50 protein-coding genes are annotated in these 53,297 nt (G+C 48.4%); 13 read left to right on the plus strand and 37 right to left on the minus strand.

The window, feature by feature from the left end:
* Positions 1–563: 563 nt before the first annotated feature.
* A complete protein-coding gene (locus BFP76_RS05120; protein ID WP_099592114.1) occupies positions 564–971 on the plus strand; it encodes a universal stress protein in 408 nt (135 codons plus the stop codon).
* Positions 972–1,022: 51 nt separating this feature from the next.
* Here BFP76_RS05120 and BFP76_RS05125 read toward each other — a convergent pair whose 3' ends face one another.
* The 10 genes from BFP76_RS05125 to BFP76_RS05170 form a co-directional block, all read right to left on the minus strand.
* Entirely contained in the window at positions 1,023–1,319 is a 297-nt protein-coding gene (locus tag BFP76_RS05125; RefSeq protein ID WP_099592115.1) for a 50S ribosomal protein L23, read from the minus strand.
* Complete coding sequence (gene rplD / locus BFP76_RS05130; RefSeq protein WP_099592116.1) at positions 1,316–1,936, minus strand: 50S ribosomal protein L4; 621 nt, start codon at positions 1,934–1,936, stop codon at positions 1,316–1,318. Before rplD ends, BFP76_RS05125 begins: the two co-directional genes overlap by 4 nt.
* Complete coding sequence (gene rplC, locus BFP76_RS05135; RefSeq protein ID WP_099592117.1) at positions 1,936–2,673, minus strand: 50S ribosomal protein L3; 738 nt, start codon at positions 2,671–2,673, stop codon at positions 1,936–1,938. The genes rplD and rplC overlap by 1 nt, the downstream gene beginning before the upstream one ends.
* 14 nt (positions 2,674–2,687) lie before the next feature.
* Positions 2,688–2,996 carry a 30S ribosomal protein S10 gene (gene rpsJ, locus BFP76_RS05140; protein WP_099592118.1) on the minus strand — a complete coding sequence of 103 codons (309 nt, stop codon included), beginning with the start codon at positions 2,994–2,996 and terminating at the stop codon, positions 2,688–2,690.
* 118 nt (positions 2,997–3,114) lie between these two features.
* Positions 3,115–4,290: an elongation factor Tu gene (gene tuf / locus BFP76_RS05145; RefSeq protein WP_099592119.1), complete on the minus strand. Its 1,176-nt coding sequence runs from the start codon at positions 4,288–4,290 to the stop codon at positions 3,115–3,117.
* 41 nt (positions 4,291–4,331) lie between these two features.
* On the minus strand, positions 4,332–4,688 hold the full coding sequence (locus BFP76_RS05150; protein WP_240513984.1) for a hypothetical protein: 357 nt from the start codon (positions 4,686–4,688) through the stop codon (positions 4,332–4,334).
* Positions 4,689–4,843: 155 nt separating this feature from the next.
* The gene (gene fusA / locus BFP76_RS05155) at positions 4,844–6,961 is read right to left on the minus strand and encodes an elongation factor G (RefSeq protein WP_099592121.1); all 2,118 of its coding nucleotides are present in this window, start codon (positions 6,959–6,961) and stop codon (positions 4,844–4,846) included.
* Between the two features lie 21 nt (positions 6,962–6,982).
* On the minus strand, positions 6,983–7,453 hold the full coding sequence (gene rpsG / locus BFP76_RS05160; RefSeq protein ID WP_099592122.1) for a 30S ribosomal protein S7: 471 nt from the start codon (positions 7,451–7,453) through the stop codon (positions 6,983–6,985).
* A 12-nt stretch (positions 7,454–7,465) separates the two neighbouring features.
* The gene (rpsL, locus tag BFP76_RS05165) at positions 7,466–7,837 is read right to left on the minus strand and encodes a 30S ribosomal protein S12 (protein WP_099592123.1); all 372 of its coding nucleotides are present in this window, start codon (positions 7,835–7,837) and stop codon (positions 7,466–7,468) included.
* A gap of 323 nt (positions 7,838–8,160) precedes the next feature.
* Positions 8,161–9,108 (minus strand): hypothetical protein, encoded by a 948-nt coding sequence (locus BFP76_RS05170; RefSeq protein WP_133117391.1) that lies wholly within the window; start codon positions 9,106–9,108, stop codon positions 8,161–8,163.
* A 109-nt stretch (positions 9,109–9,217) separates the two neighbouring features.
* On the opposite strand from BFP76_RS05170, the gene BFP76_RS05175 reads away from it, so the two are divergent.
* Complete coding sequence (locus BFP76_RS05175) at positions 9,218–9,982, plus strand: metallophosphoesterase (protein WP_099592125.1); 765 nt, start codon at positions 9,218–9,220, stop codon at positions 9,980–9,982.
* A 74-nt stretch (positions 9,983–10,056) separates the two neighbouring features.
* Here BFP76_RS05175 and rpoC read toward each other — a convergent pair whose 3' ends face one another.
* From rpoC to glpD, 16 genes are all read right to left on the minus strand, one after another.
* On the minus strand, positions 10,057–14,346 hold the full coding sequence (gene rpoC / locus BFP76_RS05180) for a DNA-directed RNA polymerase subunit beta' (protein WP_099592126.1): 4,290 nt from the start codon (positions 14,344–14,346) through the stop codon (positions 10,057–10,059).
* A 47-nt stretch (positions 14,347–14,393) separates the two neighbouring features.
* Positions 14,394–18,530 (minus strand): DNA-directed RNA polymerase subunit beta, encoded by a 4,137-nt coding sequence (gene rpoB / locus BFP76_RS05185; protein ID WP_099592127.1) that lies wholly within the window; start codon positions 18,528–18,530, stop codon positions 14,394–14,396.
* 232 nt (positions 18,531–18,762) lie between these two features.
* On the minus strand, positions 18,763–19,143 hold the full coding sequence (gene rplL / locus BFP76_RS05190) for a 50S ribosomal protein L7/L12 (protein WP_099592128.1): 381 nt from the start codon (positions 19,141–19,143) through the stop codon (positions 18,763–18,765).
* A 78-nt stretch (positions 19,144–19,221) separates the two neighbouring features.
* On the minus strand, positions 19,222–19,734 hold the full coding sequence (gene rplJ / locus BFP76_RS05195; RefSeq protein ID WP_099592129.1) for a 50S ribosomal protein L10: 513 nt from the start codon (positions 19,732–19,734) through the stop codon (positions 19,222–19,224).
* Between the two features lie 252 nt (positions 19,735–19,986).
* A complete protein-coding gene (gene rplA, locus BFP76_RS05205; protein ID WP_099592131.1) occupies positions 19,987–20,685 on the minus strand; it encodes a 50S ribosomal protein L1 in 699 nt (232 codons plus the stop codon).
* Positions 20,685–21,110: a 50S ribosomal protein L11 gene (gene rplK / locus BFP76_RS05210; protein ID WP_099592132.1), complete on the minus strand. Its 426-nt coding sequence runs from the start codon at positions 21,108–21,110 to the stop codon at positions 20,685–20,687. The genes rplA and rplK overlap by 1 nt, the downstream gene beginning before the upstream one ends.
* 105 nt (positions 21,111–21,215) lie before the next feature.
* Positions 21,216–21,749 (minus strand): transcription termination/antitermination protein NusG, encoded by a 534-nt coding sequence (gene nusG, locus BFP76_RS05215; protein ID WP_099592133.1) that lies wholly within the window; start codon positions 21,747–21,749, stop codon positions 21,216–21,218.
* Positions 21,750–21,910: 161 nt separating this feature from the next.
* The gene (secE, locus tag BFP76_RS05220; RefSeq protein ID WP_099592134.1) at positions 21,911–22,108 is read right to left on the minus strand and encodes a preprotein translocase subunit SecE; all 198 of its coding nucleotides are present in this window, start codon (positions 22,106–22,108) and stop codon (positions 21,911–21,913) included.
* 100 nt (positions 22,109–22,208) lie between these two features.
* Positions 22,209–23,696, minus strand: a complete 1,488-nt coding sequence (glpK, locus tag BFP76_RS05225) for a glycerol kinase GlpK (RefSeq protein WP_099592135.1) — start codon at positions 23,694–23,696, stop codon at positions 22,209–22,211.
* 141 nt (positions 23,697–23,837) lie between these two features.
* Complete coding sequence (locus tag BFP76_RS05230) at positions 23,838–25,559, minus strand: ABC transporter substrate-binding protein (protein WP_099592136.1); 1,722 nt, start codon at positions 25,557–25,559, stop codon at positions 23,838–23,840.
* A 67-nt stretch (positions 25,560–25,626) separates the two neighbouring features.
* Positions 25,627–25,899, minus strand: a complete 273-nt coding sequence (locus tag BFP76_RS05235) for a DUF2160 domain-containing protein (protein WP_099592137.1) — start codon at positions 25,897–25,899, stop codon at positions 25,627–25,629.
* A gap of 15 nt (positions 25,900–25,914) precedes the next feature.
* Complete coding sequence (locus BFP76_RS05240; protein ID WP_099592138.1) at positions 25,915–26,739, minus strand: carbohydrate ABC transporter permease; 825 nt, start codon at positions 26,737–26,739, stop codon at positions 25,915–25,917.
* Positions 26,739–27,611, minus strand: coding sequence for a carbohydrate ABC transporter permease (locus tag BFP76_RS05245; protein WP_099592139.1), 873 nt, complete (start codon positions 27,609–27,611; stop codon positions 26,739–26,741). Before BFP76_RS05245 ends, BFP76_RS05240 begins: the two co-directional genes overlap by 1 nt.
* Complete coding sequence (locus tag BFP76_RS05250) at positions 27,611–28,690, minus strand: ABC transporter ATP-binding protein (RefSeq protein WP_099592140.1); 1,080 nt, start codon at positions 28,688–28,690, stop codon at positions 27,611–27,613. The genes BFP76_RS05245 and BFP76_RS05250 overlap by 1 nt, the downstream gene beginning before the upstream one ends.
* 9 nt (positions 28,691–28,699) lie before the next feature.
* Entirely contained in the window at positions 28,700–29,788 is a 1,089-nt protein-coding gene (locus BFP76_RS05255; RefSeq protein ID WP_099592141.1) for an ABC transporter ATP-binding protein, read from the minus strand.
* A gap of 18 nt (positions 29,789–29,806) precedes the next feature.
* A complete protein-coding gene (gene glpD, locus BFP76_RS05260; protein WP_099592161.1) occupies positions 29,807–31,390 on the minus strand; it encodes a glycerol-3-phosphate dehydrogenase in 1,584 nt (527 codons plus the stop codon).
* A 218-nt stretch (positions 31,391–31,608) separates the two neighbouring features.
* On the opposite strand from glpD, the gene BFP76_RS05265 reads away from it, so the two are divergent.
* On the plus strand, positions 31,609–32,367 hold the full coding sequence (locus BFP76_RS05265; RefSeq protein WP_099592142.1) for a DeoR/GlpR family DNA-binding transcription regulator: 759 nt from the start codon (positions 31,609–31,611) through the stop codon (positions 32,365–32,367).
* On the opposite strand, the gene BFP76_RS05270 is transcribed toward BFP76_RS05265, so the two are convergent.
* From BFP76_RS05270 to BFP76_RS05285, 4 genes are read right to left on the minus strand one after another with little or no spacing between them, the layout of a single operon-like run.
* Positions 32,364–33,257: an MBL fold metallo-hydrolase gene (locus BFP76_RS05270; RefSeq protein ID WP_099592143.1), complete on the minus strand. Its 894-nt coding sequence runs from the start codon at positions 33,255–33,257 to the stop codon at positions 32,364–32,366. The two genes, BFP76_RS05265 and BFP76_RS05270, sit on opposite strands and share 4 nt — an antisense overlap.
* 18 nt (positions 33,258–33,275) lie before the next feature.
* A complete protein-coding gene (locus tag BFP76_RS05275; RefSeq protein ID WP_099592162.1) occupies positions 33,276–33,707 on the minus strand; it encodes a DUF6691 family protein in 432 nt (143 codons plus the stop codon).
* Positions 33,707–34,138 (minus strand): YeeE/YedE family protein, encoded by a 432-nt coding sequence (locus BFP76_RS05280; protein ID WP_240513985.1) that lies wholly within the window; start codon positions 34,136–34,138, stop codon positions 33,707–33,709. The genes BFP76_RS05275 and BFP76_RS05280 overlap by 1 nt, the downstream gene beginning before the upstream one ends.
* A 4-nt stretch (positions 34,139–34,142) precedes the next feature.
* On the minus strand, positions 34,143–34,649 hold the full coding sequence (locus tag BFP76_RS05285; protein WP_240513986.1) for an RrF2 family transcriptional regulator: 507 nt from the start codon (positions 34,647–34,649) through the stop codon (positions 34,143–34,145).
* 70 nt (positions 34,650–34,719) lie between these two features.
* On the opposite strand from BFP76_RS05285, the gene BFP76_RS05290 reads away from it, so the two are divergent.
* The 3 genes from BFP76_RS05290 to BFP76_RS05300 are packed head-to-tail and all read left to right on the plus strand — an operon-like array spanning position 34,720 to position 37,179.
* Entirely contained in the window at positions 34,720–36,081 is a 1,362-nt protein-coding gene (locus BFP76_RS05290; RefSeq protein WP_099592146.1) for a cytochrome ubiquinol oxidase subunit I, read from the plus strand.
* Positions 36,074–37,075 carry a cytochrome d ubiquinol oxidase subunit II gene (cydB, locus tag BFP76_RS05295; protein WP_099592147.1) on the plus strand — a complete coding sequence of 334 codons (1,002 nt, stop codon included), beginning with the start codon at positions 36,074–36,076 and terminating at the stop codon, positions 37,073–37,075. The genes BFP76_RS05290 and cydB overlap by 8 nt, the downstream gene beginning before the upstream one ends.
* Complete coding sequence (locus BFP76_RS05300; RefSeq protein WP_099592148.1) at positions 37,075–37,179, plus strand: DUF2474 family protein; 105 nt, start codon at positions 37,075–37,077, stop codon at positions 37,177–37,179. Before cydB ends, BFP76_RS05300 begins: the two co-directional genes overlap by 1 nt.
* Here the strand turns inward: BFP76_RS05300 and BFP76_RS05305 are convergent.
* On the minus strand, positions 37,163–38,488 hold the full coding sequence (locus tag BFP76_RS05305) for a GH1 family beta-glucosidase (protein ID WP_099592149.1): 1,326 nt from the start codon (positions 38,486–38,488) through the stop codon (positions 37,163–37,165). The genes BFP76_RS05300 and BFP76_RS05305 overlap by 17 nt on opposite strands.
* Positions 38,488–39,504, minus strand: a complete 1,017-nt coding sequence (locus BFP76_RS05310) for a substrate-binding domain-containing protein (RefSeq protein ID WP_099592150.1) — start codon at positions 39,502–39,504, stop codon at positions 38,488–38,490. Before BFP76_RS05310 ends, BFP76_RS05305 begins: the two co-directional genes overlap by 1 nt.
* Positions 39,505–39,661: 157 nt before the next feature.
* Here BFP76_RS05310 and BFP76_RS05315 point away from each other — a divergent pair, with 157 nt between their 5' ends.
* From BFP76_RS05315 to BFP76_RS05335, 5 genes are all read left to right on the plus strand, one after another.
* The gene (locus BFP76_RS05315; protein ID WP_099592151.1) at positions 39,662–40,990 is read left to right on the plus strand and encodes an ABC transporter substrate-binding protein; all 1,329 of its coding nucleotides are present in this window, start codon (positions 39,662–39,664) and stop codon (positions 40,988–40,990) included.
* 109 nt (positions 40,991–41,099) lie between these two features.
* A complete protein-coding gene (locus tag BFP76_RS05320) occupies positions 41,100–42,299 on the plus strand; it encodes a carbohydrate ABC transporter permease (protein WP_099592163.1) in 1,200 nt (399 codons plus the stop codon).
* The gene (locus BFP76_RS05325; protein WP_099592152.1) at positions 42,292–43,509 is read left to right on the plus strand and encodes a carbohydrate ABC transporter permease; all 1,218 of its coding nucleotides are present in this window, start codon (positions 42,292–42,294) and stop codon (positions 43,507–43,509) included. Before BFP76_RS05320 ends, BFP76_RS05325 begins: the two co-directional genes overlap by 8 nt.
* Positions 43,510–45,129 (plus strand): alpha-amylase family glycosyl hydrolase, encoded by a 1,620-nt coding sequence (locus BFP76_RS05330; RefSeq protein WP_099592153.1) that lies wholly within the window; start codon positions 43,510–43,512, stop codon positions 45,127–45,129. It abuts the gene before it with no gap.
* A complete protein-coding gene (locus BFP76_RS05335) occupies positions 45,129–46,145 on the plus strand; it encodes an ABC transporter ATP-binding protein (RefSeq protein ID WP_099592154.1) in 1,017 nt (338 codons plus the stop codon). The genes BFP76_RS05330 and BFP76_RS05335 overlap by 1 nt, the downstream gene beginning before the upstream one ends.
* Before the next feature lie 7 nt (positions 46,146–46,152).
* Here the strand turns inward: BFP76_RS05335 and BFP76_RS05340 are convergent, their stop codons facing one another.
* The 5 genes from BFP76_RS05340 to BFP76_RS05360 all read right to left on the minus strand — a co-directional run bounded on the left by BFP76_RS05340 (position 46,153) and on the right by BFP76_RS05360 (position 50,708).
* A complete protein-coding gene (locus BFP76_RS05340) occupies positions 46,153–47,148 on the minus strand; it encodes a carbohydrate kinase family protein (RefSeq protein ID WP_240513987.1) in 996 nt (331 codons plus the stop codon).
* Entirely contained in the window at positions 47,123–47,749 is a 627-nt protein-coding gene (locus BFP76_RS05345; protein ID WP_205661379.1) for a nucleoside/nucleotide kinase family protein, read from the minus strand. Before BFP76_RS05345 ends, BFP76_RS05340 begins: the two co-directional genes overlap by 26 nt.
* 9 nt (positions 47,750–47,758) lie before the next feature.
* A complete protein-coding gene (locus tag BFP76_RS05350) occupies positions 47,759–48,535 on the minus strand; it encodes an ATP-binding cassette domain-containing protein (protein WP_099592164.1) in 777 nt (258 codons plus the stop codon).
* Complete coding sequence (locus BFP76_RS05355; RefSeq protein ID WP_099592156.1) at positions 48,535–49,596, minus strand: ABC transporter permease; 1,062 nt, start codon at positions 49,594–49,596, stop codon at positions 48,535–48,537. The genes BFP76_RS05350 and BFP76_RS05355 overlap by 1 nt, the downstream gene beginning before the upstream one ends.
* Positions 49,597–49,688: 92 nt before the next feature.
* A complete protein-coding gene (locus BFP76_RS05360) occupies positions 49,689–50,708 on the minus strand; it encodes a sugar ABC transporter substrate-binding protein (protein ID WP_099592157.1) in 1,020 nt (339 codons plus the stop codon).
* Between the two features lie 175 nt (positions 50,709–50,883).
* On the opposite strand from BFP76_RS05360, the gene BFP76_RS05365 reads away from it, so the two are divergent.
* Positions 50,884–52,083 (plus strand): ROK family transcriptional regulator, encoded by a 1,200-nt coding sequence (locus BFP76_RS05365; RefSeq protein WP_099592158.1) that lies wholly within the window; start codon positions 50,884–50,886, stop codon positions 52,081–52,083.
* A gap of 251 nt (positions 52,084–52,334) precedes the next feature.
* Positions 52,335–52,823 carry a peptidase associated/transthyretin-like domain-containing protein gene (locus BFP76_RS05370; RefSeq protein ID WP_099592159.1) on the plus strand — a complete coding sequence of 163 codons (489 nt, stop codon included), beginning with the start codon at positions 52,335–52,337 and terminating at the stop codon, positions 52,821–52,823.
* Positions 52,824–53,297: the final 474 nt, after the last annotated feature.

Raw genomic sequence — 53,297 nt, forward strand, 5'->3', positions numbered from 1 at the left:
ACTTCTATCTCCCGCAATACCTTTAAAGCATCTTCATCTTTGTAACGCTTTCGAGCCATTATCTGATCCTCCTACCTCTAACAAATAATGGCACAGTTTTAAGGGGCTAAGACACGACCCTGAGCGATTTTATTTTAGCTCCAAGGAAGAGCATCGAAAATGGACCACAAAATACCTTAGGGGGCATATTGACAATCAATCGGTCGTGTTCAGAGTATCTATCTAATTCGATTGCAAAATCTAGCACGGTGGATAAGTCGGTTTTACTTGGGAAATCAACTTCTGCGTTAGGCATATTTATTTTCTTTCATTGCTACCTCTGGTTGAATTACTCTACATTTCTTGCAAAGGTTGCAAGAGCATGCAGGCGCATTCGTAATTAAATTATCTTAATTTTTCTCATTCCACATATTGGGTATCATATTTCTTCAACGACAATACAATTGTTCCTACTTTAAGAATATAATGTACCCTCACCACTCAACCTTGATCCACATCAACACATGCCCTGCCCGCATGGTGTATACTGTCCGCATCACTTTTGATCTCATAAGGAGACGACGATGTATGATAATATTCTTATTCCCGTGATTTTTGATGATAATCACGACACTGCCAAATCATTTGAAGTGGCGAAAACATTGGGGAGCAAGGCCGCTAAATATACAATTTTGCATGTGCTGGAAGACATCCCCAATTACGTGAATGTTGAAATCCCTGCATCCACATTGGCAGAGGCGCGAAAGCATGCGCTCGACTCGCTTAATGATATTGCAAAGGCGATCCCGAGTGCCAAGGCAGAATTGATTGATGGCTATTCCGGGCGTTCAATCGTGAACTATGCCAATGACAATCACATCGATTGTATTGTCATGGCATCGCATCAACTGGGCCTGTCGGATATTTTCCTTGGCTCTACTGCGGCCAAGGTCGTGCGTCATGCGAAATGTTCGGTGCATGTGATCCGATAAAAAAAGCCCCCCGCAATTGCGAGGGGCCTTCAATTTCAAAAACTGTCTGTCTTACAGGCCAGTTGATACGTCGATTGTGTTTCCTTCTTCCAAGGTCACATAGGCTTTTTTAACGTCTTTGCGTTTACCCAATGCGCCACGGAAGCGTTTCACTTTACCTTTGGTGATGGTCGTGTTCACGGCCTTCACCTTGACGTTGAACAATGTTTCCACTGCTTCTTTGATCTGTGGTTTGTTCGCTTCTATCGCAACTTCGAAAACAACTGCGTTATGTTCAGACGCCATTGTTGCTTTCTCTGTGATGATCGGTTTGCGGATCACATCGTATAGTTCTGCTTTCGTGCTCATTTTAAGCGAGCCTCCAATGCTTCGGCGCCTGCTTTGGTCAATACCAAAGTGGTCGCTTTGAGAATGTCATAGACGTTCGCACCTTGGCTTGGCAAAACATTCAAACCGTCGATGTTGCGTGATGCCAATGCGAAGTTTTCGTTCACATCTGCACCGTCGATAATCAACGCTTTTTTCCAACCCAAGTTTGCAACTGTCTTTGCCAGATCTTTGGTTTTTGCGTTTTTCAGATCAACTGACTCAACGATGACCAATTCACCAGCAGTTGCTTTTGCAGACAATGCGTGTTTCAGACCCAGCTTGCGGAATTTCTTGGTCAAATCATGCGCGTGGCTGCGCACTTTTGGACCTTTGTAAACACCACCACCACGGAAGATCGGCGCCGAACGTGCACCGTGGCGTGCGCCACCAGTACCTTTTTGGCGATAAATCTTCTTGGTTGAATAGCTCACTTCTGAACGTGTTTTTACTTTGTGTGTACCCGCTTGGCGTTTTGCCAATTGGTAACGCACAACACGGTGCAAAATGTCTGCACGTGGTTCAAGACCGAAGATCGCATCGTCAAGATCGATGGAACCCGCAGCTTTTGAATCCAATTTGATTACGTCGGCTTTCATTATTCTGCGCCTCCTTCAGCGGCTGTTTCAACAGCTGCGTCTTCTACTTGTGCTGCTGCTTGTTGGCTGCGCAAAGCGGCTGGGAAAGGAAGACCTTCTGGGGCTTTCTTTTTCACAGCGTCTTTCACAGTAACCCAACCACCTTTGTGGCCAGGAACAGCGCCTTTGATCATGATCAAGCCACGATCAACGTCGGTACGTACAACTTCCAAGTTTTGGGTTGTTACACGTGCAGCGCCCATGTGACCGGCCATTTTCTTACCTTTGAAAACGCGACCAGGTTCTTGACATTGACCTGTTGAACCGTGTGAACGGTGTGAAATTGAAACACCGTGCGTCGCACGCAAACCGCCAAAGTTCCAACGTTTCATCGCACCGGCAAAACCTTTACCGATTGATGTGCCAGAAACGTCAACTTTTTGACCGTCCAAGAAGTGGTTCGCAGTGATTTCTTCACCAACTTCGATCAGGTTGTCAGCAGAAACGCGGAATTCCGCGATTTTGCGTTTTGGTTCTACTTTTGCTTTGGCAAAGTGGCCGCGCATCGCTGCGGATTGGCGTTTTGCTTTGGCAACACCCGCACCCAACTGAACAGCGGTGTAACCGTCTGTTTCGTTTGTGCGTTGTGACACAACTTGTAGGTTTTCCATTTGCAAAACGGTTACAGGGATCTGTTTACCGTCTTCCATGAACAAACGAGTCATGCCGATTTTTTTTGCAATTACTCCAGAGCGCATATCTCAATACTCCCTTAAAGTTTGATCTCAACATCCACACCAGCAGCAAGATCAAGCTTCATCAGCGCGTCTACTGTTTGTGGAGTTGGGTCAACGATGTCCAACAGGCGTTTGTGCGTGCGGATTTCGAATTGTTCACGAGATTTCTTGTTTACGTGTGGGCCACGCAAAACAGTGAATTTCTCAATTTTGTTTGGCAATGGGATTGGGCCGCGTACTTGGGCGCCAGTCCGTTTGGCTGTGTTAACGATTTCCTCGGTGGACGCATCCAACACGCGGTAATCGAAAGCTTTCAGCCGAATGCGAATATTTTGGCTTTGCATTTCTTGAGCCTTTCAAGGCGTTAGAGTTGATAGGTAGAGAACCGGACCATCCAGAACCCTACGTCGAACCCCAAGGGGCCCACCATAAAATGGCAGGCCCCAAAGGTATTTTTAATTCTTACGCGTGGATTTTAGAAACCACACCAGAACCAACAGTACGGCCACCTTCGCGGATCGCGAAGCGCAGACCTTGTTCCATAGCGATCGGCGCGATCAGTTCTACGTCGAACTTCAAGTTGTCGCCTGGCATCACCATTTCTGTACCTGATGGAAGCTCAACAGTACCTGTCACGTCAGTTGTACGGAAGTAGAACTGTGGACGGTAGTTGGCGAAGAACGGCGTGTGACGGCCACCCTCATCTTTGGTCAGAATGTAAACTTCTGCTTCGAATTTAGTGTGTGGGTTCACTGATTTTGGCGCTGCCAAAACCTGACCACGTTCAACACCATCACGGTCGATACCGCGCAACAAAACACCAACGTTGTCGCCTGCTTCACCACGGTCAAGCAATTTGCGGAACATTTCAACACCAGTACATGTTGTTTTTGATGTGTCTTTGATACCAACGATTTCGATTTCGTCGCCAACATTGATCACGCCACGCTCAACACGACCGGTTACAACTGTACCACGGCCAGAGATTGAGAACACGTCCTCGATTGGCATCAAGAATGGTTGATCAACCGCACGGGCAGGTTGTGGGATGTATGAATCAACAGCCGCCATCAATTCTGCGATTTTGTCTTTGCCGATCGCATCGTCGCGGTCTTCCAAAGCAGCCAAAGCAGAACCTGCGATGATTGGAATATCATCACCTGGGTAATCGTAGTCGTTCAACAACTCACGAATTTCCATTTCAACCAATTCCAACAACTCGTCGTCGTCAACTTGGTCAACTTTGTTCATGAAAACAACCATTGAAGGGATGCCAACCTGGCGGCCCAACAAGATGTGCTCGCGTGTCTGTGGCATAGGGCCGTCAGCCGCGTTCACAACCAAGATCGCGCCGTCCATTTGCGCCGCACCAGTGATCATGTTTTTCACATAGTCAGCGTGGCCTGGGCAATCAACGTGTGCGTAGTGGCGTGCTTCTGTTTCATATTCAACGTGTGCTGTTGAAATTGTGATACCACGCGCTTTTTCTTCTGGCGCGCCGTCAATTTCGTCATACGCTTTGAAGTCACCAAATTGCTTGGTGATCGCTGCGGTCAATGTTGTCTTACCGTGGTCAACGTGGCCAATTGTGCCGATGTTGCAATGCGGTTTCGAACGTTCAAACTTTTCTTTTGCCATGATGGCCTCCTTAATTTAGCGATCTGGTCGAAAACCAGTGCTTATTCTCCAAAAATTGCGATTTTGAGCCGCTTCGCAAAATCATCAGAAATGATAGCGAGTTCTTGTTGCGGCGGTTTGATTGCCGCTGCTCCAAAAACAGTCGGTCGTGCTTCTGTTACACCAAGGACTCTAAACTGGTCACCTAGTGGTTCCCCTGAAACGGCATCAACGATTGTTACAGCCCCAGCAACACTACTTGCGGTGCTACCCAACAGAGCCCCAGCGCCGGGGTTTGCAATATACAACGAATCGATATCGACATTTACGACAACAGGGACATCACCGTTTCGACTTGCTCCAACAAGCGCAGATTGAGATTTCGTTTTCAAAGTAGAAATAATTTGCTCGATCGGCACCGCAGTATTTTTGCGAGTGAGTGAGGATGATACATTTACACTCGCAACACGATAAGTCGATGCAGCGCTGCTTTCGACTAGCTGAGTGGTGGTATTACACCCAGCTAGAAGCAACGCAGCACCAAGGCCACACAGTATTTTTCTACGCGACAACATTATGCAAACTTCGCCTGGATTTCTTCTGAAATATTGCTTGGAACAGCCTCGTAGTGGCTGAACTGCATGGTGAAGTTCGCACGCCCAGATGACATAGAGCGCAACGTGTTGATGTAACCGAACATGTTTGCCAATGGCACACGTGCGTCGATTGCAATTGCGTTACCGCGTGTATCTTGGCCTTGAACCATACCGCGACGCGAAGTCAGATCGCCGATGATACCGCCTGTGTATTCTTCAGGAGTAACAACTTCGACTTTCATGATTGGCTCGAGCATTTTCGCACCAGCTTTTTTCATGCCTTCGCGCATACCCATACGACCTGCGATTTCAAATGCCATAACACTTGAGTCAACGTCGTGGAACTTACCGTCGATCAATTCAACTTTGAAGTCGATCACAGGGAAGCCAGCCAATGGACCGCTATCCATCACAGATTCGATACCTTTTTCAACGCCAGGGATGTATTCTTTTGGAATAGCACCACCAACGATTTTAGATTCAAAGCTGTAACCTTCGCCAGGCTCGGTTGGCTTGATGATCATTTTCACTTCGGCGTACTGACCTGAACCACCAGATTGTTTCTTGTGGGTATAGGTAATTTCGGCTTCGTGTGAAATTGTTTCACGATATGCAACCTGTGGCGCACCGATGTTTGCTTCTACTTTGAATTCACGCTTTAGGCGATCAACCAAAATATCCAAGTGCAATTCGCCCATGCCTTTCATGATGGTCTGACCAGATTCAAGGTCAGTTTCCACGCGGAAAGATGGATCCTCGGCAGCCAAACGGCCAAGACCTTGAGACATTTTCTCTTGGTCAGCTTTTGTTTTTGGCTCAACAGCAATCTCGATCACAGGATCGGGGAATGTCATTGTTTCCAAAACAACAGGATCGTTTTGCGCACAGATTGTATCACCTGTTGTTGTGTCTTTCAGACCCGCCAACGCGATGATGTCGCCTGCAAATGCTTCTTCGATTTCCTCACGGTTGTTCGAGTGCATCATCATCATACGACCAACACGCTCTTTTTTACCCTTAGTAGAGTTCAAAAGGCTGTCGCCTTTTTTCAAAACACCAGAGTAGATACGTGTAAATGTCAACGAACCAACAAACGGGTCGTTCATGATTTTAAACGCAAGACCAGAGAATGCCATGTTGTCATCTGCACGGCGTGCAATGTTACGCACCTCGTCTTCGTCGCCTGGCTTGAAGCCCATGTAGTCAACAACGTCCAATGGTGATGGCAAGTAATCGATCACCGCGTTCAACAATGGCTGAACACCTTTGTTTTTGAACGCAGAACCGCCCAAAACAGGAACGAATGACAATGACAAACAACCCTTACGGATCAATTTGCGCAATGTTGCTACGTCTGGTTCGTTACCTTCTAGGTACGCTTCCATCGCATCGTCGTCCATTTCAACGGCGTTTTCGATCAACTTGTTGCGCCATTCGTCAGCTTGGTCTTTCAAGCTGTCGCGAATGGGTGCTTTGATCCAAGATGCGCCAAGGTCTTCACCCTGCCACAGCCACTCTTCCATGGTCACAAGATCAACCAAGCCTTCCAATTCGGTTTCAGCACCGATTGGGAAAGCAACAGGAACAGCAACCGCACCTGTGCGGTCTTCGATCATGTTTACACAGTTGAAAAAGTCAGCGCCGATTTTGTCCATTTTGTTCACGAAAACCATCCGTGGAACTTTGTAACGGTCAGCTTGGCGCCATACCGTTTCTGTTTGTGGCTCAACACCAGCGTTGGCATCCAACACACAAACAGCACCATCGAGAACAGCCAATGAACGTTCAACTTCGATTGTGAAGTCAACGTGACCAGGTGTGTCGATGATGTTCAAACGGTGCTTTGGCGTATCCGCTGTAGAGCCGTCTTCTGTGCGTTCCCAGAAAGTAGTTGTCGCAGCAGACGTAATAGTAATACCACGTTCCTGCTCTTGCTCCATCCAGTCCATAGTGGCCGCACCGTCGTGCACCTCACCGATATTATGTGATTTACCTGTGTAGTACAGGATGCGCTCTGAACACGTAGTTTTACCAGCATCAATGTGAGCCATGATACCAAAGTTACGGTACAGTTCGAGAGGATATTCGCGTGCCATTTGACCGAGCCTTTTCCTAGATTACCAGCGATAATGGCTGAATGCTTTGTTCGCATCGGCCATTTTGTGAGTGTCTTCACGTTTTTTAACAGCAGAACCGCGGTTGTTGATGGCATCCATCAATTCACCAGCAAGACGTTCTTCCATTGTGTTTTCGTTGCGTGTGCGAGACGCTTTGATCAACCAACGAATGGCCAATGCTTCGCGGCGTTCTGTGCGCACTTCAACTGGCACCTGATATGTTGCACCACCAACACGACGAGAACGAACCTCGACCGCTGGTTTGATGTTTTCAAGCGCTTCTTGGAACACTTCGATTGGGGCGCGTTTCAGTTTTTCTTCTACGCGATCCAAGGCACCGTAAACGATACGCTCGGCGACGGATTTTTTACCGTCCAACATCAAGTTGTTCATGAATTTTGTCAAAACCGTATCACCAAATTTGGCGTCAGGCAGGACTTGGCGTTTTTCAGCACTGTGGCGTCGTGACATAATATACTACCCTTATTTCGGTTTCTTCGCGCCGTATTTCGAACGACGTTGTTTACGATCTTTCACACCTTGGGTATCCAACACACCGCGAAGGATGTGATAACGGACACCCGGAAGGTCTTTTACACGACCCCCACGGATCAGAACAACAGAGTGTTCTTGTAGGTTGTGGCTCTCACCTGGGATATACGAAATCACTTCGAAACCGTTTGTTAAGCGAACTTTCGCAACTTTACGCATCGCAGAGTTCGGTTTCTTTGGTGTTGTTGTATAAACACGTGTACATACGCCGCGTTTTTGCGGGCATGACTCAAGGTGCTGTGACTTTGAGCGTTTGACTTTTGGCTGGCGCGGCTTGCGGATCAGCTGTTGTATCGTTGGCATTGGGATTCCCCGTTGTTACCGTTTCAAACTCAGATAGGCACATAGACTCTGTCCATGCACCCGAACCGCTCCGCCCTATGGTTAACAAGGCGTTACGATTAAAAACCAGAGGATCAAGATTAAAAATCTGGATCATGACCGCCAAATTTTGGCTTGTATGTCAGGCAAAAACCGAAATTCCCACCTACAGATAGGCGGCGTATAAGGGGAGTCGCATCAGGTGTCAACAGGCGCGACGCCATCGCGCCGTTGCTAATCGGCTGTGCGTTGCGTCATCAATCTTTGTTCATGTGGCATGATCAATCTTTGTTCATGCGGCATGATCAATCCTTGTTCATGCGTTGTTGGCGCAGGGCACGAATATCGGTAATCCGTTCTTCTTGTTTTTGCGCCGCTGCAATTGGATCGGGGCGCGTTTGTGCCGCCACATTCCCATCGATCAGCATTTTTTCGCGAAACGCGGCACCACATGTGCCCGCCCAAAATGAAATGCGCATGTAATAATAGACGATAAAGCAAATGATATAAACCACGGGCGACTGTGTCGTTGGCGTGAATTGATCCGCGCTATAATCAAAATAGGATGCGAAAAACCCACGCAAAGCTTCCACGCTAAGACCATCACTAAAAAACGTGACCCCAACGCCCAGAAGGATCAACAACATCACCTCCCAGACCACAAACAACACAAATATCATAGGCCAGCGATAGCCAAGTCCAAAGGTGCTGGGCATATGTGCACCCTCTTCACCCGAAGCATAGGCAGATGCCGCCGTGGGCACGGCCAAAATCGATTCCACCAGAAACATACCCAGATAAAACGCAACAATTGCGATGATAAAGAAACGCTCATCGTCCTGTGTGAACTTGGTCTCATCGTTCATCCGTTCGAAAACGCTCACGATATACTCCAATCCGAAAAACCCGACCAAGCCCAATGCGACAAGAACGAGCAACAATAAATAGCCCGCCAAACGCAAAAGCGTCATTGGCATGATTTGTTGCATGATCAAACCAAAGCTGAATTCAGATGGGTATTGCACCATTGTTAATATCGGGCGCAATGCGCCAATCATGATGGCACACATGTAAACCGCAAACGGCACGATCAGAAGCAATGCAAGCGGGGGAACCACCATGGCCAACACGATAATAACCGCCGAAATAATCGCCGTGCCAATGCCCCAGACAATTTCATAGAAAAAGCGAATGATCGCAACGAACGGGAACCCCGTTAACCCCAATAAAAAACTTCGGTAAATTAACGCCAAATTTTGCCTCTTATACTCTTTAAATGTGGCAAGAGGTTAAACCTGCAAATTTGTTTTGACCAGCCCAGCGAAACTTGTTTTTACACGCATCGCTTGTTAGGTAATTTTTATGAATAATCTTATCTACGCCATTGGCGACATTCACGGCGATCTAACGCAATTGATCGGTATTTTAAATCGCATCGAAATGGATGCCAGCGGCGCGGATCATACTGTTGTTTTTATCGGTGATCTGATTGATCGACGTGAAGACAGCAAAGGCGTGATCGATCATATTATGAACGGGCAAAACGCGGGCAAACCTTGGGTCGTGCTCAAGGGAAACCATGATCGGTATTTGCAATGGTTTTTGGAGGACCCACATCGCATTGATACGCGGTTGCGGTCCGATTATTACTGGATGCATCCGCGCATGGGTGGTTCGGAAACGCTGGAATCCTATGGCATTGAATTGCCCGAAAATCCCAACGATCATTTGGATGCGGTTTTTGAGCTGGCCAAAAAACATGTACCAGACAGCCATTACAAATTTTTGAAATCACAGCGTCTGTATTATGAAACTGACGATTATTTTTTCGTCCATGCAGGCGTGAACAACAAACGCCCATTACATGATCAAGTTGAGGATGATTTATTGTGGATTCGTCCGGGATTTCTGGATCAAACCGAACCGTTTGAAAAGCTGATCATTCATGGACACACCGTGATTGACGAGGTGACGCATTATGGCAATCGGGTGAATATCGACACAGGTGCGGCATGGGGCAAAACCCTTTCGGCCATTGTGATTGATCAAGGGGTGATTTCCAATTTAACTGCATCAGGGCGCGTTGAATTGATACCACGCCCAGATTTGATTGAAACAGCGGCCTAGACCCATCACAAAAAACCAGCCATAAAAAAAGCCCCGCCAAATTGACGGGGCTTTCTTAATTTATATTGCGAAGCTTATTCTGGTTGCTCTGTGCCGTCGCCACCTGAACCCAATGCAACGCCCAGATCTTCGCCCATAACGTCGCCGCTATCTTCGAAAACGGAATTCACATCAGCACCATCATCAGATGGGGCCATCAATGCCGCGGCTTGTTCAGCCTCTTTGCGTTTCACGTCCAGAACAGCCGCATCGCGATCCGCTGCTACGCGTTTGATTGCGTGCGTTGCACCACCTGTACCCGCTGGGATCAGACGACCAACAATCACGTTCTCTTTCAGACCGATCAGTTTGTCTTTCTTACCCTTTGTCGCCGCTTCTGTCAGAACCCGTGTGGTTTCTTGGAAGGACGCAGCAGAGATGAACGAACGTGTTTGCAGTGACGCTTTGGTAATACCAAGCAGGATCGGGCCACCTTTGGCTGGTTCCAGACCTTTGGCAATTGCCTTGTCGTTCACTTCGTCAAACTCAGCTTTGTCAACTTGTTCACCTTTGAGCAACGTTGTGCCACCGCTTTCAGTGATTTCCCACTTTTGCAGCATTTGGCGCACGATAACTTCGATGTGCTTGTCGTTGATTTTCACACCTTGCAGACGATACACGTCTTGGACTTCGTCAATCATGTAATCAGCCAGTGCTTCGACACCCATAATGTTCAGGATGTCATGGGGAGCTGGGTTGCCGTCCATGATATATTCGCCCTTATGAATAAGGTCGCCTTCTTGTACAGGGATGTGCTTGCCTTTTGGCACCATGTACTGGCGTACCTCTTCACCCTCTTCGGTTGGGTGAATTTCAATACGGCGTTTGTTTTTGAAGTCTTTCCCGAATGTTACGTGACCATCAATTTCGGCGATGATCGCGTGATCTTTCGGACGACGTGCTTCGAACAGTTCAGCAACACGTGGCAAACCACCCGTAATGTCTTTGGTTTTTGTACCTTCGCGTGGAATACGCGCCAATACATCACCCGCCAACACTTCTTGGCCATCTTCGATAGACAAAATCGCGTCAACAGACATTGCGTGTTTTTCAGGGTTACCGTTATCCAACAGAACGCTTTCACCTGTTTTCGGATCATTGATCAGAATTTCAGGTTTCAGATCGGAACCTTTTGGCGCGGAACGCCAATCGGATACGATTTTCTGGCTGATGCCTGTTGCGTCATCGGTTACGTCACGGATCGAAATACCAGAGATCAGGTCAACGAAACGTGCCACACCTGGTTTTTCCGCGATGATGGGCAATGTATATGGATCCCATTCAAACAGTTTGTCACCACGGGCCACTTTGGCGCCGTCTTTGACCAACAATTTGGTACCATATGGCATTTTATGTGATGCAACATCTTGGCCGTTTGCATCAACAACCACCAATTCCGTGTTCCGACCCATCACGATTTGTTCTTTGTCGCGATTCATCAGAATGTTTGGATTGCGGATTTCGACTTTACCTTCTTGGCTGCTGTCTTGGAACGATTGTTGGCCACCTTGTGCAACACCACCAATGTGGAATGTACGCATGGTCAACTGTGTACCTGGCTCACCAATTGATTGGGCGGCAATAATACCAACCGCTTCGCCTGGGTTCACCTGTGTACCACGTGCCAAATCACGACCGTAACATTGTGCACAAATGCCGTCTTCGGCCTCACATGTTAGCGGGCTGCGCATTTGCAATGAAACAACGCCAGCTTCTTCGATCGCGTCTGCTGCACGTTCGTCCAGCATTTCGCCACGTTTTGCCAAAACATCACCTGTTGCAGGGTGCAAGATATCTTCGGCCATCACACGACCAAGGATACGTTCAGACAGGCTTGCAACAACTTCGCCATCATTCACCGCCGCTTGGGCTGTGATTGAACGCTCTGTTCCACAATCATGCTGACGCACGATACAGTCTTGTGCAACGTCAACCAGACGACGTGTCAGGTAACCAGAGTTCGCCGTTTTCAACGCCGTATCTGACAGACCCTTACGTGCACCGTGGGTAGAGTTAAAGTACTCTAGAACCGATAGACCCTCTTTAAAGTTAGAGATAATCGGCGTTTCGATGATGTCACCATTTGGTTTCGCCATCAAACCGCGCATACCGCCCAGCTGTTTCATCTGTGTCACAGAACCACGCGCACCAGAATGCGCCATCATGTAAACCGAGTTCGGTTCCATTTCTGCGCCATTCTCATCGCGTTTGGATGCTGAAATGCTATCCATCATCGCATCGGTGACTTTTTCGTTGGCTTTTGACCAAGCATCGACAACTTTGTTGTATTTTTCGCCCTGTGTAATCAGACCGTCCATATACTGTTGTTCGAAACCTTTTACGAAATCACGTGTTTCGTTCACCAGTTCCCATTTGGTATCTGGGATAACCATGTCATCCTTACCAAATGAAATGCCTGCTTTGAACGCTTCGCGGAAACCAAGGGTCATGATCTGATCACAGAAGATCACAGATTCTTTTTGACCACAGTAACGGTAAACCGTGTCGATCACTTCGCCGACTTCTTTTTTACGCAGCAAACGGTTGACCAAGTCAAACGGCGCTTTGTTATTCAGCGGCAACAACGTACCCAATTTCACACGACCCGGTGTTGTTTCAACACGTTTCATGTAAAGATTGCCTTCGTCATCCACCTGTTCAACACGACAAGTGATATTCGAATGCAGGTGCACCAAACCGTTATCAAGAGCATGTTCCATCTCTTGTGGGTTGGAGAATACCATGCCTTCGCCCTTCATGCCTTCGCGGGCAAGCGATAGGTAATAAATACCCAAAATCATATCCTGTGACGGAACGATGATCGGCTTACCATTGGCAGGGGACAGAACGTTGTTTGTGGACATCATCAATACACGCGCTTCCAATTGTGCCTCTAGGCTCAATGGAACGTGTACCGCCATTTGGTCACCGTCAAAGTCGGCGTTAAACGCAGAACAGACAAGCGGGTGCAATTGGATGGCTTTGCCTTCGATCAACACAGGTTCGAACGCTTGGATACCCAAACGGTGCAATGTTGGCGCACGGTTCAGCATCACTGGGTGTTCACGGATCACTTCGTCCAAGATATCCCACACTTCTGGGCGTTCTTTTTCAACGATCTTTTTCGCCTGTTTCACGGTCGAGGACATGCCTTTCGCCTCGAGACGGGAATAGATGAACGGCTTAAACAGCTCGAGCGCCATTTTCTTGGGCAAACCACATTGATGCAATTTCAATTCTGGGCCTGTCACAATCACAGAACGACCAGAGAAATCGACGCGTTTACCCAAAAGGTTTTGACGGAAACGACCCTGTTTACCTTTTAGCATGTCAGACAATGATTTCAGTGCGCGTTTGTTCGCACCTGTAATCACACGACCACGACGACCGTTGTCAAACAACGCATCCACAGATTCCTGCAACATACGTTTTTCGTTACGCACGATAATATCAGGTGCGCGCAATTCGATCAGACGTTTCAAACGGTTGTTACGGTTGATCACACGACGATACAGATCGTTCAAATCGGATGTCGCAAAACGACCGCCATCCAATGGCACCAAGGGGCGCAATTCTGGTGGGATCACGGGCAATACGGTCATGATCATCCATTCTGGACGGTTGCCAGATTCGATGAATGCTTCGACAACCTTCAGACGTTTGATGATCTTTTTCGGTTTCAATTCGCCAGTTGCTTCGGCCAATTCTTCGCGAAGCTGTTCTGCTTCTGCTTCCAAATCGATGTTAGACAACATTTCACGGATCGCTTCGGCCCCGATACCAGCGTTGAATGCATCTTCGCCGTATTGATCTTGGGCTTCCATGTATTCGTCTTCGTTCAGCATTTGACCATAGTTAAGGTCGGTCAAACCCGGTTCGATGACAACGTATTGTTCGAAATACAACACACGTTCCAGTTCACGCAATGTCATATCCAGCATCAAACCGATGCGGGACGGCAATGATTTCAGGAACCAGATATGTGCAACAGGTGCCGCCAAATCAATGTGGCCCATACGTTCACGACGTACTTTTTGAAGCGTAACTTCAACACCACATTTTTCGCAGACAACGCCGCGGTATTTCATGCGTTTATATTTGCCGCACAGACATTCGTAATCTTTGATCGGGCCAAAGATACGCGCACAGAACAGGCCATCGCGTTCTGGTTTGAATGTACGATAGTTAATGGTTTCAGGCTTTTTGATTTCGCCGAAAGACCATGACAGAATCCGTTCAGGAGACGCCAAAGAAATTTGAATTTCATCAAAAGTCTTGGGCGGCTGGACGGGGTTGAACGGGTTGTTCGTGATTTCTTGGTTCATTTTTAGATCCTAATCTCGAGTTCAGTTGAAGGAGCAGGCGCGAACGCCTACTCGCTCTCCGCATCCAGCAACTGGACGTTAAGGCCCAGTGAGCGGATTTCTTTGACAAGCACGTTAAACGATTCTGGAATACCAGCTTCGAAGTTGTCTTCGCCTTTGACGATGCTTTCGTACACTTTGGTACGGCCTGCAACGTCATCAGATTTGACAGTCAACATTTCCTGCAATGTGTAAGCTGCGCCATATGCTTCCAGCGCCCAAACTTCCATCTCACCGAAACGCTGTCCGCCGAACTGTGCTTTACCACCCAGCGGTTGCTGTGTGACAAGGCTGTATGGCCCAGTTGAACGCGCGTGGATTTTGTCATCCACAAGGTGATGCAGTTTCAACAAGTATTTCACACCAACTGTAACCTTACGTGCGAATTGTTCGCCCGTGCGGCCATCAAACAGTACAGATTGACCAGATGTTTCGAACCCTGCACGTGTCAGCGCATCGTTCACATCAGCCTCTTTTGCACCGTCAAATACAGGTGTTGCGATTGGCACACCGTTGGTGACGTTACCCGCTGCTTCCAGCAATTCGTCTTGGGTCATGTCCTTGATGACTTCGTCATACAGATCATCGCCATAGGCGATTTTCATCGCTTCTTGGACAGGTGTCATGTCACCTGAACGACGATATTCTTTCAACGATTCATCAATGGATTTACCCAAACCGCGTGCGGCCCAGCCCATGTGAGTTTCCAAAATCTGACCAACGTTCATACGTGATGGAACGCCAAGTGGGTTCAGACAGAAATCAACAGGTGTACCATCAGCCAAGAACGGCATGTCTTCTTCGGGAACAACGCGTGAAATCACACCTTTGTTGCCGTGACGACCGGCCATTTTATCACCCGGTTGCAATTTGCGTTTCACCGCGATGAAAACTTTGACCATTTTCATCACACCGGGCGGAAGATCATCGCCGCGACGTACTTTTTCAACCTTGTCTTCAAAACGTGCTTCCAAAGATTTCTTTTGGATTTCGTATTGTTTGTTCAAGGCTTCCATTTCGGATGCGTCTTTGTCGTCTTCCAGTGCCAACTGCCACCACAAACCACGGCTCAGGCTTTCCAGCAATTCATCATCAATGGTTGAACCAGATTTGATGCCTTTGGGGCCTTTCACAGCCTTTTTGCCGATCAGCATGTCTTTGAGACGGGCATAGATGTTACGATCAAGGATATCGACCTCGTCGTCGCGGTCACGTGCAAGGCGTTCAACCTCTTCACGTTCGATTTGCAACGCACGTTCGTCTTTGTCGATGCCATGGCGGTTAAACACACGCACCTCTACGATTGTACCATAATCACCTGGTGGGACACGCAATGATGTGTCACGCACATCAGATGCTTTTTCACCAAAGATGGCACGCAGAAGTTTTTCTTCTGGTGTCATTGGGCTTTCGCCTTTTGGTGTGATTTTACCAACCAAGATATCCGCTGGGCCAACCTCTGCACCGATGTAAACGATACCCGCTTCGTCCAAATTACGCAGCGCTTCTTCGCCCACGTTTGGAATATCACGTGTGATTTCCTCTGGGCCAAGCTTCGTATCACGTGCAGCCACTTCGAATTCTTCGATGTGGACAGATGTGAATACGTCGTCTTTTACGATACGTTCTGAAATCAGGATCGAGTCTTCGTAGTTGTAACCGTTCCAAGGCATAAACGCGACGAGCACGTTTTTACCAAGCGCCAATTCACCGATATCTGTTGATGGGCCATCGGCCACAACTTCACCAGCAGTGACACGATCGCCAACCTTTACCAATGGGCGTTGGTTGATACATGTGTTTTGGTTTGAACGTTGGAATTTACGCAGACGGTAAATATCCACACCCGGATCGCCTGCTTCCATTGCATCGGTTACGCGCACAACGATACGCATCGCGTCAACTTGGTCGATGATACCACCACGGCGCGCCGTGATTGCCGCACCTGAATCGCGTGCAACAACTTGTTCAATACCAGTACCCACAAACGGTGCGTCTGCTTTTAACAATGGCACGGCTTGACGTTGCATGTTGGAACCCATCAACGCGCGGTTGGCGTCGTCGTTTTCCAAGAACGGGATCAAAGATGCCGCAACAGACACTAGCTGTTTTGGGCTAACGTCGATGTAATCAATACGCTCTGGTGGGTTCAACGCGTATTCGCCAGCTTCACGTGTTGACACGAGATCATTGGCAAATTTACCGCCTTCGTCCAATTGCGCGTTTGCCTGCGCAACAGTGAAACGCATTTCTTCGGTGGCGGACATGTATTGCACATCATCCGTAACCTTACCATCCTCGACTCGGCGGTATGGTGTTTCGATGAAACCGTATTTGTTCACACGTGCGAATGATGCAAGCGAGTTGATCAAACCAATGTTTGGACCCTCTGGCGTTTCAATCGGACACATACGACCATAATGTGTTGGGTGAACGTCGCGAACCTCAAAGCCTGCGCGTTCACGTGTCAAACCACCTGGCCCAAGCGCAGACAGACGACGTTTGTGCGTGACTTCTGACAATGGGTTTGTTTGGTCCATAAATTGTGACAATTGGCTGGAACCAAAGAATTCACGTACCGCAGCAGCGGCTGGTTTCGCATTGATCAAATCTTGTGGCATGATCGTGTCGATTTCGACAGATGACATGCGTTCTTTGATCGCGCGTTCCATACGTAACAGGCCAACACGATATTGGTTTTCCATCAATTCACCTACCGAACGCACGCGGCGGTTACCAAGGTGGTCGATGTCGTCAACGTCGCCTTTGCCATCACGCAGGTCAACCAGACCTTTGATCACGGCAATGATGTCTTCTTTGCGCAAAGTGCGTTGGGTGTCTTCTGCATCCAATTGCAGACGCATGTTCATTTTCACACGGCCAACCGCAGACAGATCATAACGCTCTGAATCAAAGAACAGGCTGTCGAACAATGCAGATGCTGCATCAACGGTCGGTGGCTCGCCTGGGCGCATCACACGATAAATATCCATCAACGCGGTTTCGCGGTTGAGGTTTTTATCAGCCGCCATAGTTGTGCGGATATATGGGCCTACATTGACGTTATCGATGTCCAAAGTTGGGATCGTTTTCACGCCCGCATCCAACAACGCATGGACTGTGCCGCCGATGATGTTGTCATCTTTGTCATATTCAACGGTCAATTCACCGCCTGCCTCGACATAGATTTCACCGGTTTCTTCGTTGATGATATCTTTGGCCGCGAAACGCCCGATCACGCCTTCATATGGCACCAACACGTCGGTTACTTTGCCTTCGTCGATCAGTTTTTTCACTGTGCGCGGCGTAACTTTCTTGCCCGCTTCTGCAATCACTTCGCCCGTTTTTGCATCTACGATATCAAGGGTTGGTTTTGTGCCGCGAACGCGTTCTGGGAAAAACTTGGTTTTCCATGCTTTTTTCTTGGCATCGTAAGTGTAATCAACAGAATCGTAATAGGCATCACAGATACCTTCTTGGTCCAGACCAAGTGCGTACAACAATGTTGTAACAGGCAATTTACGACGACGGTCGATACGTGCGTAAACCATGTCTTTTGCGTCAAATTCGAAATCCAACCATGAACCGCGATAGGGAATGATGCGGCTGGCGAATAACAATTTACCAGAAGAATGGGTTTTGCCACGGTCGTGATCAAAGAACACACCAGGTGAGCGGTGCATTTGGGATACGATCACACGCTCGGTGCCGTTCACAACGAACGTACCATTTGGTGTCATCAAAGGCATATCACCCATGAACACGTCTTGTTCTTTGATGTCTTTGACGGAACGCGCACCTGTGTCTTCGTCCACATCAAACACGATAAGGCGCAATGTCACCTTAAGCGGAGCGGAGTAAGTCATGTCGCGTTGCTGACATTCTTCAACATCGTATTTGGGTTTTTCCAGCTCGTATTTTACGAATTCCAAAACGGAAGTTTCGTTAAAATCTTTGATTGGAAATACGGATTGGAAAACACCATTGATGCCTTCGCCTGTCATTGGTTCTGGTTGATCACCAGAGCGCAAGAACAGATCGTAAGAGCTTTTCTGTACCTGAATAAGGTTCGGCATATCCAAAACTTCGCGGATTTTGCCATAATGTTTGCGGATTCGTTTAAAACCTGAATGCGTCTGAGCCATGCTCGTCTTCACCTCTTTATTGTCCACCTTGCACGGGCGTCGGGCACCGCCGTACAAAGGCCAACTGAACAAGGAAAATCCTATTCTTGCCAAGGTTCCCTACCCATGGCTCCCGAATTTTCCCTGTCTTTCAAGAGGTCTTGTGCAAAGGCCCCTAGAAAGACAGGATCGGCTGGCCCCACGAAACCGCGAGGCCAGCCTAATATTTTAGCGGGCTAGATGCCCAACTGAATTACTTCAGTTCGATTTCAGCGCCAGCTTCTTCAAGCTTCTTCTTGATTTCTTCTGCTTCAGCTTTGGTTGCGCCTTCTTTGACAGCTTTGCCGCCAGCTTCAACCAAGTCTTTTGCTTCTTTCAGACCCAAACCAGTGATCGCACGTACTTCTTTGATCACGTTGATTTTCTTGTCGCCTGCAGATTTCAGAATTACGTCGAATTCGTCTTTTTCTTCTGCAGCACCACCAGCGTCGCCACCAGCTGCGCCAGCAACCATTACAGCGCCACCAGCAGCAGGCTCGATGCCGTACTCGTCTTTAAGAAGTGTTTTCAGTTCTTGTGCTTCCAAAAGCGTAAGGCCTACGATTTCTTCTGCTAGTTTTTTAATATCAGCCATTTGATATGTTCCGTTTCAGTTTTAGTTCTGTTTCCAGTGATGTCATTTTCACGACACCGAATTACATTTGCAGTATGCTTATGCAGCCTTTTCTTCGATCGTTTCCAAGATGGAAGCGATGTTGGAAGCAGGCGCGCCAATTGCACCAGCGATATTCGAAGCAGGAGCACCAATACAGCCAACGATAGAAGCAATAAGCTCCTCGCGTGACGGCATAGCGGCAACAGCTTTGACACCGGCAACGTCCAATGCGTTCTCACCCATTGCACCCCCAAGGATAACGAGCTTGGCGTTATCTTTGGCATAAGCTTCCGTGACTTTCGCCGCGGCAACTGGGTCCTCTGAATAAGATAGGACAGTCATTCCATCCAACATGCCTGAAATGCTTTCGCATGGCTTGCCTTCAAGAGCGATTTTGGCGAGCTTGTTTTTGGCAACACGTACAAAACCACCCGCTTCGCGCATGCGCGCACGGAAGTCTTGCATTTCTGCAACTGTAATGCCGGCATAGTGAGATACTACGACAACACCAGAGTCCGTGAAGATTTGGCCAAGTTCATCGACCAGTGCTTCTTTTTGGGCTCTATCCACAGTGTTTCTCCAAATTTGAGGGGCAAAATTCACCCCCCGGCTCAGTTTCACTAACCCACCATATTCGCGGCAGATCAGCAGTTAGGGTCCGTTCCGGTTCCCTCCCAAAATCACCCGAAGGCGAAAATTGTTCGGTTCCCATCTCAGGCAGGAGATTAAGCTGTTTGTAGCAGCACCCACCGTCTCGGACAGTTGACGACAATCTTGCGATCCCCGTCATATCTGCTGGCGCTTGCACGCCAGCAAAATTCATTAACCTTTCAGGAAGGCATCAACATCCAAAGTAACGCTTGGGCCCATTGTGGACGACAAAGCGATCTTTTTCATGTATGCGCCTTTGGCACCTTCTGGTTTTGCTTTTTGAACAGCAGCAACAAACGCTTTTACGTTTTCAGCGAGTTTTGCTTCGTCAAATGATGTTTTACCAACACCTGCGTGCACAACGCCTGCTTTTTCAACTTTGAACTGGACTTCGCCGCCTTTGGCAGCTTCGACAGCGGCCTTAACGTCCATTGTCACTGTACCAACGCGTGGGTTTGGCATCAGGTTACGTGGACCCAATACTTTACCAAGACGACCAACAACGGCCATCATGTCAGGTGTTGCGATACAACGATCGAATTCGATCTTGCCGCCCTGAACGATTTCCATCAGGTCTTCTGCGCCAACGATGTCGGCACCCGCTGCTTTTGCTTCTTCTGCTTTTGCATCACGTGCAAAAACCGCAACGCGCATTGTTTTACCTGTGCCATTTGGCAAGGATACAACACCACGAACCATTTGATCAGCGTGACGTGGGTCAACACCCAAGTTCACAGCAATATCAACTGTTTCGTCAAATTTTGCATTTGCGTTGCCTTTAACCAAAGCAACAGCTTCTTCAACAGTAACTGCAGATTTGCCAGCAAATGCTTCGCGTGCTGCGGTTGTTCTTTTACCGTGTTTCGCCATTACTTCACCTCGATGCCCATTGAACGGGCAGAACCCATGATGATTTTCATCGCAGCGTCGATATCGTTTGCGTTCAAATCTTTCATTTTCGCTTCTGCGATTTCTTTCACTTGTTTCGCAGTCACTGTGCCAACGATTTCGCGGCTTGGTGTTTTCGCACCAGATTTCAGTTTCGCTGCTTTTTTCAAGTAGTAAGACGCAGGTGGCGTTTTGATGTCCATGGTGAAAGATTTATCAACGTAATACGTGATAACTGTTGGGCAAGGTGCGCCCGCTTCCATTTCCTGTGTTTTTGCGTTGAACGCTTTACAGAATTCCATGATGTTAATGCCGCGCTGACCCAGCGCAGGACCAACGGGTGGTGATGGGTTGGCTTGACCTGCAGGAACCTGCAGTTTCATCGTGCCAGCAACTTTTTTAGCCATTATGGCCTCCTTTAGCTCCGATCATTTGGGCCGCGTGCCCATCTGATCAATTTGGTGTGGTGCGGTTTGGATCACGCGTGATCCGCTCCTCCCACATGCACAACACTAGGTTTGTTTATTCACCTGTGTGTATTCGAGTTCGACCGGGGTTGCCCGACCAAAGATTGATACGGAAACTTTCAAGCGGGCGTTTTCTTCGTCCACCTCTTCCACGGTGCCAGCGAAACCCTCGAACGGGCCGTCGGTGACGTTTACCTGTTCGCCAACTTCGTAGGCGATCAAAGTGCGTGGATTTTCCGCGCCTTCCTCAACTTGGTTAAGGATATAACTTACTTCTGAATCGCGCATCGGGCTTGGTTTACCTGGTTGCCCCAGAAAACCCGTCACACGGTTGGTGTTGTTGATCAGGTGATAACCTTTTTCGGTCATCTCCATACGCACCAAAATATAACCTGGCATAAAGCGACGCTCGACATTGTATTTCTTGCCGCGGCGCACTTCGACCACTTCTTCGGTTGGTACAAGGACCTGTTCGATTTCGTCTTGCAAGCCTTCTTGCTCGACTGCCTCGTCGATCGCTTCTTTTACTTTCTTTTCGTAATTCGAAAGTACGCTTACCGAATACCACCGTTTTGCCATAATGCTCGACGCCTTCTTAAGGACGGGCAAACCGCCCCAAAAACCATTGTTAAACAATCAGTTACCTGATTGCCGACCGACAATAAAAAGGCGCGCAAACCGAATCGCTGCGCGCTAATCTACTGTGGATTACAGGCGTTTAAACCCAAAACCGTTTGAATTCAACCGCCTATCCCAAGAATTCCGTTCAAACCCAACTTTACGATTTGATCGACGATAAAAAAGAAAGTTGCCGCAAAAAACGCCATGATAAAAACCATGATTGTTGTGATTGTGGTTTCACGGCGGGTTGGCCAAACAACTTTGGCGACTTCTGCGCGGACTTGCGCAATAAAGGTGAGCGGGTTTGTGCGTGCCATTTGGCGGCTCCTTGATCTGATCAAGCGTTTAATTACGAGTCTTTGCGAGGGAATTCAAGGGGCAGCACAGATATGTGAAACCGCCCCCGTTGAATTTGCCCTAAACGGTCAATGTGGCATCCACAGCGCGTTTCCAGCCTGCGTATTTTTCTGCGCGGGTGGTTTCATCCATATCGGGTGTGAATTTGCGATCAAGCGCCCATGATTTTGCGAAATCTTCTTTGGACGGGTAAATCCCCGCACGCATCCCTGCAAGCCATGCCGCGCCCAATGCGGTTGTTTCCAATACCTTTGGGCGATCAACGGGCGCACCGATAATGTCGGACAAAAATTGCATCGCCCAATCTGATGCGCTCATCCCGCCATCAACGCGCAATGTGCTATCGTTTACTTCGCCTTTCCAATCGGCGTGCATTGCTTCCAACAAATCGCGGGTTTGGTATCCGACACTTTCAAGCGCTGCACGTGCAAATTCGGCTGGGCCAGAATTACGTGTCAGACCATAGATCGCACCGCGACATTCCGCATTCCAATAGGGTGCGCCCAACCCCGTAAACGCAGGCACCATAATCACCGTTTGATGATCATCCGCTGATTCCGCCAGCGGTTGGGTTTCTTTGGCATCGCGAATGATTTGCAATCCATCGCGCAACCATTGCACAACCGCACCTGCGATAAATATCGACCCTTCCAGCGCATAGGTTGGTTTGCCATCCAATTGATAACCAATCGTGGCCAGCAATCGGTTTTGCGACACAACAGGTGTATCACCCGTGTTCATCAATGCAAAACAGCCCGTACCATAGGTCGATTTCATCATCCCCGGTTCAAAACAGGCCTGTCCGATGGTGGCGGCCTGTTGATCCCCCGCAACGCCCAAAATGGGAATTTCACGGCCAAACAGATCGGCTCGGGTCATGCCAAAATCAGCGGCGCAATCTTTGACCGTTGGCAACATTTCCATCGGGATATCCAACAGATCGCAGATGGTTTTGCTCCAGCGGCCTTTGCGGATGTCATATAACAATGTGCGTGCGGCATTGGTGGCATCGGTCACATGTTCGCGCCCACCCGTTAATTTCCAGATCAAAAATGAATCGACCGTGCCAAACAGCAATTCACCCGCCGCCGCGCGATCACGTGCCCCATCAACATGATCCAAAATCCATTTTAATTTCGTGCCCGAAAAATATGGGTCCAACAACAGACCCGTTTTTTCGGTGAACATATCCTCGTGCCCAGCGTCGCGCAACTCGCGACAATAATCGGCCGTGCGTCGATCCTGCCAGACGATGGCGTTATAAATCGCCTTGCCGGTTTTGCGATCCCAAACAACGGTGGTTTCGCGCTGATTGGTGATGCCAATTGCCGTGATGTCTTTTTCAGACAATCCTGCGCGTTCAATCACATTGCGACAGGTGCCCGCGGTCGTAGACCACAGATCGCTTGGGTCATGTTCCACCCACCCTGAATCGGGGAAATGTTGTTCAAATTCCTCTTGTGCCGTTGCGGTGATTTCCATGTTGGAATCAAATAAAATTGCGCGGCTAGATGTGGTTCCCTGATCAATGGCAAGAATATGGGTCATGGCGTACCTTTGAAATCTAAAAGAAGCGGCCCTTGCATCAACAAGAGCCGCAGATTGGCAAGACATAAATCTGATCAAATCCAATGTGATGTCAAGCCACGAGAGGAGGAGTTGTCGGGGCGCGAACGCCCCAGACAATGCTTATTTCCAAGACGCGATCAAATCGTCATAGCTCACGGTTTTTGGCTCTTCGTCTTCGTTTGCCAGTTTCGCCTTTGGCGCACCTGGTTCAGCCAACCATTCTGCTGGATCACGTGGTTCGTTCAATTTTGGACCAAGATCACCTTGAACGCCTGCGCGTTCTAGACGTTCCAAAACACGTTCCTGTTCTTCACAAAGTGAATCCAATGCCTCTTGTGGTGTTTTCGCACCTGACATTGCATCACCGATGTTCTGCCACCACAACTGTGCCAGTTTTGGATAATCAGGAACATTGGTACCTGTTGGTGACCACTGAACGCGTGCTGGTGAACGATAAAATTCAACCAAGCCACCCAATTTTGGTGCGCGTTCGGTAAAGCTTTCGTGCTGAACTGTGGATTCACGAATGAATGTCAGACCAGTGTGTGCTTTCTTCACGTCAACGGTTTTGGATGTGACGAATTGTGCATATAACCAAGCGGCCTTTGCACGGTCAACAGGTGTTGATTTCATCAATGTCCATGAACCCGCATCTTGGTAACCAATTTTGGTACCTTCGGACCAATATGCACCGTGTGGTGATGGCGCCATACGCCATTTTGGCGTGCCGTCTTCGTTCATCACAGGCAGATCTGGTTCCACAGATGCCGCAGTAAACGCAGTGTACCAGAACATTTGTTGCGCAACATTACCTTGGGCCGGAATTGGGCCAGCTTCGCTAAATGTCATACCAGCCGCCGCAGGTGGAGAATATTTTTCCAACCATTCGATGGCTTTGGTCACAGCATAAACCGCTGCTGGGCCGTTGGTGGCACCACCGCGTGCAACACATGAACCAACGGGTTGTGAATTTTCATTCACGCGAATACCCCATTCGTCCACTGGCAAACCGTTTGGTTCACCCTTGTCGCCAGCACCTGCCATTGACAACCACGCATCGGTGTAACGCCAACCCAATGATGGGTCTTTTTTACCGTAATCCATGTTGCCATAAACCTCGCCTTCAACGCCCAGACGTGACAAGTCACGACCTGTGAAGAATTCAGCGATGTCTTCATATGCAGACCAGTTTACAGGAACGCCCAAATCATAGCCGAATTGCTCTTTGAAATCGGCTTTGTTTTGTTCGTCGTTGAACCAATCATAACGGAACCAATAGAGGTTCGCGAATTGCTGTGTTGGCAATTGGTACAGTTTATCATCAGGACCGGTTGTAAAGGACAAGCCGATGAAATCATCCAGATCCAATGTCGGGCTGGTGACATCTGCACCTTCGCCTGCCATCCAATCCGTCAGGTTGCGCACCTGTTGATAACGCCAGTGTGTGCCGATCAAATCGGAATCGTTGATGTAACCATCATAGATGTTTTCACCAGATTGCATTTGCGTTTGCAGCTTTTCAACCACGTCGCCTTCGCCGATCAAATCATGGGTTACTTTGATCCCTGTGATTTTTTCAAACGCTGGCGCCAACACTTTGGATTCATATTCATGTGTTGTGATGGTTTCGGATACAACCTTGATTTCCATGCCAGCGAATGGTTTCGCCGCATCAATCAGCCATTGCATTTCTGCTTCTTGATCTGCACGGCTTAGCGCGGACAGATCACCGATTTCAGCGTCCAAGAAAGACTTGGCAGCATCCATATCCGCAAACATTGGCGTTGCAAGCATGCTAACTGCAAGCCCCATCGCCGTTGTGGATTTAAGATTAAAGTTCATTATGTACCTCCCAAAAAGAACTTTGATGACGAGATGGGCGCAAAGGCCCAGCCCAAGAAACGCCCAATCAAACCCAGCGGAAAACGCCCACTGCGTAGATCAGACAAACGATAAGCGCAAAGGGTTGCGATGCGCCAACCAGCCCAAGCCATGCCAAATTGATAAAAGCAGAGCCCAGTAGCGTGATGAACAGACGATCACCCCGCGTGGTTTCGATCCGCAAAACACCAAGCCGTGGCGTTTCGGGGAATTTGATTGCCAGTATGGTGAATGTCACCAAAATACAGGCGATGATTACAAAAAACAGTGCGGTCGGGGTTGTCCATGCCATCCATGCCATTTGCAAATCCTCCTGTTAAACCCGCCCAAGGGCGAAACCCTTGGCGATATAGTTGCGAACGAAATAGATCACCAATGCACCAGGGATAATCGTCAGAATACCCGCCGCCGCCAGCACGCCCCAATCAAGACCGGATGCAGACACTGTGCGCGTCATTGCAGCCGCGATTGGTTTAGCCTCGACACTGGTCAGGGTGCGTGACAACAACAATTCCACCCATGAGAACATGAAACAGAAAAACGCCGCCACACCGATGCCAGATGCAATCAATGGTGTGAAAATCTTGATGAAAAAGCGCGGGAATGAATACCCGTCAATATAGGCTGTTTCATCAATTTCTTTGGGAACGCCGCGCATGAAACCCTCTAGGATCCACACCGCCAATGGGACATTGAACAAACAATGCGCCAAGGCCACAGCGATATGTGTGTCAAACAATCCAACCGATGAATACAGTTGGAAAAACGGCAGTGCAAACACCGCAGGGGGTGCCATGCGATTGGTCAACAGCCAGAAAAACAGATGTTTGTCACCCATGAATGAATAGCGGCTGAACGCATAGGCCGCGGGCAATGCCACCACCAATGAGATCACCGTATTCATCACCACATAGATCAATGAATTGACGTAACCCATATACCACGATGCATCCGTTAAAATGGTCGCATAATTGGCAAATGTCAGGTTACGCGGCCAGATTGAAAACACGCTGAGGATTTCCTCGTTGGTTTTCAGGCTCATGTTCAACAGCCAATAAATCGGCAAGAGCAAGAACACCAAATAAAGCGTCATCACAATCGCGCGCGAGTTGATGCGAGGTTTTTTACCAGAATGTGCCATTATACACCGTCCCGTTTATCTAGGTTGGTCATCACTGTGTAGAATACGTATGAAATCAACAGGATCACCAGATAGTACATGATTGAAAACGCAGCCGCTGGCCCCAGATCAAATTGGCCAAGTGCCATTTTCACCAGATCAATCGACAAGAATGTGGTGGAGTTACCTGGCCCACCGCCCGTTACAACAAACGGTTCGGTATAGATCATGAAACTATCCATAAAGCGCAGCAAGATCGCGATCATCAAAACGCCCTGCATTTTTGGCAATTCGATAAAGCGGAACACTTTCCAACGGCTTGCCTGATCGATTTTTGCAGCTTGGTAATAGGCATCGGGAATGGATTGCAAACCCGCATAGGCCAGCAATGCCACCAATGATGTCCAATGCCACACATCCATCACGATCACCGTGACCCACGCGGCAAAGCTATCTTGGGTATAGTTATAGGCAAAGCCAAGTTTATCGAGCGTATAACCCAACAGGCCAATATCAACGCGCCCAAAGATTTGCCAAATTGTGCCAACCACATTCCATGGGATCAACAATGGCAGCGACATCAACACCAAACACAACGATGCCCAGAAACCCTTTTTGGGCATGTTCAAGGCAATAAAAATGCCAAGCGGGACTTCGATCGCAAGGATGATGAGCGAGAATATAATCTGACGGCCCAGCGCATCATGCAGACGTTCAGAATGCAACAATTCTTCGAACCATTCCAAACCTGCCCAGAAAAATTGGTTATTGCCGAATGTATCCTGAACGGAATAATTCACCACGGTCATCAAAGGGATCACGGCGGAAAACGCCACCAAGATCAACACGGGCAGGATCAGAAACCATGCCTTTTGATTAACAGTTTTTTCCATTACGCCGCCTCCCCTTTGACGCGCCAATCATTGGCGTAAACATTGATCCCCGCAGGATCGAACACAACGCGGTTCATATCTGCGCCAATTTCTTGGCCTTCGTCGGCGATAATGTTGATTTCTTGGCCCTTGTAATCGGCGCGTACAATTTTGTGACGCCCGACATCCTCAATACGTGTGATGTTGATGGGCAAACCTTCGTTACCCGTTCCCAAACGAGTGAATTCAGGGCGCACGCCCACCTGTGTTTTGCCATCAATTGCGCCGTATCCTGCACCCAAATCAATTTGCGTGCCTGCGATATTGGCATGACGCCCCGCGATTTCGGCATCCAGAAAATTCATCCCCGGTGAACCGATGAAATAACCCACGAATGTATGTTCAGGTGTTTCAAATAATTCTTGGGGTGTGCCCATTTGCACAACGCCACCGTCATACATCACCACCACCTTATCGGCGAAGGTCAATGCCTCTGTCTGATCGTGGGTCACGTAAATCATCGTATGACCAAAATCATGGTGAAGCTGTTTTAACTGTGTGCGCAATTCCCATTTCATATGGGGGTCAATCACGGTGAGCGGTTCATCAAACAACAATGCGTTCACGTCTTCGCGCACCATGCCACGACCAAGGCTGATTTTTTGTTTCGCATCAGCGGTCAGACCGCGTGCCTTGCGATCCAGTTCAGCCTCCATCCCGATCATTTCACCGATCTGTTGCACGCGCTGTGCAACATAAGATGCATCCGCACCGCGATTGCGCAGTGGAAATGCCAAATTATCACGCACGGTCATTGTGTCGTACACCACAGGGAACTGAAACACCTGTGCGATGTTGCGTTCGGCGGTGGGTTGATCTGTTACATCCACATCATTAAACAAGATGCGCCCTTGTGAAGGTTGCAACAGACCAGAGATGATATTCAACAACGTTGATTTCCCACAACCAGACGATCCCAGCAATGCATATGCCTCGCCATCCACCCATTCGTGGTTCAATTCTTTGAGCGCATAATCATCTTCGCTGCTTGGGTTGGGCAGGTATGAATGTGCCAAATTTTCCAGTGTAATTTTTGCCATTTCCCGCCTCTATGCCGCTGTTGCGTATGATGCGGGGGCGACAAGTGCGCCATTGGCATCAAACATGTAAATATACGATGGGTTCAGATACACAGGCAGCGCTGCGCCCAGTTCCAAATTCTGCACCCCGTGGATCAACCCAACCCAGCGATCACCATGGTGATCAAGATGCACAAATGTTTCGGAACCGGTAATTTCGGTCACAACCAATTTTGTATCAAATTCCAGATCGGATTTTGCCGCGCGTTTCAATTCCACATGATTTGGACGGAACCCCGCCGTGTATTGCCCATCGGCCAGATCCGCCATCGCACCCGTTGCCGATGCCGATTGCCCATCACCAAACGATAGCTTTTTACCCGCCTTGGTCACAGATAAGAAATTCATCGGTGGATCGGAAAACACACGCGCAGTGGTGGCATCAATTGGGTTGCGATAAACGGTTGGGGTTTCGTCAAATTGGGTTACGCGCCCTTCCCATAATGTGGCGGTGTTCCCGCCCAGCAACAATGCCTCTTCTGGTTCTGTTGTAGCGTATACAAATATGCTGCCAGCCTCTGCGAAAATCTTGGGGATTTCAGCGCGCAATTCTTCGCGCAATTTATAATCAAGGTTCGCCAGTGGTTCATCCAACAACACCAGCCCCGCATCCTTGACCAAAGCACGCGCAAGAGCGCAGCGTTGTTGTTGCCCACCAGACAATTCAAGCGGTTTGCGATCCAACATTGGGGTAAGCTGCATCAAATCGGCGGTTTTGCGTACAGCCGCATCAATTTCCGATGCTGATTTACCCAATAGGCGCATTGGAGATGCGATATTGTCGTAAACTGTCATGGATGGGTAGTTGATGAATTGTTGATACACCATCGCAACCTTGCGATCCTGCACACGCATGCCCGTAACATCATCACCATTCCAAATGATGCGCCCCGTATTTGGCACATCCAAACCCGCCATCAGCCGCATCAGGGATGTTTTCCCCGATAATGTCGGCCCAAGCAGCACATTCATCGTGCCCTTTTGCAATGTCAAATCGGTGGGGTAAATGTGCGTTTGCCCATTCACAACCTTTGACACGCCTTTTAATTCCAAAGTCATCTTTGCCTCCCAACAAAGTTAGCTTGCGATGGTGATATCCCCATCGGCATTCGCGCCACTTTGCATCCATGTATTCAAATTCGAAATTTCATCCGCGCTCATGCGCAGCCCTAAACGCGACCGCCGCCAGACAACATCCTCTGCGGTTTGTGCGTATTCTTTGTCCATCAACCAGCTGATTTCACGCGCTGTTAGGGTTGCACCAAATGCAACACCCAGATCATCCGCCACCTTGGCGTCACCCAAAATTTGTGCGGCTTCTGTGCCATAGGCTTTGATCAAACGACGCGCCCAGAAATCATCAAGAAAATCGTAATCACGTTTCAGGTTTGCAATTAATGCATCCACACCATCAACGGGAAAATCACCCCCTGGCAATGCAACGCCCGCTGTCCACCCATCCGATGTATTTTCAAAATACGGGGTGATTTTTCCCAGCGCATGTTCTGCCAGTTTTCGATAGGTCGTAATTTTACCGCCGAATACATTCAATATTGGCGCATGCCCATCCGCATCGTCAATCTTTAAAACATAATCGCGCGTGGCCGCGGTGGCCGAAGTTGCGCCATCATCGTACAATGGGCGCACACCTGCATATGTCCAAACGATATCTTCACGTGTGACAGATTTTTCAAAGTATTGCGATGCAAATTTGCATAAATAATCCGCCTCTGCATCGGTGCAGTGGGGTTTATCATTTGGATCAGTATGATCGGCATCTGTAGTACCAATCAGCGTGAAATCATTTTCATACGGAATTGCAAAAATAATGCGCCCATCTTCGCCTTGGAAGAAATAGCATTTATCATGATCAAACAATTGGCGTGTGACGATATGGCTTCCGCGGACAAGGCGCACACCCTCATTCGATTGCACATGTGCTGTGTCTTGCAGAACCTTTTTCACCCATGGCCCACCTGCATTGACCAACATGCGGGCATGAATTGTTTTGGATTCACCTGTGTTTTGATCGGTTACATCCACCTGCCATATGCCATCGATACGTTTGGCTGATGTGACTTTGGTGCGGGTCATGATTTTTGCACCGCGCGCCTGTGCATCACGCGCGTTTAACACCACAAGACGTGAATCTTCGATCCAGCAATCGGAATATTCATATGCTTTGGAAAATCGTTTCTGCAAAGCCTGACCGACAATATCTGTTTTCAGATCAACGGTGGTTGTCCCAGGCAATATTTTTCGCCCACCAAGATTGTCATATAAAAACAAACCAAATCGGATAAGCCATGCAGGACGACGCCCCTTCATCCACGGCATGATCACGCTTAACATTCGCGAAATCGGCGTTTCGCCTTCGAACCGCATATCCTTGTGATAGGGCAACACGAAACGCTTGGGCCAGCTGATATGAGGCATGGCACGCAGCAATGTTTCGCGTTCTTTTAACGCTTCGCGCACCAAGCGAACCTCAAAATATTCAAGATATCGCAATCCGCCATGAAACAATTTTGTCGATGCCGATGATGTGGCAGAGGCCAGATCGTTCATTTCAGCCAAGGTCACAGATAACCCACGGCCCACCGCATCACGCGCGATGCCACAGCCATTGATGCCCCCACCAATGATGAACACATCTGTCATTTCACGATTGTGCAGCGAATCTGTCACCCATACCTCCCAAGTGTGGTGATGAGCATTGATGAAACACCTGCAATGTTCCTTTGTCAACGAAAAATGTTCGTTTATGTTCGTTTGTGAACTTGACCAAAACGTCACGAATATCGTGAATTTGATGGAGAATTCTTGCAAACCACACAAAAGAAAACATATTCTGTTAAACACCATGCAGGAGAACAGACGTGTCACAAAGTTTTCGCCATCCAGATATTCTTAAGGCCGCGCGCGCCGAAGGCAAAGTGACCGTTGATGGCTTGGCCGAAAAATTCGGCGTCACCTTGCAAACCATTCGCCGCGATCTGTCCGAATTGGCCGATGCGGGGAAATTGGAACGCGTGCATGGCGGTGCGATATTGCCATCTGGTGTATCCAACATCGGATACGAGGAACGCCGCCAATTAAACGCCGAGGCCAAAGCCAAAATCGCAAAGGCCTGTGCAGCAAGCATCCCCAATGGTTCATCTGTTTTCATCAACATCGGCACCAACACAGAAGCCGTGGCACGTGAATTGCTGTTTCACAAAAACCTGATGGTTGTGACCAACAATATGAATGTCGCCAATATCTTGGTTGATAACGCGGATTGCGAAATCGTAGTGGTTGGCGGTAGTTTGCGCCGATCCGATGGCGGGTTGATTGGCAATCTGACCATCCGTGCAATTGAAATGTTCAAATTTGATCTGGCGATTATTGGGTGTTCTGCACTGGACGATGACGGTGATATTCTGGATTTCGACATCCAAGAAGTGGGCGTCAGCCAAACCATCATTCGCCAAGCACGCAAAACATTTTTGGTATCAGATCATTCAAAATTCAAACGCAGCGCACCGATACAAATCGGATCACTTGGCGCGATTGATACGTTTTTCACGGATCAAAAATTGCCGGCACCTTTGGCAAAGAAATGCAAGGAATGGGGTACGACCATCACCCTACCCTAGCTGTTTTTCAATCCTTTGATCGGCACTTTGAGCATTGGATTGCCATCCTTATCGGCCGGAACATTTCCCGCACGCATATTCACCTGTAATGATGGAATAATCAGTTTGGGCATGGCCAAGGTTGCATCGCGCTGTGTGCGCATTTTCACAAAATCCGCCTTGGTTTTTCCATCGCCAACATGAATGTTGTTTTTCCGCTCTTCGCCCACGGTGGTTTCCCATGCAATGTCGCGACCATTCGGGCCGTAATCGTGGCACATAAACAGACGCATATCATCGGGTAGCGACAGAACCTTTTGAATTGAATCATATAATTCTGACGCAGAGCCCCCGGGAAAATCGCAACGCGCAGAACCACCATCTGGCATAAACAACGTATCCCCGACAAATGCCGCATCGCCAATCACATGCACCATACAGGCCGGCGTGTGCCCAGGGGTGGCAATGGCAAATGCGTTCAATTCACCAATTGTATAGGTATCACCATCGGCGAATAGCGCGTCAAACTGGCTTCCGTCGCGTTCAAATTCCGTGCCTTCGTTAAAGATTTTGCCAAAGGTATCTTGGATCACGGTGATTTTGTCTCCAATCCCCATTTTCCCACCCAGCTGTTGTTGGATATAGGGTGCCGCCGAAAGGTGATCCGCATGAACATGGGTTTCGATAATCCATTCAAGGGTCAGGTTATTTTCACGGATATATGTAATGATCGCATCGGCGTGTTCATATGTGATTTCACCCGCGGCATAATCAATATCCATCACCGTATCATAGACCGCACAGGCCGATGTTGCGGGATCTGTCACCACATAAGAAATAGTATTCGTACCCTGATCAAAGAATCCTTTGATCAGGGGTTTTTGGGTCATATCAACGGGATAGTCATACATTATATGCTCCTGTTTTGATTATATTTTGGCCTTGGACATCAGGCCGTTTTTCAACGCGCGCGCCACCAAAATACCCGCGATCATCGCGATGGTGAAAATGAACACTTCGGATTTCAGGCTGCCGATGGCGGGAATTGATGCGCCGGGGCAAAAACCTGCGATACCCCAGCCAATGCCAAACACGGCTGCGCCGCCAATTAACTGTGTGTCAATTTCGTTGCGCGTAGGGATGCTGAACTTGGTTGCGAATATGGGGTGATGGCGACCAAACACAATGCGATACCCGATCATTGTGGTGATCAATGCCCCACCCATCACAAATGCCAATGATGGGTCCCAAGTGCCAGCGATATCAAAAAAGTTCAAAACCTTGGCTGGATTGATCATGCCAGATATGGAAATGCCCAAACCAAAAACCAGCCCAATGATAATATAAGAAATGTTTTTCATCATACTGCTCCGATCAGGTGGCGAATGACATAAACCGTTGCGATGGCCGTGATCATGAATGTGATTGTTGCCACGATGGAACGTGGTGAAAATCGTGCAATGCCACAAACCCCATGCCCCGATGTGCAGCCTGCGCCAAAGGTCACACCGATCCCAACCAAGAAACCACCGATGATAATCGCAGGTGTTGTGATCGGCACATCAATTGCGGGCATTACCCCTGTAAACAACACATAGACAACGGGTGCGGCGATCATACCAAGGATCACAAGAATGCGCCAAACCTGTTCCTGACCACGTTCAACAATAGCGCCCGCCAATATACCCGTGGCACCAAAAATGCGCCCATGCATGAGCATCAACAAAACAGCGGCAAACCCGATCAGGACGCCCCCGAATAATGATGCATATGGAGTGAATGCTGTTTCCATCTGATTATACCTTTTCTTGTGGTGTTGTGGCGCGTTCCAGCGGCAGGATACGTTCCAAAAGTTGTGATTTATTGGCAGAAATATCAGCGATTGTCAGTGCATCAAACACCGCAATAAATGCCGACATCGCGCGTTGCATCGCTTCGGACAAACGACACATCCCGATCAAGGGACACGTATTGGTTGTAGCGTTAAAACATTCGACCAATTCAAATGATCCTTCGGTCAGGCGCAAAACATCGCCCACCACAATTTCATCCGCCCCGCGCGCAAGCCGAAATCCACCCGCACGCCCACGTACCGTTTCAAGATACCCAGCACGCCCCAATTCATGTACGATTTTTACAATGTGAGGGCGCGATAATTTATGGACGCGCACCACATCATCCACCCGCACCAAATTTGGGTGGTGTAATGCCGCCATTTGCAATGAGCGCAGGGCGTAGTTTGAATAGCTCGACAATTTCATACTGTGACGATCAACCACTGTGGCAAGTTGTTTCTGCGACAATAAGTTATATTTGAAATGTGGCTTTTACAAGTGTTAATAACCGAACTGATACCAAACAAAGGGAACAGCTATGTTTGATTCATTTTCGGCGGAAATGCTGGCGCGAATGCAATTTGCGTTCACCATTTCATTTCACATTATTTTCCCGGCCTTTTCCATCGGGCTGGCGAATTTTTTAGCAGTGCTAAATGCGCTTTGGCTGGCCACGGGCAATGATACATACCGTGTATTATTTGATTATTGGAAAAAGATTTTCGCCGTGGCATTCGCCATGGGCGTGGTTTCGGGCATCACCATGTCCTATCAATTTGGCACGAACTGGTCAGTGTTTTCAGACAAGGCTGGCCCTGTCATTGGGCCTTTAATGGCCTACGAAGTGTTATCGGCATTTTTCCTAGAGGCTGGATTTTTGGGGATCATGCTATTTGGGCGCGAACGTGTGGGGCATAAATTGCACATGTTCGCCACCGCTATGGTGGCCTTTGGCACATTAATGTCCGCAACATGGATTTTATCGGTGAATTCATGGATGCAAACCCCCGCTGGATTTGCCATGAATGACCAAGGTCAGTTTATACCAGAGGATTGGTGGGCCATCGTGTTCAACCCATCCTTCCCTTATCGTCTGACACATATGGTGATTGCGGCGTTCCTGACCACATCATTTGTGGTGGGGGGTGTTGCGGGCTGGCATTTGCTGCGCGATCACACCAATGCCGCCACGCGCAAAATGTTTTCCATGGCGCTCTGGATGGCTGCGATTGTTGCACCCATTCAGATTTTTGTGGGCGACATGCATGGGCTGAATACGTTGGAGCATCAACCCGTCAAGGTCATGGCGATGGAAGGCCATTTTGACAGCCACCCAGATGGTGCGCCATTGATCCTGTTTGGCATCCCAAACGAGGCAGAAAAGCGTGTTGATTACGCCGTGCAAATTCCAAAACTGTCGTCACTGATTTTGAAACACCATCTGGATGCGCCCCTTGATGGGTTGGATACGATTGATGATGCGGATGAACCGCCCATCGCCATCGTATTTTTCAGCTTTCGCATCATGGTGGGCATTGGTTTTGCCATGCTCGGCGTTGGGATCTGGAGCCTGTGGGCGCGGTATCAAGGGCGTCTTTATGATGCGAAATGGCTGCACCGCGTTGCCGTCATCATGGCGCCAAGCGGTTTTGTTGCCGTGCTTGCGGGCTGGATCACAACAGAGGTCGGGCGCCAACCGTTCACGGTTTATGGATTGCTGCGCACCAGTGAATCGCTCGCCCCCGTGGCCGCGCCCGCCGTCGCCACATCATTGATCGCGTTTATCATCACCTATTTTTTCGTCTTTGGCGCAGGTACATTTTATTTGTTACGCCTGATGTCATACGTGCCCGAAAACAACCCATTCCCCGGTGAACCAAAGGAGATCGCACATGTTTGACCTTGCAGATATCTGGGCCGCGATTATCGCATTTGCCGTACTTACATATGTAATCATGGATGGGTTTGATTTGGGGATTGGGATTCTATTCCCATTCTTAAAAACCGAACACGAACGCGATTTGGCGATGAATTCTGTGGCCCCCGTTTGGGATGGCAACGAAACATGGTTGGTGATGGGTGGTGGCGGATTGCTCGCGGTTTTTCCATTAGCTTATGCCATCGTATTACCCGCACTATACATGCCGATCACGTTGATGTTGCTGGCGTTGATTTTTCGCGGGGTGGCGTTTGAATTTCGCTGGCGCACCAAACGCTGGAAACCCGTTTGGGATGTTGCGTTTATTGGTGGGTCTACCACCGCCGCATTTTGCCAAGGCATCGCGCTTGGCGCATTGGTGCAAGGTATCAAGGTTGCCGATCGCGCCTATGCCGGTGGTTGGTGGGATTGGTTATCACCGTTTTCTATCCTGACAGGATTTGCAGTTGTGATCGGTTATGCGTTGCTGGGTGCGACATGGTTGGTGATGAAAACCGAAGGCGATATAAACGCACAGATGCGCAAATATGCGACCCCCCTTGCCATCGGAACATTGGCGTTAATCGGTGTGGTCAGCTTGCTGACCCCATTGCAAAATCCTGTCTATTTTGAACGTTGGTTCACTTGGCCACAAATGGGGTTCAGCATGATTGTGCCCGCCTTATTGTTATGCGCCACTTACGTATTATTCAAAGGATTGAGAAGTGGCAAAGACGTGTCTCCATTTCTGGCAAGCCTATCGATTTTTATCCTGTGTTTCGCAGGGATCGGGATAAGCTTTTATCCAAATATCATCCCACCGTCCCTGTCCATCCAAGAGGCCGCCGCACCCGACAGCAGCCTTGAATTTGCGCTGGTCGGCACGGTGATTTTATTGCCGTTAATCTTGGGTTATACGGCATATGCCTATTGGGTGTTTCGCGGCAAAATGGACCCTGATGAAGGATACCATTAATGGCACATAAATCATGGAAACAAATCGCGTGGTTTGTCGCGCTTTGGCTGGCCAGTGTTGCTTGCCTGTCGGTTGTGGCATTCGTAATCAAGCTATTTTTGTAATCGCTTTGCGTTGCGCCAACAGATTTTGAAACCAATACCATGAATCCTTGGGTGTGCGTGCGTGCGTTTCAAAATCCACATGGACCAAGCCAAAGCGTTCTTTGTATCCAAACGCCCATTCAAAATTGTCCAACAACGACCACGCATAATATCCGCGCAGTGCCACTCCATTTTCGCGTGCCTTTAACGCCGCTGCGATATGGGATTGAAAATAGGAAATGCGCTGTTGATCCGACACCCCACCAGCACTGATACGATCATGTGATGCCATGCCATTTTCGGTAACATACAACGGCAAATTGGGTGCGTAATCATCATGAATACGTTGCAAAAAAAAGGTTAAACCTTGGGGGTAAATTTCCCAATTCATTGACGTTTTTTCCAACGGCCCATGCGATGTTTTACCATATGGAAACATGCCCGTGTTGTCATCGTAGACGATTGCACGGGTATAATAATTCAAGCCAAGCCAATCAATTTCTTGGCTGATGCTTGCCATGTCATCTTGCCAATTTGGGGGCATATGCGGTTCTAGATATGGTAAAATATCATCTGGATATTGGCCTTTGCAAATTGCCGAAATGAACCAGCGATTATAAAGCCCGTCATAAATTTTCGCCGCACGCAAATCCGCATCATTTTCGCTGGCGGCTTGGGCATATTCCATATTCAACACAATACCCAGATTTTTGACGTTTTGCGCACGTAATGCGGACATCCCTGCGCCATGTGCAGCAAGGATGTTATGCATCGCCAATGCCGCCGATTTTAAATCAGTTTTACCCGGCGCATGATGCCCCAAAAAATGTGAAAGCCATGCGATGCACCACGGTTCGTTGATCGTGGCAACATGATCCAATCGATCACCAAACGCGGCACCAACGGATTGTGCAAAATCACCAAAGTGATCCGCCGTGTCGCGATTTTCCCAGCCCCCGTTTGCGGCAAAACGCGCGGGTAGATCCCAATGATAGAGCGTCGCACTGGGTGATAGCCCACGTTCCAACATGCCATCAATCAAGCGATCATAAAAATCAAAACCTTCGGGATTTTTCGCACCTTCTGGAAACAAACGTGGCCATGAAAATGAGAAACGATAGCTGTCAAAACCTGCGTCTTTGATCAAATCTAAATCCGACTGCCAGTGATGAAAATGATCACAGGCAATCACACCCGTTTCACCATTGGCGGTGCCGCCTGATTTCGCAAAGCTGTCCCAATGGCTTTTGCCGCAACCACCAAAGTTTGTGCCTTCGATTTGATAAGCTGCAGTGGCAACCCCCATGGTGAAATCACACGGTATCCGCATTATATTTTCATCCCTGTTGATTTCCCAACCACCAATTCAGGTTCCCAAATTTCCGTTGAAATTGCCAAAGGATCATCAACCGCTGCCATCATCATATGTGCAACCCGTGTGCCCGCGCGGTACAATGATGAACGTAAACATGTAATTTGCGGCACGGCCGCATGGGTGCCCAAGAAACCAAAATCATCGTCAAATGTGACGACAGAAATATCTTTGCCCGCGATCAGACCCGCATCAGCAATTGCACGCATAACTCCCAACGCCACCAATTTTGACGCACATAAAAACGCAGTTGGTGGATTGGGCAGTGGTAATATTTTGGTGGCAACCTCGTATCCGTAAACCTCTGACATATCTTGTGAAAACATCAGTTCTGGGCGCGCGGGGATGGCCGCGCGTTGCAAGCCGGTTAAAAAACCCATGCGCCGTTTATTGGCGAAATCCATGTTTTCCATTCCGTTCAACAACGCAATATCGCGATGGCCAAAATCCACCAAAAATTGGGTTGCGCGTTCAAACGCGCCTTCGTTGTCAACATCCAGATAATTATAGGGCTGGGTCGCCCCCGCACTGCGCCCATGCACAACAAAGGGCACGCCCAATGTTTGGAGCAAATCAATGCGTGGATCATCCACCAATGGCCCTTGCAAAACAAACCCATCAACGCGATTTGATTTCACCAATTTGCGATAGGTTGCGAGTTCTTCGTCTTGGGCACAAATTTTCATCACAATATCAATGCCAAAGTCCGCATATGCAATTCCGACACCTGCCATGAAATCGGAAAAATGCGGGTTAATCATTTGATGGTTCCCCAGTGGAATAATATGCCCAATTGCACCCACCTTGCCCGTGGCCAACCCCCGCGCAGATTGGGATGGCATATAACCATGAACTTTCGCCGCTTCGATCACGCGCTGACGGGTTTTTTCCGACACTTCGGGAAATCCGTTAAGGGCACGGCTTACGGTTGTTTGTGACAACCCAAGATATGATGAAAGCTCTTTTAGATTCATTTTTCCAAAGCGATTAAAATTTTCCAAACAGCATTAGACGTTCGCACAACCAATTGTCAAAGGCAATTTTACCTTGACAGACTCGCGCATAAGGGCGCATTTATGACAAACATCCAAAGCGCTTTGGGTGCTTCATCAATTCTTGGGAGGACATAAGATGAGGAATTTTGCAATTGCAGCGACCACCAGCTTGATCGCGCTTGGCACCGCAAACGGTGCGCTCGCGGATGATCGCTGTGCGCCTGCATTGGGATTGGGTGATTTTGCAGGACAAACCGTCACCATTTCAGGCCCTTGGGAAGGCAATGACGAGACATTGGTGAATACCGTGTTGGATTGTTTTAAGGCCGCGACAGGTGCAAATGTTGAATATTCTGGATCAGGTGAATTTGAACAGTTGATCGTCACAGACATCCGTTCGGGTTCGGCGCCAAACGTTGCAGTATTCCCGCAACCCGGTCTGGCCGCCGATCTTGCAGCAGAAGGTGGGCTTGTCCCATTGGACGAAGAATTGGCCAGCTGGATGAACGAAAATTATGGTGCGGGTCAGTCTTGGGTGGATTTGGGCACCTATGCCAACAAAGACGGTGCAGATGAATTTTTTGCATTCGCTTATAAGGTTGATGTGAAATCATTGGTTTGGTTCAAACCCGAAAATTTCGAAGATGCGGGATATGAAATCCCCGCCACAATGGAAGAGTTGATGGCCCTGTCTGATCAGATCGTCGCCGATGGTGGAACACCGTGGTGTTTGGGAATTGAATCCGGTGGTGCAACAGGTTGGACGGCGACAGATTGGATGGAAGACATCATGTTGCGCACCGCACCACCCAGCGCATATGACAAATGGGTCACAAATGAATTGCCGTTCAACAGTGACGAAGTCAAAAAGGCAATGGATGTGTTTGGTTCAATCGTCAAAAATGACGCCTATGTCGCGGGTGGTTCAGGTGCGGTTGCATCCACTTTTTTTGGCGACAGCCCAAAGGGTTTGTTCACCACACCACCACAATGTTACATGCATCGCCAAGCATCATTTATCCCAAGCTTCTTCCCAAATAAAGGTGCAGAGCTAGAGGCCGGCGAAGCCGACTTTTTCTATCTGCCACCGTTTGCTTCGATGGCCGATTTGGGGCGCCCAGTTTTGGGGGCGGGCACAGTATGGGCCATGACAAAAGAATCTGACGCGACCAAAGCGTTGTTCAAATTCCTTACCTTGCCTGTGGCGCATGAAATCTGGATGGCACAAACAGGGTTTTTAACACCGCACAAAGGTGTTGATTCATCTGCCTATGCCAATGATTCATTGCGCAAAATGGGTGAGATTTTGGCCACTGCGGACACGTTCCGATTTGATGCATCTGATTTGATGCCAGGTAAAATTGGTGCGGGGGCATTTTGGACGGAAATGACCGCATTCACCCAAGGCCAAGATACAAACACCACCGCCGACAATATTCAAAAAGCCTGGGACGCGATTAAATAATTGACGGCATAAACACGCGATTGCGCGTGTGTGGTGTAGCGAACAGGCAGCAAATGACATTGCTGCCTGTTCGAATGACAAACTGTTCAGCGAAGCAAAGCAAAATTTGATGAAAACTCTTGGCGCAGAAATCGCAGGGAAATTGACGGCGATCACATTGACCATGCTGATTGTATTGCCCGCCATTGCGATATTTTTATTTGCAGCCAGTTCATATCTGTCGTCCGCATTGGTGCCCATATTGCCCTTTGATGCGGGTACTAATGGCAAAATTTTATTTGCGATCCGTGCGGTGTGTATCGCTGTTTTTATCAGCTTTGCTTATTTTTGGTTGGCCAATTGGATGAATTTCAAACTGTCCAACACCGACAGCGAACGCGGCCAACGTGTAACAGAGGCAATCCAGCCTTGGATATTCATCGGACCTGCGATTTTATTGCTGTTTGGGTTTTTGGTTTACCCGACATTCGAAACATTTCGTATCAGTTTAACAAATGACATCCCATTGCTGGATGCGCTGGGAAACCCCGTTTTGAATGATGCGGGCGATATGCGCCAAACGCTTGGCTTTGTTGGGTTTGCTAATTACGCCACGGTGTTAACATCGGAAAATTTTTGGCTGGCTATACGCAATTCTGTGCTTTGGCTGTTTGTGGTGCCCACCACATGTATCATTTTTGGCATGTTGATTGCCGTTTTGGCGGATAACGTAAGATGGGGCACATTTGCCAAATCAATGATCTTTATCCCCATGGCAATTTCATTTGTCGGAGCCGCAGTAATTTGGCGCAATATTTATGCGGATGGTGGCACCGCAACCCATCAGATCGGATTGTTAAACGCCCTGCTCTCCCCACTGGGTGTGGAACCACGGTTTTGGTATGAAATGGAATTTTGGGGCAATTTTTTCATGATGGGCATTTTGGTTTGGATACAAACCGGTTTTGCCATGGTGATTTTTTCCGCAGCGCTTCGCTCCGTTCCCCAAGAAACGATAGAGGCCGCAGAAATCGACGGGGCGACCCCTGTTCAAACATTTTTCCGCATCACCTTGCCCCAGATATATTCCACCGTGGTTGTCGTTTGGACCACGCTGACCATTTTGGTATTGAAGGTGTTTGATATCCCCTTTGCGCTTACGGCGAATAAGGCAGATAAATTGTTGCTTGCAACCTATATGGAACAAACACGCAATTCACAGCGTGACCCAGAATTGGCCGCCGCAATTGCGATCATATTAATGCTGACGATCGTGCCGATCATGCTGTTCAACTTGTGGCGGATCAAGGTGGAGGCGCGTGATGGCTAGACGTATCATTGCATCATTATTGCTATTGGCGCTGGTGCTTGTTTGGGTTGTGCCATTTGGCGGGCTGTTAATCACATCTGCACGTTCAACAAAACATGCCAATGAAACGGGTTTTTGGACGGCTTTTCAAACCAATGAAATTGGCTATTCATTTAAAACCAAAGGCAAAGAAGCGGTTGAACGCATCGGCGATGATTGGGTGATCAAAGGCAATATTTTTGATGAACGCAATGCCGCAGACCAAGATTTGGCAGCGCAAAATAACGAACCCAAGACATTTGATATACATGGGAGTGTTGCGCGATTTGGCAGCGGTGCTGCAAACCCCGATGTGGCCGCCCCTGGTGAAACCATCGACATTCGCGATGGGCAATTCACGTTACATGAAAACGGCGATTACACTTGGGTGTTTGAAACCGAATACACCAAATCGGGGAAAACCATTGGCGTGCGCGTGGCACACCCACCCCAGTTTGGATTGCGCAATTACAAACGTGCCTTCGCAGATGGGCGAATTCCAAATGCGTTGATCAATTCATTTATCGTAACAATCCCAGCAACAATTATCCCTGTGATGATCGCGGCATTTGCCGCCTATGCGTTTAGCTGGCTGCAATTCCCCGGCCGCGATTTATTGTTGGGCATCGTGATTGCATTACTGGTGGTCCCATTGCAATTGGCGTTCATTCCCGTGTTGTCGATCTATGCCAATTTGGCAGATTGGGCGGGGGATTTATCGGCCAGTTTGGGATGGTGTAGCGGGCAAGAATGCGACTATCCCGCGAAAACATTTTCGGGGCTTTGGATTGCACATACGGCATTTGGCCTACCACTCGCGATATTTTTGTTGCGCAATTATATCGCTGGATTGCCACGTGAATTGATGGAAAGTGCGCGTCTGGATGGTGCATCACATTTGCAGATATTCACCAAATTGGTGTTGCCGCTTTCGTTACCCGCATTGGCATCATACGGAATTTTCCAATTCTTGTGGGTGTGGAACGATTTGTTGGTGGCGCTGATCTTGGGCCCGACCAGCGATCTGGTTTTGCCAATCGAAATTCAAAAACAAATCGGCACGTTCAAATCGGAATTGGAACGGTTGAACGCATCCGCATTCATTTCAATGATTGTGCCGTTGATCGTATTTCTGTCCATGCAAAAATATTTTGTTCGCGGCTTGCTCGCGGGATCGGTTAAGGGGGGCTAAATGAGCCAAGACTGGTGGCGCGGCGGCGTTATTTATCAAATTTATCCACGTTCGTACCAAGACAGTACGGGCAATGGTCAGGGCGATTTGAACGGCATTACACAACGCTTGGATCATATCGCAAGCCTTGGGGTGGATAGCGTTTGGATTTCCCCATTTTTCAAATCCCCGATGAAGGATTTTGGATATGATGTGTCCGATTATCGCGCCATTGATCCCTGCTTTGGCACATTGGATGATTTTGATGCGCTGTTGGCGCGTGCCCATGAATTGGGGTTGAAAATCATGATTGATTTGGTGTTGTCCCACACATCCGATCAACACGATTGGTTTGCACAAAGCCGACAATCACATGATAACGCAAAATCAGATTGGTATGTTTGGGCAGACCCAAAACCAGATGGAACACCGCCTAATAACTGGCTTTCCATTTTTGGCGGTTCAGCATGGCAATGGGAGCCAAAGCGCGAACAATATTATTTGCATAATTTTTTAACCAGCCAACCGGATTTGAATTTTCACAACACCGATGTCCAAGATGCTTTGTTGGATGTGGTCAAATTCTGGCTTGATCGCGGTGTGGATGGATTTCGTCTTGATACGATCAACTTTTATTTTCATGATCAAAAACTGCGCGATAACCCCGCGCTGTCACCCGATGAACGCAACGCGTCCATTGCACCTGCGGTGAACCCTTATAACCATCAAAACCATCTCTATGATAAAAATCAGCCTGAAAACCTTTTGTTTTTGGAACGTTTGCGCCGATTGATGGATAAATACGATGATCGCACAATTGTTGGCGAAGTTGGCGATGCACAATGTGGTTTGGATATTGTTGCACAATATACCAAGCCCGGGCGCGTACATATGTGTTATGCGTTTGATTTCCTGTCGCCCGAACCATTATCGGCGCAAAAGACCCAAAACATTTTATCAGATTTTGCAAACAAGGCACCCGATGGTTGGCCCTGTTGGGCGCTGTCCAATCACGATGTGGTTCGCCACGCAACGCGATTATCAACCACTGCGGGGCGCAAACAATACCAAATGCAAGGGGCCTTGCTTTTGTCCATGGAAGGGTCAGCCTGCATTTACCAAGGCGAAGAATTGGGTCTGCCAGAGGCGGATGTTCCATTTGAAGCGTTACAAGATCCTTATGGCATAACATTTTGGCCAGAATTTAAAGGACGCGATGGGTGTCGCACACCCATGGTTTGGGATGACAGCGCACAAGCGGGATTTTCAAGCGCGGATAAAACATGGCTTCCGATTGATCCGCAGCATTTGAAAATGACGGTCGCACATCAAGAAGAGCAAAATGATAGCCTACTTCATTTTTATCGCCAATTCTTGGCGTTTCGCAAATCACATACGGCACTTGTGTCAGGTAAAACCACCGCATTAAACGCCACGCCATCGGTGCTGCATTTTATTCGAATTGGGGATTCAGGTGACATTTTCTGTGCGTTTAATTTCACTGATGAACCACAAACGATCCCATTTGAACAAGCAGGTGATGTTTTAACCGCGAGTGGATTTACCCCACAATTAGCCAACGGAGCACTAACCATTGCCCCACACGCCGCCGCATTTATTGCGTTGAAAGGAAATTCGTAATGTCCGCACTTACGTTGCAAAACATCGACAAAGTTTATGGCAAAACACAAGTGATGCACGATGTCTCGCTGGACATTGAACAGGGTGAATTTGTTGTATTTGTTGGGCCGTCTGGTTGTGGCAAATCTACGTTGTTACGCATGATCGCAGGTCTTGAAAGCATCAGCGCAGGAACGCTGTTTATTGGTGACAAGAAAATGAATAACGTGCCCGCATCAAAACGCGGCATTGCAATGGTTTTTCAAAGCTATGCATTATACCCCCATATGAGCGTTGCGGATAACATGGGGTTTTCGCTGTCAATTGCCAAAACCCCAAAACAAGAAATCAAACAACGCGTTGCGGCCGCCGCTGAAATCTTGCAACTGACGCCATATTTGAACCGCCTGCCCAAAGCATTGTCAGGCGGTCAACGCCAACGTGTGGCCATTGGGCGTGCGATTGTGCGTGAACCCGATGTGTTTTTGTTTGATGAACCTTTGTCCAATTTGGATGCCGAATTGCGCGTTTCAACACGGCGTGAAATCGCAAATCTGAAAGCATCAATGCCCGATACAACCATGATTTATGTGACCCACGATCAGGTAGAGGCCATGACCTTGGCCGATAAAATCGTGGTGTTGCGTGATGGGCGTGTGGAACAAGTTGGAACGCCGCTGGAATTATATGATCGCCCGCGCAACAGCTTTGTCGGGCAATTCATCGGTAGCCCAAAGATGAATATTTTTGGCTCGGGTGATTTGGCGGTGCAAAACTGGCCCCATCACAACACTGGCATTCGCCCTGAACATCTGGAACCAGCAACACCAAAAACTGCTATCGTTTCTGGCACATTGGAATTTGTCGAAAAGCTGGGCGAATATTCACTGGCGTATTTGCGCACGGCTACGGGTTGCGAATTCACCGTAAAATTTGATCGCAGTATCAACCACGCGATCGGCAAAGAGCTACATTTCAAAGCGGATCATAACAATCTGCATCAATTTGACTCCAAAACCATGTTACGGGTGGATTGATCGCTGATTAAGCATCAACCGTTATTTGATGGAATTGTTGTTCCAATTCGGCCTTGGTTGGTGGATTTGCGCCACTGCGTGACACCGCGATTGCCGCGGCTTTGGATGCATAATCCAGCGCTTTGTGAATATCGTTTGCATCAATTTTGGCGATCTTTTCTTTGGTCAACAAACCAAGGCTATGCAACACAGATAAAAATCCCGCGTTAAACGTATCGCCCGCACCGATGGTATCAACCACGTTGATAGCAGGGGGGTGCATGTCAACCGTTGCACCCGATGGCAAATGGGCCACTGATCCCTTTGATCCTTTGGTGATCAAAACAATTTTTGATCCAAACTCGTGGATCACATCCATTGGATCAACCGGTGTTTCCCGCGCAGTTGCGATCCAATCCAAATCTTCGTCGGATAGTTTGACGATATCTGCATGAGAAATCATGTTATCGATACGATTAAGATATTGCGCAGTGTCGTCAATAAATGACGGGCGAATATTGGGGTCAATCATGATGACCTTTTTGGCGGCATTCGCGACACAGACCTGTTCATAGGTATTGCCCGCTGGATCATTGCACAGGCTGATCCCGCCAAAAAACATGGCTTGCACGGTTGCAGGGATTGCGGGCACATCACGTGGCGACAACAATCGCCCCGCTGAATTTTCGTCGTAAAACGTATATTGTGCATGACCATTGGTCAGTTGAACAAAGGCAAGCGTTGTGGGTTGATTGCTACGCACACAATACGATGTATCCACATTTTCATGCAGCAATATACGGTTGAGTTGCGCGCCAAACAGATCGGTTGAAAGACCAGACAGAAACCCTGTATTCACACCCAAGCGCGACAATGCAATTGCGGTGTTATACACAGCACCGCCATTTAACGGTGTGTAACTGGTTTGCCCATTCACATCACTTGGCACCATGTCAATCAGCGCCTCACCACAACAGAGGATCATCTTTGGCCACTTTTCATTGTAAATCGGTCTGGCTGACATTTTTGATATTCATGTCGCTTGCAATATGATTGCGCAAAACGCGATTAACGTTTGGTAAATCATTCCCATCTGTTTTGGCAATCGCTTCGGCCGAATCAAATCCATAACGCGACCAGCGATCCAGCAAACGTGCACGCAACATGGTATGGGGAACCTCTAATGTGATGGAATAGTCCCATAGCATCGCCAAATCGCGCCACTTTGGTTCATCCAACATCAGATAATTTCCCTCTACAATTACCGTTTCGCAATCCGCGCCGACATATCCAGCCCCAGCAACCGCACAATCACGTTCGCGATCAAACAGCGGGAAATAGATTTCGTCATCCGTTGATAAACGCTTGATCAGATGCACAAATCCATCCACGTCAAAAGTTTCGGGCGCGCCTTTGCGTTCCAATAAACCGCGCTGTTTCAAAATTTCATTTTCCAAATGAAATCCATCCATTGGCACAACCACTGCATTTTTGGTTTGCGCCGCCAGCACGCCAGCATAAGTGGATTTACCACTGGCAGGTGGGCCAGAAACCGCAATCAACCGACGACAAGTTCGAAAAGGAACATCGCGTATCACTGAAACAAGATTGTTGATCTGACCCATTTATTTCCCCTAGGCTGCGTTTTTTTCTGTTGGCGGTTCTTTTGCGCCCGTCATAAATGCAACCGCATCAGACATCGTATATTCATCCGGTTTGATCACACATAACCGTTTGCCCAAACGATGGATATGAATGCGGTCGGCCACCTCGAATACATGTGGCATGTTATGGCTGATCAGGATGATCGGAATGCCGCGTGATTTCACATCTTGGATCAGTTCCAGCACGCGACGCGATTCTTTGACGCCCAGCGCGGCGGTGGGTTCATCAAGAATAATAACTTTGGAACCAAATGCCGCTGCGCGCGCAACTGCAACGCCTTGGCGTTGACCACCTGACAAGGTTTCCACCGCTTGGTTAATGTTTTGAATTGTCATCAACCCAAGTTCGCTGAGTTTATCACGCGCGATCTTTTCCATTTTTGGGCGATCAAGTTGGCGCAAAAATTTACCCCGAAATCCAGGTTTGCGCAATTCGCGCCCCATGAACATATTATCCGCGATGGATAGTGCGGGTGACATGGCAAGCGTTTGATAAACGGTTTCAATGCCTTCGTTGCGTGCATCAATTGGAGAATGAAAATTAACCTTTTTTCCGTCAAGATAAACGTCGCCCTCATCAGGGATGACCGCGCCTGACACGGCCTTGATCAATGATGATTTCCCTGCGCCATTATCACCGATCACCGCCAAGATTTCACCGGGGTAAAGATCAAAATCGCAATGATCCAATGCGGTAACCCGCCCGTAACGTTTGACCAATCCGCGGCCTTTTAAGATGGGTTCCATCAGACTGATACCTTTCTGATCCATTGATCAACAGCAACCGCACCAATGATAAGTGCGCCGATTAACAAGAATGTCCATTGTGCATCCGCACCTAACAAGCGCAGGCCAAGCGTGAACACACCAACGATCAACGCGCCAAAGAACATCCCCATGATGGAACCACGTCCACCAAACAAGGATATGCCACCGATCACCACGGCGGTGATGCTTTCGATATTTGCCAATTGACCCGATGTTGGGGATACCGAACCGATCCGCCCGATCAAAGCCCAACCTGCAAATGCACAAATCACACCTGCCAGCATATAAACAGAAATGAGGATGCGTTTGACGTTCACGCCAGAAAGCTCTGCCGCCTCTGGATCATCACCCACCGCATAGACATGACGCCCCCATGCAGTGTGACGCAAAACATAGGCCAGCATCAAAACCAACAGCACCAGAAAAATCACGCCATAGGTAAACACAGCGCCACCGACCTTAATTTTTTCGCCAAACAATTGTAGCAATGGTGCCTGGTTTGCGATGTCTTGGCTGCGAATGGTTTCATTGGCGGAATAGAGAAAATTCGTCGCCAAAATGATTTGCCACATACCAAGAGTTACAATGAATGGAGGGAGTTTCATGACCGCAATCAACCAGCCATTGATAAAGCCACAGATCGCACCACAAGCCAATCCACAAGCAACAGCCAGTTCTGGTGGCAATCCATATCGAAATGTAAATTGCCCCATCACAACCGAGCTGAGCACCATGATCGCACCGACTGACAGATCAATACCCGCAGTTAAAATCACCACAGATTGCGCCGCGCCCACGATGCCCACAATGGCTACTTGTTGCAAAATCAATGTAAGTGCAAATGGCGAGAAAAATTTGCTTCCGAGCAACACGCCAAAAATAATAAGCGAGATGAGCAATACAATTAACGGCACCAAAGATGGCGTCACATGCAACGCATGCTGAAATCGTTTCAAAAAAGATGCATCGTGGTTATCGAATTCTGCGACTTTGTTTGAGCTTCCTTGAAGCCCAGTTTCAAAGTTCTGGTCAGTGGACATGCCTGTCTCCGTTGCGGTGCTGGAATTATCTTTGAATTGAAAGGGCGGGGAATTTTCCGCCCTTTCGGATGAAGTTTTCTATTCGTTGGAATTTAACCCCAACAGCGTTCGGTACCCTCAGCAACGCTGATTGACTCTACGCCATCAACGGCTTGGTCAGTGACCAATGCAACACCAGTGTCAAAGAAATCTTTGCCAGGTGTAAGGGCGGGTTTCGTGCCATTTTCGGCCCATGCTTTAATCGCTTCAACACCTTTTGATGCCATCAACAAAGGGTATTGTTGCGAAGTCGCACCGATGATGCCGTCCTTAACATTTGCAACACCCGGGCAACCACCATCAACAGATACGATCAATACGTCGTTTTCACGCCCGATTGCTTTTAGCGCCTCATATGCGCCTGCTGCGGCTGGTTCGTTAATTGTATAAACAACGTTGATCATTGGATCTTTGGCCAGCAAATTTTCCATGGCTTTGCGACCGCCTTCTTCGTTGCCGGCAGTGACATCATTGCCAACGATACGCGCGTCGGTTTCATCACCCCATTTGTTTGGATCGCCCAAATCGATACCGAACCCTTGCAAGAAACCTTGGTCACGCAAAACGCCCACTGTTGGTTGGCTCACGGCCAAATCCAACATAGCGATTTTTGCATTCGCGGCATCCGCACCCAATTTGGCTGCGGCCCACTGACCAATCAATTCACCCGCCAAAAAGTTATCAGTTGCAAATGTCGCATCTGCTGCGTCAATCGGGCTAAGGGGTGTATCAAGTGCGATCACAACCAAACCTGCGTCGCGTGCTTGTTGAACCGAAGATACGATTGAAGACGTGTCCGAAGCCGTCAGCAAAATACCCTTTGCGCCATCCGCGATACAAGTTTCGATTGCGGCCACTTGTGTTTCGTGATCGCCGTCAACTTTGCCCGCAAAAGATTTGAGGGTCATGCCCAATTCCTCTGCTTTGGCTGTCGCGCCTTCTTTCATTTTTACAAAAAACGGGTTTGTGTCTGTCTTGGTGATCAAACATGCGGTGATGGCGTGGTTATCAGCAAATGCAGAACCAGCCATAAGGCCAAACGTCAGCGCTGTGCTCGCAAATAATTTTTTCATGGTGTCCTCCCTGGACGATAAAGCGAATGTAGGGTTTTCCTCTGGATCACCGATATTTTTCGGCGATAGAGCTATACAAAAACGCGATTTTGGGATCGATGTCAATAAATAAATAAACTTGATTTATTAATTAAAAATACTCCAATATCCCGCCATCATACATTAAGAGAGCAATATGAATGAAACTCCGATCATACGCGCCTTAAGCAATGGCGCAAATCAAAAGGGTGTGCGCGATCACAACGAACGCCTGATTCTGTCAATGCTTCAACGCCACGGCGCGATGCCTGGAAGCGATATTGCACGGCGTACATCATTGTCCGCCCAAACCGTTTCGGTGATTCTGCGCAAACTGGAATCAGATGAATTTCTGATCAAAGGCACACCACAAAAAGGCAAAGTCGGCAAACCATCCATTCCCGTTGAATTGAATCCAGATGCGGTATTTTCATTCGGCGTAAAAATTGGTCGGCGTAGTACCGAATTATTTTTAATGAATATTTGTGGTGAAATCCTTTCACAGCTTCGGTTGGATTATGATTTCGCCCTACCCCAAGAAATTTTTGCTTTCTTACGCAATGGTATCGAAAAATCCACGGGTGAACTGAACCCAAAACTTGCGGCGCGCATCTGTGGTATTGGCATCGCTGTGCCTTTTGAAATTTGGAAATGGGGTGAGAATGACGCCAATACCCCAGAAGAGTTCCTGTCTTGGAAAGATATCGATTTTACCCAAGAACTCGCTAAATTTTGCACTCTGCCCGTTTTTGTTGTGAACGATGCCACCAGCGCGTGTTGGGCGGAACATATTTATGGGCGTGGCAAAGAATTACGCGATTATGCCTATTTTTTTATATCCACATTTATTGGCGGGGGGATCGTCATAAATCATTCGGTATACGAAGGCCCTCACGGGAATGCCGGCGCTTTGGGATCACTTCGTGCGGGTGATGAAAACGGGGAAACGCGCCAATTGGTTGATGTTGCTTCTATTCATTTGCTCGAAGATAGCTTGGCAAAATCAGGAATTGCGCCCCAAGAGTTGTGGCAACAGCCTCAAAATTGGTCGCATCTTTCTGCATTTGTTGATCCATGGATTGAAAAAACCGCAACAGAAATCGCCAAGGCGAGCCTGTCCACATGTGCCGTAATCGATTTCGAAGCAATTGTAATCGACGGCGCCTGCCCCACAGACGTGCGCGCAAAACTCGTGGAACAGGTCCAAGAAAAAATCCTGCAAGAAGATTCACGCGGTTTGATCCTCCCTCGTATCGAAGAAGGCCGAGTCGGGGGCAAAGCACGTGCAATCGGCGCCGCATGCAGCCCAATTTTCGCGCTGTTCTTTTTGAATTCAAATTCGAAGTTATCGGATTGATTGATTGCTAGATAACATCGTGGCAAGGCTCAGCGCGTTATTGTCGCCAAGTCGGTTTTTGCGATCACATTCAAAACAAACTTTTAAGTACCCCTTCGGTGGAATCGGTCCAATTTGCATCACGAAGCTGTGTAACTAATTTTCACAATTTTCTTTAATAATATCATCCAACAGATGAAAGAATTCGCACGTGGTTGAACCTGAAAACTTCAGATCAGTCTAAGCCCAGACCATCTTTAGGAGGAATTCGAATGACCGAATTTGTGATAGCGCGCCGCAAATTGCTCGCCAGTGGGCTCGCCACGGTTTCAGCAGGAATTACAGGATTTGCGGTTTCGCCATATGCGCAGGATATTAAGCCCACCGTTTCGATGCGCGGCGGTGCCAACAATTACTTACCAAACGCCCCAATCGTGGAAAAGATCGGCAACGGTGGATTTTGGATGACAGGTTCCGTGCGCCGCGCAGGAGACGGTGCTCCGCTTGCTGGCCAACGTATCCAAATTTGGGCGCATACTACCGAAGGGCATGAAAGAGATCCAGATAGCCACGGCGCAACATTAACCGATACCAATGGCATCTTTCGTCTTGAAATGCCTCAAATCGTTCCTGCATTTGGGCAAGCGCATGGTCATCTTGCATATGATAGCGATGAATTTGAAACGGTTTTCCTACGTCCGGTTCTGTCGCGTACCAAAAGCAAATCTCTTGAGGCTCACTTCGTTTTACAGCCGGTCTGACGAGGTGAATTCAAAACTGATCAACCGATATCGTTCCTTCCTATTATGGTTCGCTTTTTTGGTGGCCATTCTCGTCCCGATTGCAGCATCGTTAACAAGCCCCCTGCTTGCGTGGCGGGAACCTGTGTATGTGGTTGGCGGTTTTTTTGGCGTTATGTCTCTTGCTCTGTTGCTGGCGCAGCCCATGCTGGCAGCAAAATACCTACCAGGCGTTTCATACCAAGTAAGCAAACGTATCCATCGCTGGGTGGGGTGCGCATTGATCATTTCTGTGATGATACATGTTGTGGCGCTTTGGTTTGTCTTAGCCCCTTAAAACTGTGCCATTATTTGTTAGAGGTAGGAGGATCAGATAATGGCTCGAAAGCGTTACAAAGATGAAGATGCTTTAAAGGTATTGCGGGAGATAGAAGTGCATTTGCATGATGGCTTAGATGTTGTGAGCTCTTGCCGAAAAGCAGGCATATCAGACAA

It is taken from the genome of Paramylibacter kogurei, assembly GCF_002742285.1.
Lineage (GTDB): Bacteria > Pseudomonadota > Alphaproteobacteria > Rhodobacterales > Rhodobacteraceae > Amylibacter > Amylibacter kogurei.

What these genes read in the sequence shown, in the direction of transcription:
- BFP76_RS05120 (WP_099592114.1), top strand. Translation starts at nt 564, where the DNA reads ATGTATGATAATATTCTTATTCCCGTGATTTTTGATGATAATCACGAC.
- BFP76_RS05125 (WP_099592115.1), bottom strand. Translation starts at nt 1,319, where the DNA reads ATGAGCACGAAAGCAGAACTATACGATGTGATCCGCAAACCGATCATC.
- rplD (WP_099592116.1), bottom strand. Translation starts at nt 1,936, where the DNA reads ATGAAAGCCGACGTAATCAAATTGGATTCAAAAGCTGCGGGTTCCATC.
- rplC (WP_099592117.1), bottom strand. Translation starts at nt 2,673, where the DNA reads ATGCGCTCTGGAGTAATTGCAAAAAAAATCGGCATGACTCGTTTGTTC.
- rpsJ (WP_099592118.1), bottom strand. Translation starts at nt 2,996, where the DNA reads ATGCAAAGCCAAAATATTCGCATTCGGCTGAAAGCTTTCGATTACCGC.
- tuf (WP_099592119.1), bottom strand. Translation starts at nt 4,290, where the DNA reads ATGGCAAAAGAAAAGTTTGAACGTTCGAAACCGCATTGCAACATCGGC.
- fusA (WP_099592121.1), bottom strand. Translation starts at nt 6,961, where the DNA reads ATGGCACGCGAATATCCTCTCGAACTGTACCGTAACTTTGGTATCATG.
- rpsG (WP_099592122.1), bottom strand. Translation starts at nt 7,453, where the DNA reads ATGTCACGACGCCACAGTGCTGAAAAACGCCAAGTCCTGCCTGACGCC.
- rpsL (WP_099592123.1), bottom strand. Translation starts at nt 7,837, where the DNA reads ATGCCAACGATACAACAGCTGATCCGCAAGCCGCGCCAGCCAAAAGTC.
- BFP76_RS05175 (WP_099592125.1), top strand. Translation starts at nt 9,218, where the DNA reads ATGAATAATCTTATCTACGCCATTGGCGACATTCACGGCGATCTAACG.
- rpoC (WP_099592126.1), bottom strand. Translation starts at nt 14,346, where the DNA reads ATGAACCAAGAAATCACGAACAACCCGTTCAACCCCGTCCAGCCGCCC.
- rpoB (WP_099592127.1), bottom strand. Translation starts at nt 18,530, where the DNA reads ATGGCTCAGACGCATTCAGGTTTTAAACGAATCCGCAAACATTATGGC.
- rplL (WP_099592128.1), bottom strand. Translation starts at nt 19,143, where the DNA reads ATGGCTGATATTAAAAAACTAGCAGAAGAAATCGTAGGCCTTACGCTT.
- rplA (WP_099592131.1), bottom strand. Translation starts at nt 20,685, where the DNA reads ATGGCGAAACACGGTAAAAGAACAACCGCAGCACGCGAAGCATTTGCT.
- rplK (WP_099592132.1), bottom strand. Translation starts at nt 21,110, where the DNA reads ATGGCTAAAAAAGTTGCTGGCACGATGAAACTGCAGGTTCCTGCAGGT.
- nusG (WP_099592133.1), bottom strand. Translation starts at nt 21,749, where the DNA reads ATGGCAAAACGGTGGTATTCGGTAAGCGTACTTTCGAATTACGAAAAG.
- secE (WP_099592134.1), bottom strand. Translation starts at nt 22,108, where the DNA reads ATGGCACGCACAAACCCGCTCACCTTTATTGCGCAAGTCCGCGCAGAA.
- glpK (WP_099592135.1), bottom strand. Translation starts at nt 23,696, where the DNA reads ATGACCCATATTCTTGCCATTGATCAGGGAACCACATCTAGCCGCGCA.
- BFP76_RS05230 (WP_099592136.1), bottom strand. Translation starts at nt 25,559, where the DNA reads ATGAACTTTAATCTTAAATCCACAACGGCGATGGGGCTTGCAGTTAGC.
- BFP76_RS05235 (WP_099592137.1), bottom strand. Translation starts at nt 25,899, where the DNA reads ATGGCATGGATGGCATGGACAACCCCGACCGCACTGTTTTTTGTAATC.
- BFP76_RS05240 (WP_099592138.1), bottom strand. Translation starts at nt 26,739, where the DNA reads ATGGCACATTCTGGTAAAAAACCTCGCATCAACTCGCGCGCGATTGTG.
- BFP76_RS05245 (WP_099592139.1), bottom strand. Translation starts at nt 27,611, where the DNA reads ATGGAAAAAACTGTTAATCAAAAGGCATGGTTTCTGATCCTGCCCGTG.
- BFP76_RS05250 (WP_099592140.1), bottom strand. Translation starts at nt 28,690, where the DNA reads ATGGCAAAAATTACACTGGAAAATTTGGCACATTCATACCTGCCCAAC.
- BFP76_RS05255 (WP_099592141.1), bottom strand. Translation starts at nt 29,788, where the DNA reads ATGACTTTGGAATTAAAAGGCGTGTCAAAGGTTGTGAATGGGCAAACG.
- glpD (WP_099592161.1), bottom strand. Translation starts at nt 31,390, where the DNA reads ATGACAGATGTGTTCATCATTGGTGGGGGCATCAATGGCTGTGGCATC.
- BFP76_RS05270 (WP_099592143.1), bottom strand. Translation starts at nt 33,257, where the DNA reads ATGTATGACTATCCCGTTGATATGACCCAAAAACCCCTGATCAAAGGA.
- BFP76_RS05275 (WP_099592162.1), bottom strand. Translation starts at nt 33,707, where the DNA reads ATGAAAAACATTTCTTATATTATCATTGGGCTGGTTTTTGGTTTGGGC.
- BFP76_RS05280 (WP_240513985.1), bottom strand. Translation starts at nt 34,138, where the DNA reads ATGGAAACAGCATTCACTCCATATGCATCATTATTCGGGGGCGTCCTG.
- BFP76_RS05290 (WP_099592146.1), top strand. Translation starts at nt 34,720, where the DNA reads ATGTTTGATTCATTTTCGGCGGAAATGCTGGCGCGAATGCAATTTGCG.
- cydB (WP_099592147.1), top strand. Translation starts at nt 36,074, where the DNA reads ATGTTTGACCTTGCAGATATCTGGGCCGCGATTATCGCATTTGCCGTA.
- BFP76_RS05300 (WP_099592148.1), top strand. Translation starts at nt 37,075, where the DNA reads ATGGCACATAAATCATGGAAACAAATCGCGTGGTTTGTCGCGCTTTGG.
- BFP76_RS05305 (WP_099592149.1), bottom strand. Translation starts at nt 38,488, where the DNA reads ATGCGGATACCGTGTGATTTCACCATGGGGGTTGCCACTGCAGCTTAT.
- BFP76_RS05310 (WP_099592150.1), bottom strand. Translation starts at nt 39,504, where the DNA reads ATGAATCTAAAAGAGCTTTCATCATATCTTGGGTTGTCACAAACAACC.
- BFP76_RS05315 (WP_099592151.1), top strand. Translation starts at nt 39,662, where the DNA reads ATGAGGAATTTTGCAATTGCAGCGACCACCAGCTTGATCGCGCTTGGC.
- BFP76_RS05320 (WP_099592163.1), top strand. Translation starts at nt 41,100, where the DNA reads ATGAAAACTCTTGGCGCAGAAATCGCAGGGAAATTGACGGCGATCACA.
- BFP76_RS05325 (WP_099592152.1), top strand. Translation starts at nt 42,292, where the DNA reads ATGGCTAGACGTATCATTGCATCATTATTGCTATTGGCGCTGGTGCTT.
- BFP76_RS05330 (WP_099592153.1), top strand. Translation starts at nt 43,510, where the DNA reads ATGAGCCAAGACTGGTGGCGCGGCGGCGTTATTTATCAAATTTATCCA.
- BFP76_RS05335 (WP_099592154.1), top strand. Translation starts at nt 45,129, where the DNA reads ATGTCCGCACTTACGTTGCAAAACATCGACAAAGTTTATGGCAAAACA.
- BFP76_RS05340 (WP_240513987.1), bottom strand. Translation starts at nt 47,148, where the DNA reads ATGTCAGCCAGACCGATTTACAATGAAAAGTGGCCAAAGATGATCCTC.
- BFP76_RS05345 (WP_205661379.1), bottom strand. Translation starts at nt 47,749, where the DNA reads ATGGGTCAGATCAACAATCTTGTTTCAGTGATACGCGATGTTCCTTTT.
- BFP76_RS05350 (WP_099592164.1), bottom strand. Translation starts at nt 48,535, where the DNA reads ATGGAACCCATCTTAAAAGGCCGCGGATTGGTCAAACGTTACGGGCGG.
- BFP76_RS05355 (WP_099592156.1), bottom strand. Translation starts at nt 49,596, where the DNA reads ATGTCCACTGACCAGAACTTTGAAACTGGGCTTCAAGGAAGCTCAAAC.
- BFP76_RS05360 (WP_099592157.1), bottom strand. Translation starts at nt 50,708, where the DNA reads ATGAAAAAATTATTTGCGAGCACAGCGCTGACGTTTGGCCTTATGGCT.
- BFP76_RS05365 (WP_099592158.1), top strand. Translation starts at nt 50,884, where the DNA reads ATGAATGAAACTCCGATCATACGCGCCTTAAGCAATGGCGCAAATCAA.
- BFP76_RS05370 (WP_099592159.1), top strand. Translation starts at nt 52,335, where the DNA reads ATGACCGAATTTGTGATAGCGCGCCGCAAATTGCTCGCCAGTGGGCTC.